General features: G+C 49.7%; 58 protein-coding genes and 1 pseudogene (1 of these 59 cut by a window edge). 35 read left to right on the top strand and 24 right to left on the bottom strand.

The genetic code is table 11. The features are described from left to right. The first annotated feature begins 16 nt into the window (after positions 1-16). Together IEY53_RS35850 and clpB are read left to right on the top strand one after the other, a co-directional pair. The gene (locus IEY53_RS35850; RefSeq protein WP_189022404.1) at positions 17-1033 is read left to right on the top strand and encodes a DnaJ C-terminal domain-containing protein; all 1017 of its coding nucleotides are present in this window, start codon (positions 17-19) and stop codon (positions 1031-1033) included. Between the two features lie 226 nt (positions 1034-1259). Further along, positions 1260-3902 carry an ATP-dependent chaperone ClpB gene (gene clpB, locus IEY53_RS04490; protein ID WP_189022613.1) on the top strand — a complete coding sequence of 881 codons (2643 nt, stop codon included), beginning with the start codon at positions 1260-1262 and terminating at the stop codon, positions 3900-3902. Between the two features lie 50 nt (positions 3903-3952). On the opposite strand, the gene IEY53_RS04485 is transcribed toward clpB, so the two are convergent. Together IEY53_RS04485 and IEY53_RS04480 are read right to left on the bottom strand one after the other, a co-directional pair. Further along, entirely contained in the window at positions 3953-5206 is a 1254-nt protein-coding gene (locus IEY53_RS04485) for an MFS transporter (RefSeq protein WP_189022403.1), read from the bottom strand. Between the two features lie 72 nt (positions 5207-5278). Beyond that, a complete protein-coding gene (locus tag IEY53_RS04480) occupies positions 5279-6877 on the bottom strand; it encodes a glycosyltransferase family 2 protein (protein WP_189022402.1) in 1599 nt (532 codons plus the stop codon). Positions 6878-7109: 232 nt separating this feature from the next. Here IEY53_RS04480 and IEY53_RS04475 point away from each other — a divergent pair, with 232 nt between their 5' ends. Next, positions 7110-7367, top strand: a complete 258-nt coding sequence (locus tag IEY53_RS04475; RefSeq protein ID WP_189022401.1) for a hypothetical protein — start codon at positions 7110-7112, stop codon at positions 7365-7367. A 219-nt stretch (positions 7368-7586) separates the two neighbouring features. On the opposite strand, the gene IEY53_RS04470 is transcribed toward IEY53_RS04475, so the two are convergent. Together IEY53_RS04470 and IEY53_RS36010 are read right to left on the bottom strand one after the other, a co-directional pair. Then, positions 7587-7790 (bottom strand): IS3 family transposase, encoded by a 204-nt coding sequence (locus tag IEY53_RS04470; protein ID WP_268240750.1) that lies wholly within the window; start codon positions 7788-7790, stop codon positions 7587-7589. Further along, complete coding sequence (locus tag IEY53_RS36010; protein ID WP_189022399.1) at positions 7738-8040, bottom strand: DDE-type integrase/transposase/recombinase; 303 nt, start codon at positions 8038-8040, stop codon at positions 7738-7740. Before IEY53_RS36010 ends, IEY53_RS04470 begins: the two co-directional genes overlap by 53 nt. Between IEY53_RS36010 and IEY53_RS04460 the strand changes: the two genes are divergently transcribed. Beyond that, complete coding sequence (locus IEY53_RS04460; protein WP_189022638.1) at positions 7975-8253, top strand: hypothetical protein; 279 nt, start codon at positions 7975-7977, stop codon at positions 8251-8253. The two genes, IEY53_RS36010 and IEY53_RS04460, sit on opposite strands and share 66 nt — an antisense overlap. Before the next feature lie 416 nt (positions 8254-8669). On the opposite strand, the gene IEY53_RS04455 is transcribed toward IEY53_RS04460, so the two are convergent. Continuing rightward, positions 8670-8843, bottom strand: coding sequence for a helix-turn-helix domain-containing protein (locus IEY53_RS04455; protein ID WP_189022398.1), 174 nt, complete (start codon positions 8841-8843; stop codon positions 8670-8672). A gap of 179 nt (positions 8844-9022) precedes the next feature. Then, positions 9023-9172 (bottom strand): hypothetical protein, encoded by a 150-nt coding sequence (locus IEY53_RS04450; protein ID WP_189022397.1) that lies wholly within the window; start codon positions 9170-9172, stop codon positions 9023-9025. A gap of 392 nt (positions 9173-9564) precedes the next feature. On the opposite strand from IEY53_RS04450, the gene IEY53_RS04445 reads away from it, so the two are divergent. Continuing rightward, positions 9565-10014, top strand: a complete 450-nt coding sequence (locus IEY53_RS04445) for a hypothetical protein (protein WP_189022396.1) — start codon at positions 9565-9567, stop codon at positions 10012-10014. Between the two features lie 137 nt (positions 10015-10151). On the opposite strand, the gene IEY53_RS04440 is transcribed toward IEY53_RS04445, so the two are convergent. The 6 genes from IEY53_RS04440 to IEY53_RS04415 are packed head-to-tail and all read right to left on the bottom strand — an operon-like array spanning position 10152 to position 15318. Further along, positions 10152-11027 (bottom strand): metallophosphoesterase family protein, encoded by an 876-nt coding sequence (locus IEY53_RS04440; protein ID WP_373293796.1) that lies wholly within the window; start codon positions 11025-11027, stop codon positions 10152-10154. Positions 11028-11046: 19 nt separating this feature from the next. After that, complete coding sequence (locus IEY53_RS04435) at positions 11047-11388, bottom strand: DMT family transporter (protein ID WP_189022395.1); 342 nt, start codon at positions 11386-11388, stop codon at positions 11047-11049. Next, positions 11385-12188 (bottom strand): HAD family hydrolase, encoded by an 804-nt coding sequence (locus IEY53_RS04430; RefSeq protein ID WP_189022394.1) that lies wholly within the window; start codon positions 12186-12188, stop codon positions 11385-11387. Before IEY53_RS04430 ends, IEY53_RS04435 begins: the two co-directional genes overlap by 4 nt. Next, positions 12188-13534: an ABC transporter substrate-binding protein gene (locus IEY53_RS04425; RefSeq protein ID WP_189022393.1), complete on the bottom strand. Its 1347-nt coding sequence runs from the start codon at positions 13532-13534 to the stop codon at positions 12188-12190. The genes IEY53_RS04430 and IEY53_RS04425 overlap by 1 nt, the downstream gene beginning before the upstream one ends. Positions 13535-13568: 34 nt before the next feature. Further along, positions 13569-14411: a carbohydrate ABC transporter permease gene (locus tag IEY53_RS04420; protein ID WP_189022392.1), complete on the bottom strand. Its 843-nt coding sequence runs from the start codon at positions 14409-14411 to the stop codon at positions 13569-13571. Between the two features lie 25 nt (positions 14412-14436). Beyond that, on the bottom strand, positions 14437-15318 hold the full coding sequence (locus IEY53_RS04415; protein WP_229695981.1) for a carbohydrate ABC transporter permease: 882 nt from the start codon (positions 15316-15318) through the stop codon (positions 14437-14439). Positions 15319-15539: 221 nt separating this feature from the next. Between IEY53_RS04415 and IEY53_RS04410 the strand changes: the two genes are divergently transcribed. The 3 genes from IEY53_RS04410 to IEY53_RS04400 all read left to right on the top strand — a co-directional run bounded on the left by IEY53_RS04410 (position 15540) and on the right by IEY53_RS04400 (position 18531). Next, positions 15540-16094: a GbsR/MarR family transcriptional regulator gene (locus tag IEY53_RS04410; RefSeq protein WP_189022390.1), complete on the top strand. Its 555-nt coding sequence runs from the start codon at positions 15540-15542 to the stop codon at positions 16092-16094. Positions 16095-16224: 130 nt separating this feature from the next. Next, positions 16225-17394 carry a polysaccharide deacetylase family protein gene (locus IEY53_RS04405; RefSeq protein ID WP_189022389.1) on the top strand — a complete coding sequence of 390 codons (1170 nt, stop codon included), beginning with the start codon at positions 16225-16227 and terminating at the stop codon, positions 17392-17394. A 132-nt stretch (positions 17395-17526) separates the two neighbouring features. Further along, entirely contained in the window at positions 17527-18531 is a 1005-nt protein-coding gene (locus IEY53_RS04400; RefSeq protein ID WP_189022388.1) for an AI-2E family transporter, read from the top strand. A 237-nt stretch (positions 18532-18768) separates the two neighbouring features. On the opposite strand, the gene IEY53_RS04395 is transcribed toward IEY53_RS04400, so the two are convergent. The 4 genes from IEY53_RS04395 to IEY53_RS04380 all read right to left on the bottom strand — a co-directional run bounded on the left by IEY53_RS04395 (position 18769) and on the right by IEY53_RS04380 (position 22427). Then, positions 18769-19533, bottom strand: coding sequence for an SDR family oxidoreductase (locus IEY53_RS04395; RefSeq protein WP_189022609.1), 765 nt, complete (start codon positions 19531-19533; stop codon positions 18769-18771). 90 nt (positions 19534-19623) lie between these two features. After that, on the bottom strand, positions 19624-20448 hold the full coding sequence (locus IEY53_RS04390) for a MerR family transcriptional regulator (protein WP_189022387.1): 825 nt from the start codon (positions 20446-20448) through the stop codon (positions 19624-19626). A 265-nt stretch (positions 20449-20713) separates the two neighbouring features. Next, complete coding sequence (locus IEY53_RS04385) at positions 20714-21457, bottom strand: GNAT family N-acetyltransferase (protein ID WP_229695980.1); 744 nt, start codon at positions 21455-21457, stop codon at positions 20714-20716. Between the two features lie 571 nt (positions 21458-22028). After that, a complete protein-coding gene (locus tag IEY53_RS04380) occupies positions 22029-22427 on the bottom strand; it encodes a hypothetical protein (protein ID WP_189022386.1) in 399 nt (132 codons plus the stop codon). 327 nt (positions 22428-22754) lie between these two features. Here IEY53_RS04380 and IEY53_RS04375 point away from each other — a divergent pair, with 327 nt between their 5' ends. From IEY53_RS04375 to IEY53_RS04310, 14 genes are all read left to right on the top strand, one after another. Continuing rightward, positions 22755-23450: a response regulator transcription factor gene (locus tag IEY53_RS04375; RefSeq protein ID WP_189022385.1), complete on the top strand. Its 696-nt coding sequence runs from the start codon at positions 22755-22757 to the stop codon at positions 23448-23450. Then, entirely contained in the window at positions 23447-24925 is a 1479-nt protein-coding gene (locus tag IEY53_RS04370; RefSeq protein WP_189022384.1) for a sensor histidine kinase, read from the top strand. Before IEY53_RS04375 ends, IEY53_RS04370 begins: the two co-directional genes overlap by 4 nt. 106 nt (positions 24926-25031) lie before the next feature. After that, complete coding sequence (locus IEY53_RS04365; RefSeq protein WP_189022383.1) at positions 25032-26144, top strand: TolB family protein; 1113 nt, start codon at positions 25032-25034, stop codon at positions 26142-26144. Between the two features lie 199 nt (positions 26145-26343). Continuing rightward, entirely contained in the window at positions 26344-26889 is a 546-nt protein-coding gene (locus tag IEY53_RS04360; protein WP_189022605.1) for a MarR family winged helix-turn-helix transcriptional regulator, read from the top strand. A 60-nt stretch (positions 26890-26949) separates the two neighbouring features. Continuing rightward, positions 26950-28422: an aryl-sulfate sulfotransferase gene (locus IEY53_RS04355; protein WP_189022382.1), complete on the top strand. Its 1473-nt coding sequence runs from the start codon at positions 26950-26952 to the stop codon at positions 28420-28422. A gap of 11 nt (positions 28423-28433) precedes the next feature. Further along, positions 28434-29462: an ABC transporter substrate-binding protein gene (locus IEY53_RS04350; protein ID WP_189022381.1), complete on the top strand. Its 1029-nt coding sequence runs from the start codon at positions 28434-28436 to the stop codon at positions 29460-29462. A gap of 13 nt (positions 29463-29475) precedes the next feature. After that, positions 29476-30255, top strand: coding sequence for an ABC transporter ATP-binding protein (locus tag IEY53_RS04345; protein WP_189022380.1), 780 nt, complete (start codon positions 29476-29478; stop codon positions 30253-30255). Between the two features lie 40 nt (positions 30256-30295). Further along, complete coding sequence (locus IEY53_RS04340) at positions 30296-31072, top strand: ABC transporter permease (RefSeq protein WP_189022379.1); 777 nt, start codon at positions 30296-30298, stop codon at positions 31070-31072. A gap of 259 nt (positions 31073-31331) precedes the next feature. Then, complete coding sequence (locus IEY53_RS04335) at positions 31332-32444, top strand: ABC transporter substrate-binding protein (protein WP_189022378.1); 1113 nt, start codon at positions 31332-31334, stop codon at positions 32442-32444. A 77-nt stretch (positions 32445-32521) separates the two neighbouring features. Next, positions 32522-33445: an ABC transporter permease gene (locus IEY53_RS04330; RefSeq protein WP_189022377.1), complete on the top strand. Its 924-nt coding sequence runs from the start codon at positions 32522-32524 to the stop codon at positions 33443-33445. After that, a complete protein-coding gene (locus tag IEY53_RS04325) occupies positions 33442-34245 on the top strand; it encodes an ABC transporter permease (RefSeq protein ID WP_189022376.1) in 804 nt (267 codons plus the stop codon). Before IEY53_RS04330 ends, IEY53_RS04325 begins: the two co-directional genes overlap by 4 nt. Next, positions 34242-35285: an ABC transporter ATP-binding protein gene (locus IEY53_RS04320; protein ID WP_189022375.1), complete on the top strand. Its 1044-nt coding sequence runs from the start codon at positions 34242-34244 to the stop codon at positions 35283-35285. The genes IEY53_RS04325 and IEY53_RS04320 overlap by 4 nt, the downstream gene beginning before the upstream one ends. Positions 35286-35427: 142 nt before the next feature. Then, positions 35428-35742, top strand: coding sequence for a hypothetical protein (locus tag IEY53_RS04315; protein ID WP_189022374.1), 315 nt, complete (start codon positions 35428-35430; stop codon positions 35740-35742). A gap of 42 nt (positions 35743-35784) precedes the next feature. Continuing rightward, entirely contained in the window at positions 35785-36033 is a 249-nt protein-coding gene (locus IEY53_RS04310) for a DUF6953 family protein (protein ID WP_189022373.1), read from the top strand. A 49-nt stretch (positions 36034-36082) separates the two neighbouring features. Here the strand turns inward: IEY53_RS04310 and IEY53_RS04305 are convergent, their stop codons facing one another. From IEY53_RS04305 to IEY53_RS04295, 3 genes are read right to left on the bottom strand one after another with little or no spacing between them, the layout of a single operon-like run. After that, the gene (locus tag IEY53_RS04305; protein WP_189022372.1) at positions 36083-37162 is read right to left on the bottom strand and encodes a mannose-1-phosphate guanylyltransferase; all 1080 of its coding nucleotides are present in this window, start codon (positions 37160-37162) and stop codon (positions 36083-36085) included. Next, positions 37155-38264: a glycosyltransferase gene (locus tag IEY53_RS04300; protein ID WP_229695978.1), complete on the bottom strand. Its 1110-nt coding sequence runs from the start codon at positions 38262-38264 to the stop codon at positions 37155-37157. Before IEY53_RS04300 ends, IEY53_RS04305 begins: the two co-directional genes overlap by 8 nt. Continuing rightward, the gene (locus IEY53_RS04295; protein WP_189022371.1) at positions 38265-39446 is read right to left on the bottom strand and encodes a glycosyltransferase family 4 protein; all 1182 of its coding nucleotides are present in this window, start codon (positions 39444-39446) and stop codon (positions 38265-38267) included. 219 nt (positions 39447-39665) lie between these two features. Here IEY53_RS04295 and IEY53_RS04290 point away from each other — a divergent pair, with 219 nt between their 5' ends. From IEY53_RS04290 to IEY53_RS04280, 3 genes are all read left to right on the top strand, one after another. Beyond that, positions 39666-39962 (top strand): helix-turn-helix domain-containing protein, encoded by a 297-nt coding sequence (locus IEY53_RS04290; RefSeq protein WP_229695977.1) that lies wholly within the window; start codon positions 39666-39668, stop codon positions 39960-39962. Next, positions 39928-40872: a DUF1861 family protein gene (locus tag IEY53_RS04285; RefSeq protein WP_189022370.1), complete on the top strand. Its 945-nt coding sequence runs from the start codon at positions 39928-39930 to the stop codon at positions 40870-40872. Before IEY53_RS04290 ends, IEY53_RS04285 begins: the two co-directional genes overlap by 35 nt. Before the next feature lie 82 nt (positions 40873-40954). After that, positions 40955-41539, top strand: a complete 585-nt coding sequence (locus tag IEY53_RS04280; protein WP_189022369.1) for a 50S ribosomal protein L25 — start codon at positions 40955-40957, stop codon at positions 41537-41539. Between the two features lie 378 nt (positions 41540-41917). On the opposite strand, the gene IEY53_RS36005 is transcribed toward IEY53_RS04280, so the two are convergent. From IEY53_RS36005 to IEY53_RS04265, 3 genes are read right to left on the bottom strand one after another with little or no spacing between them, the layout of a single operon-like run. Then, positions 41918-42556 (bottom strand): ABC-2 transporter permease, encoded by a 639-nt coding sequence (locus IEY53_RS36005; RefSeq protein WP_373293801.1) that lies wholly within the window; start codon positions 42554-42556, stop codon positions 41918-41920. A gap of 34 nt (positions 42557-42590) precedes the next feature. Continuing rightward, positions 42591-43463, bottom strand: a complete 873-nt coding sequence (locus IEY53_RS04270; protein ID WP_229695976.1) for an ABC transporter ATP-binding protein — start codon at positions 43461-43463, stop codon at positions 42591-42593. 4 nt (positions 43464-43467) lie between these two features. Further along, entirely contained in the window at positions 43468-43842 is a 375-nt protein-coding gene (locus IEY53_RS04265) for a GntR family transcriptional regulator (protein ID WP_189022366.1), read from the bottom strand. Between the two features lie 386 nt (positions 43843-44228). On the opposite strand from IEY53_RS04265, the gene IEY53_RS04260 reads away from it, so the two are divergent. The 10 genes from IEY53_RS04260 to IEY53_RS34935 all read left to right on the top strand — a co-directional run bounded on the left by IEY53_RS04260 (position 44229) and on the right by IEY53_RS34935 (position 54338). Further along, the gene (locus IEY53_RS04260; protein ID WP_189022599.1) at positions 44229-44567 is read left to right on the top strand and encodes a helix-turn-helix domain-containing protein; all 339 of its coding nucleotides are present in this window, start codon (positions 44229-44231) and stop codon (positions 44565-44567) included. Continuing rightward, positions 44555-44830, top strand: coding sequence for a hypothetical protein (locus tag IEY53_RS04255; protein ID WP_189022365.1), 276 nt, complete (start codon positions 44555-44557; stop codon positions 44828-44830). The genes IEY53_RS04260 and IEY53_RS04255 overlap by 13 nt, the downstream gene beginning before the upstream one ends. A 784-nt stretch (positions 44831-45614) precedes the next feature. After that, complete coding sequence (locus IEY53_RS04250; protein WP_189022364.1) at positions 45615-45809, top strand: hypothetical protein; 195 nt, start codon at positions 45615-45617, stop codon at positions 45807-45809. Positions 45810-46198: 389 nt separating this feature from the next. After that, positions 46199-47578 carry a radical SAM protein gene (locus IEY53_RS04245; protein WP_189022363.1) on the top strand — a complete coding sequence of 460 codons (1380 nt, stop codon included), beginning with the start codon at positions 46199-46201 and terminating at the stop codon, positions 47576-47578. Positions 47579-47600: 22 nt separating this feature from the next. Beyond that, on the top strand, positions 47601-48809 hold the full coding sequence (locus tag IEY53_RS04240; RefSeq protein ID WP_189022362.1) for a 4Fe-4S cluster-binding domain-containing protein: 1209 nt from the start codon (positions 47601-47603) through the stop codon (positions 48807-48809). 50 nt (positions 48810-48859) lie between these two features. Next, positions 48860-50539: an ABC transporter ATP-binding protein gene (locus IEY53_RS04235; protein WP_189022361.1), complete on the top strand. Its 1680-nt coding sequence runs from the start codon at positions 48860-48862 to the stop codon at positions 50537-50539. 1 nt (position 50540) lies between these two features. Beyond that, the gene (locus IEY53_RS04230) at positions 50541-51278 is read left to right on the top strand and encodes an ABC transporter ATP-binding protein (protein ID WP_189022360.1); all 738 of its coding nucleotides are present in this window, start codon (positions 50541-50543) and stop codon (positions 51276-51278) included. 2044 nt (positions 51279-53322) lie between these two features. Continuing rightward, the gene (locus IEY53_RS34945) at positions 53323-53811 is read left to right on the top strand and encodes a helix-turn-helix domain-containing protein (protein ID WP_229695974.1); all 489 of its coding nucleotides are present in this window, start codon (positions 53323-53325) and stop codon (positions 53809-53811) included. Positions 53812-53845: 34 nt separating this feature from the next. Then, a complete protein-coding gene (locus IEY53_RS34940; RefSeq protein WP_229695973.1) occupies positions 53846-54166 on the top strand; it encodes a hypothetical protein in 321 nt (106 codons plus the stop codon). After that, positions 54147-54338 carry a hypothetical protein gene (locus tag IEY53_RS34935; RefSeq protein ID WP_229695972.1) on the top strand — a complete coding sequence of 64 codons (192 nt, stop codon included), beginning with the start codon at positions 54147-54149 and terminating at the stop codon, positions 54336-54338. Before IEY53_RS34940 ends, IEY53_RS34935 begins: the two co-directional genes overlap by 20 nt. A 290-nt stretch (positions 54339-54628) precedes the next feature. Here IEY53_RS34935 and IEY53_RS04220 read toward each other — a convergent pair. Together IEY53_RS04220 and IEY53_RS04215 are read right to left on the bottom strand one after the other, a co-directional pair. Beyond that, a pseudogene (locus IEY53_RS04220) lies at positions 54629-55356 on the bottom strand (quinone oxidoreductase family protein); the annotation flags it as partial. 371 nt (positions 55357-55727) lie between these two features. Beyond that, positions 55728-57455: the 3' portion of a UvrD-helicase domain-containing protein gene (locus IEY53_RS04215; RefSeq protein WP_229695971.1), read on the bottom strand. The gene runs 576 nt beyond the window's last position; the window shows 1728 of its 2304 coding nt (coding positions 577-2304); the start codon falls outside the window, past its right edge; the stop codon is at positions 55728-55730.

The following is a 57455-nucleotide window of genomic DNA, read 5'->3' as shown; positions in this document are numbered from 1 at the left end:
GGAAGGAGGCAGAGCTATGGCAGCAAAAAGCTACTACGAGGTGCTGGGTGTTCCTAAGAATGCCTCCAGACAGGAGATTAAAAAGGCCTATCAGAAGCTGGCCAAACAGTGGCATCCTGATGTCAATAAGGCGCCGGAGGCGGAACACCGCTTCAAGGAAGCTGCGGAAGCTTATGAAGTACTCAGCAATGAGGATAAAAAAAGGAGCTATGACGAGGAATTGCGGTACGGGGCAGGAAGCAGGTCTGCGGGAGGTTCAGCTTCCGGCACGGGTGCTTCCTGGGAGGGGCCCTTTGGCTCGGGCCGGAGCGGAGCGTATACAACCGGCGGCTTCGGAAGCGGCGGCGGATTCGCTGAGGATGACCTGTTCGGGATGTTTTTTGGCAGCCGGGGAGCGGCGGAGCGTGCGGGGTTTGATTTTTTTTCGGGCAGTGGGGGCGCGGGCCCGGGCCCGGGTAATCCGTGGGACAATGTCCGAAGCAGGGTACAGGCGGAACTGAACATTACGCTGGAGCAGGCTTATAAAGGCGGCGATATCCCGGTCCGAGCGGGCGGGCGGGACGTGAAGGTGAACATTCCGGCCCGGTCTGCCGAGGGCACAGTGGTGGAGCTGCCTGGAGGAGCGGCGGGCGGAGCCGGACCGGACGAAGATCTGCTGATTATTCTGCATCTTCTGCCGCATGAGATCTATGAGGTGCAGGGGAAGCATTTGCACGGCAAGGTGCAGATTGCCCCTTGGCAAGCGGTACTGGGCGGAGAGGCCAAGGTTCCCCTGCCTGATGGCAGCACGGTGAAATTGAAGATCCCGGCCGGAATGGAGAGCGGCAAGACGTTGCGGATGCCCGGCAAAGGCCTGCTGGGCGACGGCGGGATCAATGGCGATATTCTGTTCGACATTGAAATTGTTATTCCGGACCTTGCCGGTGAGGCGGAAAAGCAGCTGTACCGCCAGTTGGCTGAGCTCAGCAGCTTCCAGGCCGGAGCGAAACGGCAAAGCGCCGGGGCCCCGCGCGGGAAAGCGCCGGTGGGCTAATGCGGTGGGAATCGGCTGACGGCCCGGAATGAGAGGCAAAAATGCCTCTGATGCGGTGGGAATCGGCTGACGGTGCGGAATGAAAGGCAAAAATGCCTCTGATGTGGCGGGAATCGGCTGCCGGCGCGAAATGAGAGGCAAAAATGCCTCTGATGCGGCGGAAACCGGCTGATGGCCCGGAATGAGAGGCACGCTACGAATAACGTTGAAAGGTGTGGGGGGACTTATGGATTTTAATAAATTAACGCAAAAGCTGCAGGAGGCGGTGGCCGCAGCGCAGTCCCTGGCAGCGGGCAGCGGGCACCAGGAGATTGATCATCTCCATCTGCTGAAGGCGCTGCTCCAGCAGCATGAGGGACTGCTGCCGAGACTCCTGCAGAAGATGAATATTCCTGCAGCCGAGCTGCTGCACAGCACGGATGAGCTGCTGCAGCGCAAGCCGGGCGTAAGCGGCACCGGCGCGGGAACGGTGCGGCGGTATGCCTCGCCGTCGCTGATCCGGGTGCTGGAGAAAGCGGAGCAGGAAGCCGCACAGATGCAGGACGACTTCGTGGCCGTTGAGCATGCGGTGCTGGCGATGGTGTCGGATACGGGCAGCGAGAACCGTGAGCTGCGCGGGATGTTTACCAGCCGCGGCGTGACCCGGGAGAAGCTGCTGGCTGTACTGGCAGAGATCCGCGGGCATCAGCGGGTGACAAGTCGGGAGCCGGAAGCCACCTATGAGGTGCTGGAGAAATACGGGCGCGATCTGGTCGCCGAGGTGCGGGCCGGCAAGATCGATCCGGTTATTGGGCGCGACGGCGAGATTCGGCGGGTTATCCGAATCCTCTCCCGCAAGACCAAAAATAACCCGGTGCTCATCGGGGAACCGGGAGTAGGGAAGACAGCCATCGTCGAAGGACTGGCCCACCGGATCGTCCGCAAAGACGTGCCGGAGGGACTGAAGGACAAGACGATTTTCTCGCTCGATATGAGCGCACTGGTGGCTGGAGCCAAATACCGCGGTGAATTTGAGGAGCGGCTGCAGGCAGTGCTGAAGGAGATCCGGGAAAGCAACGGGCGGATTATCCTGTTCATTGATGAGGTGCATACCATTGTCGGTGCAGGCAAAACCGAAGGTGCCATGGACGCCGGCAATATGCTGAAGCCCATGCTGGCCCGCGGCGAGCTGCACTGTATCGGGGCCACGACACTCGATGAATACCGTAAATATATCGAGAAGGACCCGGCACTGGAGCGCCGGTTCCAGCAGGTGCTGGTCAGCGAGCCGGATGTTGAAGATACGATTTCGATTCTGCGTGGGCTCAAGGAGCGGTTCGAGGTGCATCACGGGGTCAAAATCCATGACAGCGCCCTTGTCGCGGCAGGTGTATTGTCCAACCGGTATATTACGGACCGTTTCCTGCCGGATAAAGCGATCGATCTGGTGGATGAGGCCTGTGCCATGATCCGCACGGAGATTGACTCTATGCCGGGCGAGATGGATGAAGTTACCCGCCGCCTGATGCAGATGGAGATTGAAGAAGCGGCGCTGAAGAAGGAGACCGATGAGGCCAGCGCCCGGCGGCTGGAGAGCTTGCAGCGTGAGCTTGCCGATCTCAGGGAGAAACATCTGGGCATGACTGCACGCTGGGAGAAGGAGAAATCGGTCATTCAGGGGATCCGTGAGCTCAAAAAACGCCTGGAACAAGCCCGTAAAGACTTGGTCGATGCGCAGGAGGTTTACGACCTGAACAAATCGGCCGAGCTTAGCTACGGCATCATTCCCGACCTGGAGCGGCAGCTGAAGACAGCGGAAGAAGCGGCCTTGTCGGATCAGGATACGCGGCTGCTGCGCGAGGCGGTCACGGAGGAGGAAATCGCCGATATCGTGTCGCGTTGGACTGGCGTTCCGGTGAGCCGTCTGGTTGAAGGCGAGCGGGAGAAACTGCTGCGGCTGGAGGACACACTGCATGAGCGGGTTGTCGGGCAGAACGAAGCCGTTGGCCTGGTGGCGGATGCCGTACTCCGCGCCAGAGCGGGAATCAAAGACCCGAACCGGCCCATTGGCTCGTTCCTGTTCCTCGGCCCGACCGGTGTCGGCAAAACGGAGCTGGCCAAAGCGCTGGCGGGTTCGCTGTTCGACCGCGAAGACGGCATGATCCGCATTGACATGTCGGAGTACATGGAGAAGCACAGCGTGTCCCGCCTGGTGGGTGCGCCTCCGGGATATGTCGGCTATGAAGAAGGCGGCCAACTGACCGAAGCGGTGCGGCGCCAGCCGTATACGGTGGTGCTTTTGGACGAAGTGGAAAAAGCCCACCCGGATGTGTTCAACATCCTGCTGCAGCTGCTGGATGACGGGCGGCTGACCGATTCGCAGGGCCGCAGTGTGGATTTCAAGAATACGATCATTATTATGACCTCGAATATCGGGTCGCCGTATCTGATCGAGGGCACGGATCCTAACGGCGAGCTTACGGAAGCCGCCAAGGACAAGGTAATGAAGGAACTGCGCAGCCATTTTCGTCCCGAGTTTCTGAACCGGGTGGATGACATTGTCATGTTCAAGCCGCTCACACTGGCGGAAATTGAACAGATCGTTGATAAACTGGCGGATGGACTACGTCTGCGGCTGGCCGAGCGGGGGATCGGGCTGATCCTGAGTGAGGCGGCGGCGCGTTACATCGCCAAGGAAGGCTTCGATCCGGTCTATGGAGCGAGACCGCTGAAGCGTTTCATCCAGCACAGTCTTGAGACCCGGGTGGCGCGTGCGCTTATTGCCGGTGAAGCGGAAGAAGGTTCGGTTATGGAGGTCGGCGAGTCCGGCGGCGCCTTAACCGTCTCCATTAGGAGGCAACAAGCCGCTGATGTAATGAGTCCTGTATAATCAAAAAAGGCGTTCCCTGCCATTGTGGCCCGGGGAACGCCCTTTTTGGGTTAAATCAACTCGTTGTTCCGTTTCAGATGACGGTACAGCAGGAAGGCGAACAGGGAGCACAGCAGGGCACACAGGCCAATGAAGGCATATCCGGCCTGAAGTCCCCTGAGCAGTCCCGTGCCTTCAGCGGCACCGGCAGCGAACAGGTTTTTGATGCCATTCGTTAAAGCCCCAATGAAATAATTGCCCAACACGCAGGCCACCCCCATCAAGGTGACAACGAACGTTATGGCGGCATCGCTGCTCTTGCGGTACCTGTCGGCAATCAGGGCCATAACCGTAGGGTAAATCGGAGCGATGCCTGCCCCCGCCAAGGCAAACAGGAACGCTCCCGGCTCACCGGCAACAATCGCCGCAAAAGTGCAAAGGCCCGAAAATCCGGCCAAAATGATCAGCGACAGGGTGAAGCCGATTTTGTCCGTCACGGGACCGAGCAGCAGCCGGGCCAGCGTGAAGCAGAGGAAAAAGGCGGACAGCATGCCCGCTGCTGCGGAGCTTTCCCAGCCGTAGGCTTTTTCCAGAAAGTTAACCAGCCAGCCGCCCACCGCAAGCTCAGAAATGACGCCGAAGGAAAGGACGGTGACCAGCAGCCAGATGACCGGGTCGCGGGCAATCGCCTTAAGCGGTATCCGGTCCTCGGCCAAGGTGGCATCTCCAAGGAATTTGCCCATCACAGCCGGGATCATCGGCACCACGGACAAAGACAGGATGATAAGGTACACTCCCCGCCAATCCAACATATGGCCAAAGACGGTAACGGTCATCAGCCCCGAAGAGACCAGTGGAGCGACTGTCGAGCTGAGCCCATAGAAAAAATGGGACAGATTCATCATCGTGCCCGTATTTTTGACAAAAATCCGCGCTCCGAGCACCGCCAGGCCAATCTCCAGCATCCCGTTGCCGATGTACATCAGGAAAAAGGAACCGGACAACACCGGATAGCTATGGGACAGAAAGATAAAGACGCCGGAAGCCGCCATAGAACCAAAAGCAATCAGACTGACCACTTTGACGCCTATACGGCGAATCAGGTAGGCGGTAAAGGTGCAGGCCAGCAAATAACCAAGCGAGTTCAGCGATAAAAGGGTGCCAAGCTGCATCTCATCCAGCCGTAAATCACTTTGAATGCGCGGGATGGCGGGTCCCTTAATATTTTCGGAAAAGCCGAAGATCAGAAAGCCGACAAAAACGGTCAGCAGCTGCAGGATATAATTTCTTTTGGATGAGCTTTTCGCGTGTGCAGGACTTTTCAATTAGGAACCTCCGGAAAATGAATAGATCGGGGCATAACCGAACATGCCGAATGTGTTCTATTATACCACCGCTTACTCGCTCCAGGGAACCAAATGGGGATGCTGATCCAGGATCGAGATATACTGCTCTTTCCATCCGTATTTTCCTTCGGGATCAAGATGCATATAGCGCAAATATTTCTCCAGCCGGAATTCAGCCCTGGACCAGCCGAGATGCTTGAGCCGCAGGTTGCTTAACTGATGAGGAAGCTCGAATATATTCTCCGGAAACCGCCCGCAATGCTGCGGGACTTCATTCCACACGTAATGAAAATCCTTTTTGTAGCGGAGCAGAAACGGGCGGTAGCTGAGATGTGAGCGCCAGTAGGCATCTTCGCGGTAATGATCCTCGTTCCAGAAATCGTAGAGCCGGAAGCAGTACAGATCCACCCCCGGTTCCCGCAGCAAATGACCGATCTCTTCGGCAAAACCCGCTTCAAAAATCTCGTCGCCGTCCAGATTTAGAATCCATTCGGGCTTCGTTTTGATAACCTCTTCCCACTGCTGGGTGCGCAGCTCAATTTCATTGCTGAATTTCGAGGCGGTATTCTGCACGAGGTGGACGGGGATGCCCTCCAGCACTTCCAGACAGACAGCGGCTGTATCATCTGTGCTGCCATCGTCAATAATGACGGCTTCATCGATATATTTGCGGTGTTCCTCCAGAACCTGACGCAGGAAACGGCCACTTTCATTTTTGACAATCATGGTCAAAGTCAGTTTGGGGCGCTGGCTAATCTGTACGGGAGCAGAAGGAGGTTCAGGAGGTTCAGCTTCAGGCTGCGGCGGTGGACCGGGCTCAGAAGCGGGTTCGGCTGTGGCGGAGGTTTTTTGGATAAAATCGCCGACCCGCTCCAGATCGCTGTCCCTGTACAGATGCAGTGCGGGATAATGCGTATCGACATACAGCGGAATGCCAAGCGCAGCCGCGCGGATGCAGAAATGCCGGTCCTCTCCCCAGTAGGAGATATTCCGGACCTGATTATAGCTGACCCCGGAGGCGATAGCGGCGCGGCTGATCAGGGTGCAGGCACCAAGGCCGCCGACCTCATAGATGCCCGGGGCTTGCAGCTTGGCGATGAACTCGTGAAATCTGCGGTTGATTTCATCGGGCGAGAGCTTTTCCCCCGGCAGCCGCTCCCATTGATTGTATTCATCATGCATCCACACTTGCGGCTGAAGCATGGAGTCCGGCTGCCACTGGGTCCAGAAGACTTCAGAAATGATATCGCGGTCCGTTTCGATCAGGTGCTTCAGGGTAGCCGGGTGAAGAATGAGGTCGGAGTCGATCAGGAACAGGTAGTCATAGTCCAGAAGTGCGGCGCGCTGAATCATCATATTTTTGAAATTGGCAACCTTCCAGACCAGCGTGGAGTTCCAAAAGTGAGTAGTGTCGTTGCGGATGTAAGTATCATGGTATCCCGAGGGCTGGAGTAGAATATGTGTGTGCTCGCCCTTAAACTGCTGCAGGAGCAGGCTGGATTCTTCATTGTCATTGTCGTCAATCAGGTAGAAGTCAAGCTCAATCCCCTTTATGTCCAGCCGGAGCAGCGAGTCCAGAAATTGGCGTAGAACAAGCGGCTTCTGATGAATCGGACTACCCAGCAGTATACGTGTCTTGTGCTCCTTCATGCCGCACCTCCTTTGACGGGATTAACGGTTCTCCAGAGAGGTTAGGGTCTCTGCAGCACACGCTCGTCATTGATAGGGTATGCGGGGGTGAACGGTTTTTGTTCATGGGTGTATGGGGATTTTCTGAAAAATGTGAGGTGGGAACAGCCGATCACAGGCTCATTCAGCGCATCAAACGCTGTAGCGGCATTCTGCTGCATATTGTGCAGCAGAAATTGATTATATAGCCTGCTTGAGCGGTTTGGCTGCATTATGTGCAGCCAAATCTCTGTCTACAGCGCTAAAAGGGGGTTTTCCTGAAATTCCGCTGCATAAAATGCAGCAGAATTCAGATCGGGGGGCTTTGAGAGTGATTCTGCTGCACTTTATGCAGCAGAATCAATCCTCGCGCCGTGCCGCGCCGCCCATACCGCCCACGCCGCGCCAACTGCGCCCGCTCCTGCGGACGACCACCGCCCACGCACCAAACGACTCCCGCCCGGCAGGGTAGGGTGAGCTATCATTTGGTGTGAGTCGGTTTAGTTTACTTGCAGCTTGCTCATACCATTTAGCGGCAGGTTATGCGTGGTTCGAGTAATAGAGCATTCAGCGCATCTTGCGCTGAAACGGCATTCTGCTGCATTATGTGCAGCAGAAATTGATTATATCGGTTCGGCCCCCTAATTATGGAGTCATTCTGTTAAAAACGACTGTTTTCGCAGTATCTCGTTTACAGCTTCATTTCTATTGGTTTTAGCTGACCAGCTTTCCATGCGGCGTGGTATTGGTTAGGGCTCATGCGCTGTAAGCTGCCATGGAAGCGGCGCTCGTTGTAAAATTCAATATAGACTGCGACAGCTTCATAGACTTCTTCAAACGTTTCAAAGTACATTTTCGTAAAAATCTCTCTCCAAAATGCTGTGAAAAGACTCAATATAGGCGTTCATATTCGGCGTTTTTGGAGGAATACGCTCGTGCTCCAGGGGTCGCTCTGTTTCCGCGCATAGCTCTCCAAAGACCTCGCTTAGGAATTGCGGGCCGTTATCTGAACGGATGACCGGAGGGGACTCTCCGGGCTGCAGACGTCTGGCCAGAGCCTCCCTTAAGGTGACACAGACTTGCTTTGCAGTACAGCTCGCTCCTACGTGGTAGCCGACGATGCAGCGGTCAAACACATCGATCATGTCAAAGATAAAAAAGAAGCGGTCGTAGCCATGAATATATCCATATTAAATGTCAATCTGCCAGAGTTGGTTGGGGCCAGTGACCACTCGATTCCGCGCCAGACGCCGAGGGAATTTCACGTTCCTCCCCGGCTTCTTCTGGAGCAATCCGAGCTTCTTGCACAACCGGTATGCCTTCTTGTGGTTGAGGATCAAGGCATGCTGGACGGATAGGGCGTACGCTAGGTTCCGGTAGCCGTAGCCGTTCTCCTCGCCCTCTACCAGCTCACTCAGCCACTCCTCGATCTGCAGGTCACTGATCCGCAGGCCGCCGGTGGTGAGGGAATAGGCAGGGATGGGACGACCGGAAGTCACTACAGACATCGGGACATTGGGTAGACGAATGAGACGTTTTTTATGCGCATAGTATGTCGAGGGTTGAACCCCAACGATGCGTAGTACGAGTGTTGCCGAATACCCCCGCTTTATCGTTTCGTCGGCGAGTTCGAGTTTGTCCTGTAAGCGGGGTTGGCTTTTTTTAAGAGTTCACGCAGCAGTTCAATCTCCAGATCCTTTTCGCCCAGGAGCTTAATGGCAGTCTCCATCTTCGTCTCCAGGTCTTGGACGCGCTCAGCATCTTCAATCCGTTCCTAGACGGACAAGGTGGCCCCTTCTCCAAAACGTTCCTTGTAGAACTTTACCCAATTCGTAATGGTGCTGGGGGAGACGGAATACTTTCGGGCCAGGAAGGAGAGCTTGGTTCCATTCATCGCTTCTTGGGCCACTTTGATCCTCTGTTCGTCGTATAACTTGTTACTTTTCATCAGCTCCACTCCCTCTACCTTAGTGTACCTCTTGCATGTCAAGGACTCCACTTCAATTAGGGGGCTTAAGAGATATAGCCTGCTGGATCGGTTTGGCTACATTATGTGCAGCCAAATCTCTATTAGCAGCGCTAAAACGGGTTTTTTCTGAAATTCCGCTGCATAAAATGCAGCAGAATTCAAATCGGGGGGCTTTGAGAGTGATTCTGCTGCACTTTATGCAGCAGAATCACTCCCCGCGCCGTCCACGCACCGTGCCGTGCGGCCCATCTCGCTACTCCCCGCGCCGCGCCACCCACCGCGCTCACTCCCCCGCGGGTGCCGCCCATCACGCTCACTCCCCGCACCGCGCCGCCCATCGGGCTCACTGCTCGCGTGTGCGGCCCATCGAGCTCACTCCCCGCGCGTGCGGCCCACCGTGCTCACTCCTCGCGCCGCGCCGCCCATTGCTCACTCCCCGCGCGTGCCGCGCATCGGGCTCACTCCCCGCGCCGTGCCGCCCATTGCTCACTCCCCGCACCGCGCCGCCCATCGTGCTCACTGCACGCGCGTGCCACACCGTGCTGCCCACCACGCTCACTGCTCCATCGGGCCACAAGTATCAAAAAGTAATTGTTGAATGAGCTCAATCATTCAAAGATGGAGCAAAGCTATTGGATTGGTTATTATTAAGTATGCTTTGTGAAGTGAGCTTGCCAGTTTGTAATGGGAGGAATAAGACATGTCAGAGAATTTGAGCCGAGTGAAGCTGTCCCAATGGGATGCGCTGCTGCTTGAAGCACTGCGGGTGTTGAGCGGGTCGGATGAAGAGCTGCTGCGCCGGGTGAGTGACGGCGATCTGCCGGTGGACGAGAGTGAATATGAGTTTGATTATACGCGGCTGGCGGCACTGCAGGAGGAGGAGCCGGAGTCCTTCGGGCGGGCGGTGCGCGAAGGGTATCAGATTAAATACAATACGATTCGCGGCATTGGCAGCTGGCTTTCCGTTGCGCTGGGCAAGAAGACGGAGCTGGAGCTGGAGGAGGGCAAAGAAGCTGTTGAGGTGGAACTGACTACGGATGAGAAGAAGCGGCTGGAGTCGGTATTGTCTTTTGGCTGGAAGCTCTACAGCAAGCCCCAGACCGTTGCCGGGAATGCAGCAGTCTATCGGATTGAGCCTATTCAGCGATAGGTGCTGTAATCGGATTAGAGATTTTTAGGGTACCTGCGAACGCCTCATACAACAACGAGCACTCCCCCGCCTTTTGCCGGAGAGTGCTCGTTGTTGTATACGCAGCTTAGTGTACACGGACATAAACCGCCCCTCTGTCAGCGAACCTTCGCTGCAGGATAGGCCACCTCATATTGTGCGGCTTCGATCCAGCTGCCTGTCATGAAGTCGCGGCCTCTGACCCGAACCTTGTCGCTGTATACTTCGACGTAGTAACCTTGGCTGCCGGTCTTGTGTTTGTCCTCGTTGGTCCACAAGTAGGCGACGGAAGCGGCGTTGAACATCGTAGCTGTCTCGCCGCGGCCGGGGTACATTGTATTGTCCACCTCAAGCTCCCAATGGGTATGGCCCGTGAAGAGCAAGGTCTGCGGGTATTTGGCCAGAATAGAGCGCAGCTCCCTATCCTGGGTTACCCCGTACCATTCCTGTGATTCGAGCGAACCGGCCACCGTGTTCTTGAGCGGCTGGTGCAGGAACAGGAAGATGGGCTTGTCCGGCGCGGACTGCTCCGCCAGCTTCCGGTCCAGCCAGAGGAGCTGCTCTGCAGACAGATCGCAGAATGTTGGCAGTCCTTCCTCCGTACCGAGGAAAATAAAATGGTACCCGCCGATCCAGTGATCGTGGTAAGGCCCGTCCATCCCGGTGTTTGCAGCATACAGAGCGAGACGTGATTCCCAGTGGCCGAGACCTACATCGTGATTGCCGAGCGTGAAGCGGAAGGCGGGCAGCGTTTCCTGATACAGGCCGACGATGCGCCGCATTTCTTCATATTCCTCCGGGAAGCCATGATCCGTGACATCGCCAATATGCATAATGCCGCTGCTGCCTTCAGCATGGGCTGTGAGATCCCGGAGCGCCTGCTCCAGATTCAGATTATATTCATGCGATGGATCAGCGGTGATATGGGTATCCGTAATAATTTGAAAAGAGAGCACCGGTTGTCCATCCGTTTCTTTGTGCTTGTCCATGCTCATTTCCCAGCCGCCTCCTTTTTTAATGCGTTTTGCCGCTGATGTTTAGCCCCACAATGCCGGCAACGATGACGGTTACCCACAGCAGAGAGGAGGTTGACATCTTTTCTCCAAAAAACATCGCTCCCACCAGGGAGATCATAATAATGCCGGCACCCGACCACACAGCATACGCCACCCCAACCTTAATGGAGGTGAGCGCATAGTTCAGCGAGGTGAAGCTGATTCCATAGAAGAGGAACATGAGCACGGAGGGCCAGGTCCGTGTGAACCCGTCCGACAGCTTCATGGAGATGGTGCCGGAGAGTTCAAACAGAATCGCCATCGCCAGAAAAATCCACGCCCCCGCGCCTTCAAATCTCACCGGTCCATCCCTCCAACATGCAGCTCCGCATAGGACTCTATGATGATGTCCGCATCAGGCAGATCGCGCTGCCCGGACGAACCGCTCCGGGTGTCCGCAATCGCAATAGCCACCGCAGCCCCAGCCGCCTTGGCCATACGCATATCGCCGTTTGTGTCGCCGATCACTGCTGTGCTGGAAGGGGCGACACCCAGCCTTTGGCAGGCGAGCAAGGCCATGTCGGCAAAAGGTTTGCCGCGCTCCACCTGGTCCGTGCCCACCACTGCGGCAAAATACTGCCGGATGCCGAGCCAGTCCAGGTGTTTCTCCGCTGCGGCGGTCTCATCGGCGGTGACTACCGCGAGCGGCAGCCCCTGGGCGGCAAGCTCGTCCAGGAAACGCTGCAATCCCGGCAAGGGTAACGCCGGCCGGCTCCGATCGAGCAGGGCATCGGCCTCCAGCCGGCAGCGGTGAACCAGCTCCATCGACTCAGCCCAGGACAAGCCGAGCGAGTAGCCCTGCCAGGACAGGATGGCGTAGAGGTCGTCCATCGTGCCCATAGCAAGCGGCCCGTTCCGGTCTACCTCCGTGATATGTCCCTCTGTATCATGCTGTGTCCCCCAGAGTCCGGGGATCTGCTTTGCCGGAACCGGCAGTCCGCGTTCTTCTAACCGCCGGGTGAAGTGCTTCAGGAAGCATTCACTCCAGCTTCCCCAGAGAGAGACGAACTGGAGCAGCGTGCCGTCTTTGTCGAAGAGAATGGCCGAGACGGAGCGGCTCCCTTGAGGAGTGATCAGCTCGGTCATGAGCGGCTGTCCCATTATTTCAATTTATCCAAAGCAGCTTGTGCGGTCTTCTGGGCTTCCTGAAGCGCTTCTGCTGCCGGGATATTCTCGATTTGCACTTTGTCAGCCGCGATCGTGAGCGCATCGTTGATCTTGCCGCCGGTAGGGTCCTGGAACGGTGCAGAGCCATGGGCTGCCTGCATCAGCGGGATTTTGATCTGCGGATTGCTCTCGCTGAACTTCACGAAGGCCGGATCTTCCAGAGCGGACTGGCGTACGGCAATGTAGCCGGTGTTAATAGACCAAGTGGCTGTGTTCTCCGAATTGGTGAAGTAAGTGAACCATTTCATGGCTGCCTGCTTCTCTGCATCGCCGGCCTTGGCCGGAATACCGGCCATGATGGCCTGCGCTACCGGCTTGCCTTCGCCGACGCCTTCCCAGCCCGGCTGTTCCATCGCGGAGACAATGCTGAAGTCGAGATCGCCCTGGTCGCCGCTGGAGCCTGTGTAGCCTGCGGCCTGGCCTTTCATGACATCATCAATCGTTTTGTACCAGTACTCCCAGCCTTGTCCGCCGGAGTGAATCCGCATAATCTGATCCTCGTGAATCCATTTGCGGAACAGGTCCCAGGTCTCTACCCACTCGGGCGTGTCGAGGGTTACCTTCGTTCCATCTTCGCTGAGAATACTGCCGCCCTTGCTCAGCACGGCATCCACCATGTTGCCGGAGCCCCACATCGGTTCCCAGCCGTAAAAGGTTGTTTTGCCGCCCTCTTTAACGGTCATTTTCCCGGCAGCGGCAGCAAGGTCTTCCCACGTCTTCAGCTGGCTGGCATCGATCCCGTTTTTCTCAAACGTGTCCTTGCGATAGTACATAACCTGGGTCGTTCCGTACATCGGAAGGAAATATTGCTTGCCGTCCACCTGTCCCTGGGTCAGGAAGGTCTGGACGAAATCCTCTTTATTGAAATCCGGCTCCAGAGCCATCAGCTCGTCGACCGGAGCGAAATATCCTTTGCGTGCCCAGTCTGCATTGGAAGAGAGCACTGCGGCCGGGACTTGTCCGGTGGCAATGGCGGCCTGGAGCTTCTGCTCGGTTTCGCTGTAATCAGCCTGGACAATTCCCTTCACAATTACATCCTGCTGTGATGCATTGAATTTCTGGATCAGCGCCTCCATGTTCTCGCCCAGCTTGCCGCCCAGCCCGTACCAGAATTCGATGGTTACCGGAGCACTTGGGGCAGCCGGAGAGGCAGAGGAAGGAGCATTTGCTGCTCCATTCGCCGCTGTGGTGTTGCCGGAACCCGAGTTCCCGCCGCAAGCGGTCAATATCGTAAATCCGGCAACCATGGACAGAGCCGATAGTCTTTTCAATACGTTCATCATCATTCTCCTCTTTGGATACATATTTGAGCGTTTAACCTTTATTGGAGCCGGCAGTCATGTTGACACTTCGCATAATGGTTTTCTGTGCCAGCAGGAATACAAGCAGCAGCGGGGCGATGGTGAAGGCGCTGGCGGCCATGATCAGCGGCCATTTTAATCCGTATGCACCTCCTTCCACAAAAAAGCTGCGCAGACCGGCGGATACCAGCTGGAGGCCGGGGTCTTTCGTAATCAGCATCGGCCAGAAATAGTTGTTGTACTGGTCAATGAAGGTAATCAGCGCCAATACGGCGAAAGACGAGCGCGTGATTGGCATAATCAGCGTCCAGAGTATCCGCATATGCGAGGCGCCATCCGCTTCACCGGCTTCCACCAGCTCATGGGGCACCTGCAGAAAGGCCTGCCGGATCAGAAAAATGGAGAATACACTGACACAGTTGGACAGGATCAGCCCTGCGTAGGAGTCCAGCAGGTGCAGCTCGGAGAGGACCAGATATCCGGGCAGATAGACCGCTGTAGACGGGACCATATAGCCGAACAGGATTACCCCTGCGAACAGCCCTTTTAACCGGAACTTCATATGGGTCAGCGCGTAAGCCATCATTCCGGAATTCACCACCTGCAGCAGCACAATGGCTGTGGCTACGAAGATGCTGTTGCCCATGTATCTGGCGAAGGGAGCTTCGTTCCAGGCAGCGGCAAAATTGCTCCAGAGCGGCAACTCCGGCCAAAGTGTAGGCGGCGAGCGCCAAATCTCATCATTGGTCTTCAGAGCACTGGTGACCATCCAGTAGAACGGGAAGGCCATCAGCACAGCAATGACCGCGAAGAAGAGATGGCGTGAGAGATTGCCAAGCCGTTGGATCGAACGCATACCAAGGTCTCCTTTATACAAAATTTTAATGATAATGAGTGGTCCGTTTACTAATGTTCAGGGAGAGCACTGACAGCAGCATGCAGATAAAGACAAGAACCATGGCTACGCTGGATGCTTCACCGATCTGGAAGGATTCAAAAGCAGATTGGTAATACATATAGAGCAGCGTGCGTGTAGAGCCGGAAGGTCCGCCTTGCGTAAGCACATTGATCTGGTCGTAGGCCTGAAGTGCACCGATAATCTGTACGATAAACAGAAACAGGGTGGTAGGCGAGATCAGCGGCAGCGTAACCCGCATGAACTTCTGAAACGGGCCGGCACCATCAAGCTCAGCGGCTTCCAAGAGATCGGAAGGCACATTGCGCAGCGCCACCAGATAGAAGATCATGGCCCAGCCTACCGATTTCCAGATGGTCACGAGCAGCACACCGATAAGTGCCCACTGCGGATCATGCAGCCAGCCTATTGGGGGAAGACCCAGGAAGCCAAGCACTGTATTGGCAAGCCCGATCTCGGGCTCGTAGATCCAGGACCACACAATGGAGACGGCAACGGTCGGCGTAACCCAGGGGGAGAACAACAGCACCTGGTAGAGCATGGAGCCTTTTAGCTTGCGGTTCATCAGGAGGGCCAGTCCCAGACCGATCAGAATGACGGGCAGCACGCTTCCCGCACAGAACAGCACGGTCACCCGCAGCGCCTGGTAAAAGGCCGGATTGCGCAAGAGATCGATATAGTTGTCCAGACCGACAAAGGTCTTCTCCGGGCTCATAAAGTCCCATTCCGTGAAGCTGAGATAAAATACATACAAAAGCGGCGCCAGCCAGAATAATACGAACGGAATCATTGCCGGCAAGGTGAAGAGCACCGGTTTTAAACCGCCAAGCCACTTTGAACGTGTCATTTTCTTTCCGATACCCCATTCCATCTGCTTAATTTTGCTGTATAATTTTTGAAGAACACTCTTCTGTTCAAAAAAAATTGTACACTCAAGCGGCAACGGCGTGGTTAAAGGGACGTAAACATCTATCAAAGATTGTGTAAAATTTTTGAGAATCGCGGGAAAAAGCTAAAGAGTTGTGTAATCTAGTAGGAACGAATCCAAACAGATTGAAGGTGCAGCTAATGAAACAGGCAGCGTTTGGCGAAGGCAACGCGGATTTGTCTCCACGGGAGCAGCTTCTGCGCCCCATAATTGATGCGATTGCCCAGACTATGGACTTATACGGGTCCAATTATTCATTTGGGCAGCTGTATGGGATTATGTTTTTTGAAGACAAGCCGATGACCCTTGAGGAAATGAAGAACACGATGAATATGAGCAAAAGCAACATGAGCTACGGTGTCCGTTCGCTGATGGCTTCGCGGATGGTGACCAAGCTTGCGGAGAAACGTGAGCGCAAGGATCTGTACGCTGCGGAGACGGATTTCTTCCAGGCCTTCAAGAACTTCTTCACTATGAAGCTGCAGCGGGAAATTGATGTGATGCAGGAGGCGCTGGCGGCCGTGATGCCGGAGCTTGCAGCGTTGACACAGGCACCCGGCACTCCGGAAGAAGAGCGGAGCAGCTGCTTGCGGGATCTGGACAAGCTGGAACACGCCGTGCAATATTATGAGTGGCTGCAGCGGTTTGTTGATGGGCTGGAAGAAGGGGAATACTTCGGAAATCTGCAAAAATAAGAAGATATTGTAACTTTATACAGGTAGAATTGTCACCGGGTAATGTAGTTACATAGTCTGTGAGAAGATTTCACCTGAAACACACTTTGCTTTCAAAGGGCATTCAGGCGAATTTAAGGAGACTATGAATTTGAAAAGAGTTCACTTGGCGATGATGCTCATCGCCCTTGTCCTTTGTCTTTTTGCATACCGAGGCTATATAACTGCATCTAATACCGTCACTTTGAATATTAACGGACATAAGATTCTGGGCGCCATACCTGCCCGGTATACCCATCATGAGGTGATGATTCCGAAGGAGCTTGCGGAACAGGCGCTGAACGTGAAGATTGGCTGGGACAGGCCGGAACCGCTGCCAGAGGGCGTATATTACAGGGATGAGGTAGCCGTTCTGATGTATCATCATCTCTCGGAGCAGCCGATGCCGCTGTTTCCCTGGGTATTGTCTGTCGACCGGTTCAGGGATCAGATGGAGCTGCTCAAGCAGGAGGGCTTCCATGTCATTACAATGGAGCAGTACCGGCAGTTCATGCTGGATAACGGCTCCGTTCCTGATAATGCGGTGCTGCTGACTTTTGATGATGGTTATGAGAGCTTCTATTCTCTCGCTTTTCCGATCCTGCAGGAATACGGCTACACGGCCGTCAACTTTATCATCGTGTCTACTATTGACAAGCCTGACACGCTAAGTGTTCCCAAGCTGACCTGGCCGCAAATGAGGGAGATGAAAGCAGCCGGGATGGGCTTTTATAACCATACCTACGATATGCACCGTTACGGGGTTGTTGATGCGGAAGGCGGGGGCCGCCCGGCCGCCAGTGCACTGCTGTACATTGATGACGAGAACCGGAATGAGCTGAATGAGGAGTATTACCAGAGGGTCAGGCAGGATCTGGGCACAGCCGAGCGCAGGCTTCGGGAAGAACTGGGCAATACCGATTCAGCAATCGCTTTCCCTTACGGGTCCTATAATGACCGCCTGCTGGAAATTACCAATGCTTTGGGCATCCATCTGAAATTCAATGTAACGGAAGGGCTGGGTTCCAGTCTGGATCTGAACACCTGCCGGTTCAACGGAGGGAGCGAGCTGCTCAGTGCTGCCCAGACCATAGATCAGCTGAAACGGAGCGAACCGCCGATGGTGCTGACAGTGAATGCACGAAGAGTTCCCCTAACGGGTGTAGAACCCAGGCTTGAGGAGGGCACTCTGCTGATCCCGCTGGGCAGGTTGTCCAAGGCGCTGCATCTGAATATGGATTATGACCTGTGGAGCCACACGGTAAAATTAACAGGCAGATAGAGGAATGAGGCTTACTTACGGGTTGAAACATGCAATTTTTTAGGGGAATATGACGTTTGTGCAGTTGCTATAAGTGTTTTCCTTACTGTAGACTGTACTTAGGTCCTAAATGTGCATGAATGGAGAGAAACAATGGAAGTATTCAAGCGGTATTATGCTAACCTGACCGTCCGCCGGTTTTTTATTCTGGCGCTGGTTGCCCTGCTGTTGTTCAGTATTAGAGATATGCTTAATGTGATCCTGTTAACTTTTTTGATCGCTTATGTAATGAACAGCTTCCAAGTAGTGCTCAGTAAGCGGATTAATAAATATGTGGCAGTCAACAGCAAGGTGATTATTGTTATTCTTTACCTGATATTGATCGCAACATTAGTAATCGCCCTTGTTAATTACTTGCCCAAGGTATTTACACAGATTAAGCAGCTGACCTATTTCCTGACCAACCTGACCCCTGCCAATATCCCGCAGAATGAGATTACCCAATACATATTTAACACGCTCAAGGATTTGAACTATGAATCTTATATGACTCAAGGTATTGAGTATGTCATGAAAATCAGCAACTGGGGCACAACCTTCGTCATGGCTATGATCCTCAGTCTGGTGTTTATCCTGGAGAAGAACCGGATTGTCGCCTTTACCTCGAGGCTCAAACAGAGCAAGATATCCTGGTTCTACGTGGAGCTTGAGTATTTTGGCAGCAAATTCATTTCCTCTTTTGGGAAAGTTATTGAAGCACAGATTTTGATTGCCTTATTTAACACCTTTTTTACGATTATCGGGCTCTGGATCCTGGGTTTTCCGTACTTGTTCGCGCTCTCGATCATGATCTTCCTGCTGAGTCTGATTCCCGTGGTCGGCTTTGTGATTTCGCTGATTCCGTTATGTATTATAGGATACAATATTGGCGGATTGGTGATGGTCATTTATGTGCTGGTCATGATCGCTGTACTGCACTTTGTTGAAGGTTATTTCCTGAATCCGAAGCTGATGTCTTCCAAAATGAACCTGCCGATGTTCTATACCTTCATCGTGCTGCTGTTCTCCGAGCATTACCTGGGTGTATGGGGATTGATTCTGGGGATTCCGATCTTCGTCTTTTTCCTCGATATTCTGGAAGTCAAACGCGAGAAGTAGCAGAATAGCTTCGGTCACAATTATACGAAGGGGTGTCCCAAGCAGCCATACAATGGCTGCTTGGGACACCCCTCGTTTTTATGAGACTGACCCCAATAAGAGAAGCAACGGCAGCCATGGACGAAATAAAGTCTTGGACTACCGCTGTTTTATTGAACTATCGTTCCCCGTACCGATATCCCGGAATTTGAAAATACACAGCATTCATTTCAAGAACTGTCGCAATAGCACGACCCTTTACAGATGCGACCCGCCGGTCGCATCTAACATCTGTCCCGTTACCCATCGACCGTCTGGCGACGCCGTGAAGGCAACGATGTCCGCGATATCTGATGGTTCACCGACACGGCCAAGCGCGGACATCTCTTCAGCAAACTGACGGCCTTCGGCCGAATGCAGCCACGGCGCGTTGACATCCGTATCAACGATGCCCGGCATGACGGAGTTAACGGTAATCCCACGTGGACCCAGAAGCTTAGCTAGGTGTAAGGTGAATGTATTGACGGCTCCTTTAGTTAAGTTGTAGGCCATGATATTTGGATAAGCAATGCGTGTCACTCCAGATGAGATATTGATGATTCGACCACCGTCCCGCAAGCGTTCGAGCGATTGCTGTATGAGGAAGAACGGCGCCTTGACATTAACTGCGAACAGCCGATCGAACTCCGCTTCGTTTGTCTCTTCAAATGACGAGGATGTGCCGATGCCGGCATTATTGATTAAGATATCGAATTGGTTGATGCCTGTCCTGCGAATGAGCTCCTCATCCAAAATCTTAAGAAGCCGATCGACTCCATCCAAAGTATTGAGATCTGCACCGACGCTGAAGGCTGTGCCACCCGTTGCTTCGATAATGGCGACAGTCTCATCCGCCGCATCTCGCCGTGTACCGTAATGTACAACGACAATCGCACCTTCGGCTGCGAGGCGCAGTGCGATCCCTCTGCCGATCCCTCGGCTGGCTCCTGTTACAATAGCGATTTGGCCTTCTAGACGTTTCATATACATGTAGATCCACTCCTTATCAATTGGTTGATGCCATGATAAACCCTCCCCCCAAGGGGAGAGTCAAGAGTGTATCCCTATCTTTTTTCAAGCCCGATCGATCGGTACAATCGCCTCCGCCATTCGGAGCTGGCCATAGATTTCTTTGTCCGACGTCAAATAAACCTCACGTACCGGGATCATCTCGCCCAGCCTGTATCCCTCTTCATCGATCCATGTCCGCACCACCTCACTTGCTTTGCAAGTGTCATTATATGGGTCGCACCTGTGGATATACGAGACCGCTTCCTTTATACCGGGCAATTGATGAATCTTCACCCTGCGACTGTCAGGAATCTCCATAGAAACAGGAATAGCGACCTCAATGTCTGAAGGCTCTTCGAGGCAATCAGCCCTCTTGTGCCATAAGATTGTCATGTTGAGGTCCGACTTTTCGCCCTGTGAGCGGACATACTGCTTAAGTTCATCGAGTAGCAGACACAGTTGGCTTTGAGGCAAAATCTCGCGGATTGAAGCAACGAGAACTGGCTCCACGCTTCGCAGCGAGATTTTCCCTTCCGCTGGAGCCTTTGCATGCCGTTCGATCTGCACGATACGCTCATCAAGTTCCGTAAGTTGCCGCTGAGCCTCCTGTATCTGTTGCTCCAGCTCCTTCCGCTTCCTAAGCAACGTACGCTCCGCTAGCGCCAGAGTGATCGGTCCGCTCAACAACGGCCGCATCATTTCGAGTGTCAAACCTTGTTCTTTGAACCCCGCGATACGACGGATAGTAAGCAGTTGCTCCGCCGTATAAAAACGATATCCCGATTCATCATCTACTTGCGCAGGCTTTAACAAGCCGAGTTCATCATAGTGCCGCAGTGTTTTAACCGTCACACCACTCATCTTGGCAAACGTCCCAATCTTGAACATCCAGATTCCCCCTTAGCGGTATTCCGTAATGTTACGGTACCCTAATAATCGGTTCTCATAAATTACCCGAGTTTTGAAACTTCTTAAAGAATTCTTCATCGGCTCCGCATACCTCATATTTTTTTGTTTATCGTCTAACTCGTGATGTGATTATTGAGCCAGAGTGTCCGTTAGTTGAGAAAAACGGCAGCCGATCATTAACCGGCAGCCGTCGTAATTTTATTCAGCTAACGTTACTGGTTAGTTGAAGCTTCTTGAGGTACAATTACTGTTCAAGTCCTTCAAAATTGCATCGCCAATCAGACACCCATGCGGGAAAATACCCTAATCGTTGAGCTACTCTCTGTGAAGCAATGTTACTGGCGATTACGTCATAACTCGGTATCTCTCCACGTTCCAATATTTCAAAAGTTAACCTGTTTACAAGATAACTAGCCAATCCCAAATTACGATATTTGGGTAATACTTCTATGCCAATTTGCCACAGTTTTGCACAGGTTTTGCTTGCTCCTGACACACCAACAATTTCCCCGCCTTGCTTTGCAAGCACAGCTAGATCAGTCTGCCAGGGAAGATTCGTATCATAAATAATAGCTTCATTGAATCTTGTGTTATCAAGTAAACTGACCACTTCTTTTCGCGTAATCAGCTCAAATGAAAAAAAATTCGGTGGTGCCATTGGCTTTATTCTTTTTACATCAGGAAGAAAATGCAAATAAAGACCCCTGATAAATGGCAAGGAGAATACGGTATCCCTGTCTTTGCCCTGCATCTGTGTTTTGGCAATTAACAACCGTTCGGATGTAGCCGATACTACAATTGATTTCCCCATAGACACAATTTCGAAATAACGCGCCTTTCTCGGAAATGGCCTGCATCCAGGATTTTCTTTAGCTTCAACAAAAATAATGCTGTCCCTCTCGCCGTTAAAGTCATCGATAGAGCAATTCAGGTCAATTGCAAGTTGTGATTGCACAATGAACAGCATTTCTTTTTGTGTCATAATCATCGTTACCCTTCCTTTCGCTTCGGGGACGTAACGAAGCGCCATTCTTTTTCTGATATTTCCAAGTTAAATATGGTGCGTCGGTTTTCCAGCGCTATTTTTCTGCGCGTAATCATGCAGGTCTGCTCCCTTCATCCCTTATCATTTTGCTCCGCAGTCCCATAATAACATACAGTTTTCACCAAAAAATCAATAGAATTATGTTGAATTTTTTATATACTATCATGTATACATGGCTTTTTTAGGGGTATCTTTTTTGCATATTGGAAATTGGTTAATCGGCACATAATTGTGCAGGTTTTATTTTTTTGTTAACGTAATCTGCCCGTTCGCTTAATGACGCATCGCTAGTCTAAGACTTTATTTTCTTTCAACAGATAGACGTGAACACTCGGGTGGACGCTCCGCGAACGGACCGTTGTTCGGTTCCCTTCGCTTGCTCATAATCTGCTGAAGCAAGCTGCCCATGACCAAAAAAGCAGAGCAGCGATTCCCCGGTAACGGGAGAATTGCTGCTCTGCTTACTTTTTGCCGTTTTTTATAAAGATACCCTCATGCCTATGTATCCCGGTTATCATAATGAGGTGTTTAGACTCTCCGTAACAATATCCTTCAGCTCTTCCAGGTGAGCTGTGTATTGCTTGGCGGTGATGCTTCCGCTGGCCAGGCGTGCATCCAGCTGTTCCGTGAGCTGGGCTACCTGCAATTGAACTACGCTGTTAATGTTCCCCTTACGCTCCGCTGCGATATCCCTGAGTGATTTGCCGTCATACAACGCTTCGTACAAAGTTTCATCGGAAGCCATGTTCAGGGCCTCAAGCAGGTCGTCGCCGGTGTTTTCCTTTTCGGCAGTGCCGGCAGTGGACCATTTCGCAACCGGACTTGCGTTCACAGTCAGCTTGCTCCAGCCCGTTCCTCCAAAGGACAAAGCTACAATCATCGTTCCAACAATCATTACTCTTTTTATATTCATATATACATCCTCTTTTCTAAGTTTAGGCATTTCTTATATAGCAGCGAAGGTTATGGCGGTCAGGATCTGAATGCGTTCTAGCTTACTTACATTGTAAACAGCAAAGCTGAGGAGAACCTTAATCATTGTTTAAGATAACCTAAAGATTTTTTTCTGCAAGTTGTGGACAACATTGGTGAGGCTGCCCGGGTTTCAGGTGTTAATAAGCAATGCCAGGGGAACGCCATTATTCTCCACCCTCGTTCCTCTTGGGTCTGGCATCCAACAAAGGTATACTAGCAGCAGGACTTAAGCTCTATCTAAATCGGAAGCGAAAAGGTGACTTGGATGAATAAAAAAGTGTTGGTTGTCGATGATGAGCCGGGCATTGTAAGCGCCATTGCTTATGCGCTGCGGCGTGAAGGATATGAAGTGGAGACGGCGGGTGACGGGGAGGAAGCGCTCCGCAAGGCACAGTCCTTTCAGCCGGGAGTGATGGTGCTGGATGTGATGATGCCCCGGATGAGCGGATATGATGTGTGCCGGAAGCTGGAGGACCGGGACGACATCGGCATTATCCTGCTGACGGTAAAGAATGATATTGTCGATAAAATTGTCGGGCTGGAGCTGGGTGCAGACGATTATATGACCAAGCCGTTCGAGATCCGCGAGCTGCTGGCCCGCGTCAAGGCGCTGCTGCGCAGATTGGAGAAGCGTACAGGCGAGATAAAGTCCGAAAGCCTTAGGTACGGAGCGCTTCAGGTTCATGCTGACCGGCGGACGGTCCAGATTGCCGGGGAGCTGCTGGAGCTGACCCCGAAGGAATTCGACCTGCTGCTCTTGCTGCTCTCCCACCCCCAGCGGGTCTATATGCGGGAGGAATTGCTGGAGCAGGTCTGGGAGATGGACTATGCCGGCGGGACACGTACGGTGGACATTCATATTCAGCGGCTGCGCAAAAAACTCGGCGAGCCCTATCAGAATATGCTGCAAACCGTATACGGTGTTGGATATAAGGCGGTACCGGCCGGTGATTATCCATGAGAGTCAGCATTAAGCTGAAATTCAGCCTGTTTCTGGCGCTGCTGCTGATTCTGGCCTTAAGTGTGCTCAGCTTCTTCGTGCTGCGCGGCGTGGACCGCAACCAGCAGGCCCAGACTGAGCGTTATCTGGCTCAGCATGTCAAGACCGTGAATCTGCGGGTGAAGCAGACCTATTATACGGGGACGCGGCTTGAGCCACAGGAGTTCATGAAGCAGCGGGGCCGGCAGCTGGCAGTGGAGCTGGCCGGTTTTACCGGCCTGGAAGTGACGCTGTATGACGCGCAAGGCCGGCTAACCGGTTCCTCGGCTCAAGGCAAGCTGTCCAGACCGGGGGATGACGGGCGAAGCGAGGTGCAGGACTCGCTGGCCTATGCGCTTCAGAATAAAATAGCCTACCAGAGTAGGGGGGATACCCTTTTGTACCTCGCTCCGCTGCAAGGACCAGAGAAGCAGATGGGGGTGGTGCAGCTGCAATATTCGCTGAAGGATTCACTGAGCTTCCAGCAGACACTCAAGAACCTGTTCCTGACTACGGGACTGGCCGTGCTGCTGCTCAGTTTTATTATCGGGTATTTGTATTTCAACCGGGCGGCGGTGGCGATTAGCCGGCTGAAGCTGGCTGCGGAGGAGATCCGGAAGGCTCATTATATCGCCGCTCCTCCGGTGAAGCGCGCGGATGAGCTGGGCGAATTGGCGGAGGGTATCTATTACATGAGCCGGGAGATTGAGAGCAGCATTGCTGCCAAAGACGAGGAGCAGCGCAAGCTGAAGCTGGCGGTGCAGAAGCTTCAGGCGCTGGAGCAGCAGCAGAAGCAGTACATCGGCAATATCAGCCATGAATTCAAGACACCGCTCACCTCGATCAAGGCGTATGTGGATCTGTTGAACATGTATGACGATGACCCCAAGCTGCTGCAGGATGCCAAGGTCAACATCGCCAAAGAAACGCAGCGGCTCTATGAGATGGTCGAGAAGGTGCTGCAGCTGACCGCTCTGGAGAAATATGATTTTGAATCGCAGGCGGAACTGCTGGAAGTAGGCGGAGAGCTCCGTGAAGTATGCGGGCGCATGAGTGGCAAGGCCGAACGCTTCGGACTGACGCTTACCCTCGATACACAGGTGTCTCACATCTGGATGGACCGGGAGAGCTTCATGCATATTTTGATCAATCTGCTCGATAATGCGATTAAATATAATGTTACACAGGGGAATGTGCATATCCGCAGTGAAGCCAGGGACGGCCGGGTGTGGATTACGATCCGCGATTCCGGGATCGGTATTCCGGCGGAGGCCAGAGATAAGATCTTTGAACCGTTCTATACGGTTAACCGTGACCGTTCAAGGCAATCGGGCGGTACGGGGCTTGGATTGTCCCTGGTTCGCACTCTGGTGGAGAAGCAGAACGGGATCATAGAGCTGCTGGATATAGAGGGCGGGGGCTCAGCATTCCGGCTGTCTTTTCCGGCGGAATCATAAGTGAAGTTTACAACTTGGAAACAACCGGTGAGGGTTTGGAAATACTCCGGTGGTAACATTGCCCATATTGAAGAAGGCGTACAACACATGTAGGGGGCGTACAGAAATGAAGAAGAAGCTCGGCACTAGGAAGTGGGTTCTGCTCAGCGTAGCAGCGCTGTTGTTGTTATCGGCATGCAGTTCGGACGAGACAGTGTCCAAGGAAGTGATAGAGAAATCGGGCACCCGGATTACGGTTATGGACAACCAGGCGGAGTCGGTCTACACCCGGCTTAAGCTAGAACGCATCGACAAGCTCGAAGGCGTGCGGGGGATGGACTGGGCCAGTGAAGACTCGATTGTGGTCAGCCAGGAGAACAAGGCGATTCCTGCGGAAATCTGGGATGGGCAAAAGCATTACCCCCAGAATCTCTATCTGTACGATTTGTCTTCGGGTCAGCAGACGCCGCTGAAAGAGGGCAAGGACAACCTCGGGGGTGCACTGCTGTCGCCGGACAAAACGTACGTTTTCTACAAAGCGGGCTATGAATCTTCCGGAATCGGCTACATTATGAATCTGGCGACCGGAGATACGGTCAAGACTGGTGAGGGTGAAATCGCGATGGGCGAAGGCACTTGGAGCGACAACACCCATGTTCTGTATTCCGAGTTCCCGCCAGTTGCGGGCAAGGTGGTCAGAGTCGATGCGTACGGGAAGAGTGAGCCGGCAATGCAGACAGAAGCGAAATACGTGGCGAATGTCATCCAGTCCGGCACCAAGATCTATTTTACCGCCGAAGAAGACAGCCGTTTGATCGCCTATGATACGCAGACCAAGACCTCCGAGGTGCTGGGCACGGGTGTCATGTGGGTGATTCCCTCTCCAGATGGCAGCAGGCTGGCAGTGCAGAAGCGGGTTGCTCCAGGCAAGGTAACCTTGTTCGTTACGGATGGTGCAGGCAATGAACTGTCCACCGTCTACTCAGGATTCCAGATCTTCGGAACCAACTGGTCCCCGGATGGCAGTAAGCTGGCCTACTCCACCAGTTCTGAGAACGGCAATGAGAACCGGTTGTTCATTACTGAGGTGGAGACGAACGAACAGACGCCAATCTCCGATGAGATGCAGGCCTCCGACCAGCTGCGCTGGAGCCCCTCCGGCAAGAAGCTGCTTGGCACCACCACGGTCTGGAAGGGCGAGGCATACCAGTTTATTACGTATGTGATTACGTTGTCGTAATAAAACCATTAATTCATACTTGACAACTATGATTAAAGGGATATGTGATAACACCAATACTTCAACAATAATTAAATGAACAGTGAAATAATACAGCACAGAGCCGATTGGACCGCCAAAGGCTCCCGCACCTATCCTTGCCAGGATGGTGCCGGGGGTCTTTTTCGCGTCTACCGGCCGGCAGGAAGCAGAGGGAACGATGGAAGACAGAGACTGGGAACGGCTGGAGGAAGCGGATTACCTGTTCCGCAAGATGGTGCGAAGATTTGTCAAAGAGCGGGACCGCATTACCGTCGAGGGCATCAGCCTGCCGGGGATGCTGATCTTGCACAAGATTATCCGTGAGGGAGAGCAGCGGCTCGGGGATCTGGCGGAACAGCTGGATTTCACCTCCGGGGCAATTACAGCGCTCAGCGACAAGCTGGAAAAAGGCGGCTACACGATGCGCAGGCGCAAGGAGGACGACCGCCGGACGGTGGTGCTGGATGTAACGGACAAGGGCCGGGCGATGTATGAGCATAACAGCAATGTCGGGGTAATGTGTATCACGCTTCTGTTCGACGGGTTTACGGAGGAGGAGCTGCTGCTGCAGAGCCGCTTCTATGAGCGGATCATCGCGAACCTGGAGGGGTTCTCGGGGACGCTTCTGGAACTGGCGGAACAGAACGCCAAAACTCCGGCAACACCGGACCCTGAGCAGAAGCGGACCCGGCCTGCGAAGATGAGTAATTACCTTAGTTACTAATACGAATGTCTATGGCGTCACAAGGTCGTTTTATCCAAACAAAAGGGAGACAAGATCACTATGGGACACTCAACAGTATATCCAACTGGAGCAACATTGTATAAACCGGGCCAGGCCTGGAGCGGCTACACGGTGTATCAGGCAGGGGATGAAGGGGTTGTACTGATCGACATGAACGGCAAAGAAGTTCATATATGGCAAGGGCTGATCGGATTCCCGGCCAAAATCCTGCCGGGTGGTTATGTGCTGGGCAGCACAGGCCGCAGAGATCCGAAGTTCGGCATTCAGGACAATGTGGACCTGGTACAGGTGGATTTTGAAGGAAATATTGTCTGGAAGTACAACAGTTACGAACATATCGAAGATCCCGGCTATGAGCCCCTCTGGTATGCCCGCCAGCATCATGACTACCAGCGGGAAGGTAATCCGGTCGGTTACTATGCGCCCGGGCTTGAGCCCCAAACGAACAGCGGCAAGACGCTGATCCTGGCCCATAAGAATCTATACAACAGCGAAATTTCCGACAAGCAGCTACTAGACGACACCATTGTTGAGGTTGATTGGGAAGGCAATATCGTGTGGGAGTGGGCGGCGAATGAGCATTTTGCCGAACTAGGCTTTGATGAAGCGGCCAAGAACGTCCTCTTCCGTGACCCCAATACCCGTTCTTTCGGCGATCTGGGCGGCGGCGTAGGCGATTGGCTGCATATCAACTCCGCTTCGTATGTCGGACCGAACAAATTCTACGATGCGGGTGACGAGCGCTTCCATCCGGACAACATTATCTGGGATGCCAGAGAAGCGAACATTATCGCGATTACAGATAAAAAAACCGGGGCTATCGTCTGGCGGCTCGGACCGGATTATTCACTGCCGGAAGTGAAGCATATCGACTGGATCGTCGGCCAGCATCACGCTCATATCATTCCGAAGGGCCTGCCGGGCGAGGGCAATTTGCTGGTGTTCGACAACGGCGGCTGGGGCGGCTACGGCCTTCCGAATCCGGCTTCTCCTTTTGGACAAAAGAATGCGCTCCGCGATCACTCCAGGATTCTGGAGATTAACCCGGTTTCCTTGGAAATTGAATGGCAATATACCGCAGCGGAGGCGGGCTTCTCCGTGCCAACCGATTCTTATAAGTTCTACAGTCCCTACATCAGCTCGGCCCAGCGTCTGCCGAATGGCAATACCTTGATCACAGAGGGTTCCAACGGGCGGCTGTTCGAAATCACGGCAGACCATGAGCTTGTATGGGAATACATCTCGCCTTATACCGACCGCAGAAATACGAATATGGTCTATCGTTCCTACCGCGTGCCATACAACTGGGTGCCGCAACTGGCACAGCCTGAGGAGACTGCGATCGAGCCGATCGACATTTCACAGTTCAGAGTGCCGGGTGCGGCGCCGAAAGGCTCCGATTCCATCGTAAGCGTAGCTAGAACCCTGCCGTTCGTGGAGGGCGCTGCTTGCGTAGCCACCACTGATGAAGGCGACAGCAAGAAGTCACAGACGACAAATTCAAGACCATGAGGTGGTTCCGCATGAAAAAAACATTCATCCATACCGGGCTTCTGCTCTTATCCCTATCACTTACGATCCTTGTGGCAGGGTGCAGCTCCAAGGGAGATGCTGTCCCGTCCGGGGACACGGCCGATGCAGCGCAAGCGGCACTTAAAATCAGGGTGGCCGATATCAACACCAATCCGACGTTCCGCATTGCGGTGGATCAAGGGATTTTTGCCAAACATGGCATTGAGGCTGAATTATTAAATTTCGGTACACCAGCTGAAGGAGTAAATGCGCTCTTCATTAAGCAGGTCGATGTTGCTTTTGGAGCCGATTTCCCGCTGTTGAACGCAGTTGCCAAGGGGGAGTATTCGATCATTGCCTCGGCGGGTCTGGCTACGGATGCTGCGGCCTCGTCCTGGAAGTTGTATGTGCGGGATGAGATTCAGCAGCCCGGCGACCTGGCGGGCAAGAACCTGAGCTTTATGCGGGGCACGTTCCTTCCTTACCTATGGGATGAGTATTTGAAGGAGAACAAAATCGCTTTGAGCACTGTGACGTTGACCGGCCAGGGCGCTTTTGACGAAGCTTATATTGCCTTGAAGCAAGGTGACGTGGACGCGGCTTGGTTCAGCGGCTCGGCGCTCACAGATAAGCTGCTGGCCCTTGACGGCGTGCATGAGCTTACCGATATGTCCAAGACCAATGTGCGGCTGGGGATGGGGATTGTGACAAGCGATGAATTTCTGAAGCAGAACCCGGATGGCGTGGCCGCCTTTCTCGCAGCTGTGGACGAAGCGGGAACTTACGCCCAGGAGCACCCGGAAGAGGTGGCTGATCTGATGTTCAAGGAAGTGAAGCAGCCGAAGGAGGCCACGCTGAAGGATCTGCCGAACAACCCGTGGCATCTGGGATTCTCACAGGCGGCTTACGACAGTCTGGCGAATCAGAAGAAATATATGGTGGACACAGGCATCATTGCCCAGGAGTTCGATTTGGACAGTAAGCTGAATCTGGCGGCGCTCAAGCAGGCGCTGCCGGAAGAAGCTACGTATCAGAAATAGGAGGAGGATCCATATGAGTCTGCCTGCCACTTCGCACACTATTCATATTGAACAGCTCCGCAAAAGCTATAACGTGGGAGCCGCGGTTACAGATGTGCATTACATTATCAAGGATGTGAACCTGGTCATCCGCGGCGGAGAATTCTTCGTGCTGCTGGGGCCAAGCGGCTGCGGCAAGTCCACGCTGCTGAATATGATCGCCGGATTTGTCTCCAAATCCGGGGGGCGGCTGCGGGTAGGCAATACCGAGGTAAATAAGCCGGGCAGCGACCGGGCGGTTGTGTTCCAGCAGGCAGACTCATCGCTTTTCCCCTGGTTGACCGTGCGTGAGAATGTGGAGTTTGGATTGCGGATGAAGAAAATGCCGCGCTCCGAAAGGCGATCCGTCTCAGACCGTTATATCGGGCTGGTTGGATTGAACGGACACGAGGAGAAATTTCCGAAGGAATTGTCGGGCGGCATGAAGCAGCGTGTGCAGCTGGCCAGGGTGCTCGCCAATGATCCGGCAATTCTGCTCATGGATGAGCCGTTCGGTGCCCTGGATGCCATGACCCGCCGCACGATGCAAAAGGAACTTGTGCAGATCTGGCGGGAGACGCATAAGACGGTTATTTTTGTAACGCATGATATTCAGGAAGCGCTGTTGCTCGGGGAGCGAATCGGCATTATGTCAGTAGGTCCGTCCTCTAATATCACCGATATTTACGACAATACGCTGGCCTACCCGCGGGATGTGGCTGCGTCGGAATTCTACGCGCTCTATAACCGGATTCAGAGCCATTTTGAAGAATAACAGGATGAATTACGAAGGATAAGATTGGGGGCAACACATCATGAAATGGGTCGAGAAAAAATGGGTGTCCGTCACTTTGCTGTGGCTGGCTGCGCTCTGCATTTGGCAGCTTGGCGCCGTTATCTACGGACCCGATGTCATCCCGGGACCCTGGACCACGCTGCTCGGCGGCCGTGAGCTGCTGGAGGACGGGACATTGATGCAGTACATCGGCATCAGCTTTTACCGGGTGCTCGTGGGCTGGGTACTTGGCAGTCTAATCGCGATCCCCGTAGGGCTGATCATCGGGAAGGTGAATGTAATCCGCATCTTTGCGGAGCCGTTTCTGAATTTTATCCGCTTCATTCCGCCCATCGCTTTTATCACGCTGTTCCTGGTCTGGTTTGGCATTGGAGAGCAGTCCAAAATCGCGCTGATTATGTATGCCACCTTCTTTATCGTGGTGCTGAACACCCTGACGGGTGTGATGTCAGTCGAGGATGACAAAATCCGTTCTGCCCACAGCATGGGCGCCAGCGAGTGGCAGATTCTGCTGCATGTGATCGTGCCTGCGACGATCCCCTATATTTTCACCGGGGTCCGGCTGGCTATGGGCACCTCTTATATGGCGATTATCGGTGCGGAGATGATTGCCTCGAACGAAGGGGTAGGCTATCTGATCTGGAACTCGCGGCTGTTCTTCCGCACGGACTGGATTTTTGTTGGCCTGTTCTGCCTGGGATTCATGGGTTTTTTTACAGACCGGGTCTTCAACTGGTTCGGTAAAAAAGTACTGTACCGCTACGGCGTAGTCAGTGTTGCGGCGAAGAGAAGGTAAGGGAGTGAGGATGCAGGTAAGGATCAGAATGGAAGCTGCCTGGATTCAGGCAGCTTTTTCATGCTGGCATCCGATCTCCCAGCCCCGCCAGCGGGCGAAATCTCCTGCAACTACAGCTTTACATTCCCCGCTCTGTTTTACAAATATTCCTATTTCCCTTAATTCCCCGTAAACAGTGCCTTCCTATACTTCAGTAGGGTAGAGACAGCTTGGATCACAGGGAAAGCCCACAATAAGAAATAGGAGTGAAGGGGAAACGATGATAAAAGAATTCAGGAAATACCAGTTGACTGTTCTTGCGCTATCCTTGCTCGTCCTGTTGCTTGCTGCTTGCGGGAATTCGGAAGCCAAGGCTGATCAAACGAACGGAAATGCGGGAAACCCCGAGCTTACTCTAACCGAGATTGAGGCCAAAGCTAAGGAAGAGGGCAGCGTGGTCAGTGTCGGGATGCCGGACTCCTGGGCCAACTGGAAGGATACCTGGGCGGATGTGAACAGCAAATACGGTCTGGCACATTCAGATACAGATATGTCGAGTGCAGAAGAGATTGCCAAGTTTGAGGCGGAACAGGATAAACCGACCGCCGATATCGGGGACGTCGGGATCGCCTTTGGTCCAGTGGCGGTGGATAAGGGAGTTACGCAGCCGTATAAGACCTCTTACTGGGACGAGATTCCGGGCTGGGCCAAAGATGCTGACGGCCACTGGATCGTTGGTTATCAAGGCACGATTTCCTTGCTGACGAACACCAAGCTTGTCGGGAGTCCTCCCAAGAGCTGGGAGGATTTGAAGAATGGCGACTACAAGATCATCGTCGGTGATGTAACCAAAGCGGCGCAGGCCCAGATGGCGGTTCTTGCGGCGGCGATGGCCTTCGGCGGCGATGAGTCGAATATCGAACCGGGGCTCGCTTTTTTCGAGGAGCTGGCCAAGAAGGGGCGGCTCTCCAATGCAGAAGCTTCGCTGGCCAATATTGAGAAGGGTGAAGTAGAGGTCACGTTGCTGTGGGATTTCAATGCGCTGAACTACAGGGATCAAATCAACAAGGACGGCTTCGCGGTGACGATTCCGCAGGAGGGCAGTGTCGTGAGCGGGTATGCGACCCTCATCAACAAATGGGCGCCGCACCCCAACGCAGCCAAGCTTACGCGTGAATATATTCTGAGCGATGCCGGACAGATTAATCTGGCTAAAGGTTACGCCCGTCCAATCCGCGACAATGTACTGCTGCCCGACGATGTGGCCGCCAAGCTGCTGCCGGCAGATGAATATATCAACGCGAAACCTGTCGCAGACTACAAGGCTTGGGAAGAGACAGCCAAAAGCATTCCGCAGTTGTGGCAGGAACGGGTGCTTGTGCATTTGAACTAGGCATTAAAAACAGCGGGCGCCTTCGTCTTTATGCCGAAAGCGTCCGCTGTTCGATTCGGCCCTGAGGAGCGTATACGATGAAACCAAGAAACCGCGGCGTTATTCTGGCCCTGCTCCCCTTTCTGCTGATGGTGCTGGCCTTTCAGCTTGTGCCTGCAGTATCCATGCTGGCAGGCAGCTTCCGCCAAGAGGACGGGACCGGCTTTACACTGGGCAATTATCTGCACGCCCTGCAAAGCGCCTATTATATGCAGGCGATCAAAAACAGCCTGCTGATCTCCATCACCTCCAGCCTGATTGGCATTGCTGCCGGGTTGTTGTGCGCGTATTGCATTACCCGCTTTACTTCCAGGGTGCGGGACCGGCTGCTTATGCTGACGAATATGACCTCCAATTTTGCCGGTGTTCCGCTGGCCTTTGCCTACATTATTCTGCTTGGCAACAATGGAGTATTCACATTGCTGTTTAAGCAGTGGGGCTGGGATATCTTCGGCGATTTCAATCTGTACAGCTGGTCCGGGCTGGTACTCGTCTACATCTACTTCCAGGCTCCGCTGGCTTTACTGCTGCTGTATCCCTCGTTCTACGGGATCAGGGAGCAGTGGAGGGAGGCGGCGGCTTTGCTGGGAGCGGGCCGCTGGCAGTTCTGGAAGACCATCGGCCTGCCGATTCTGGCTCCGGCCATCTTTGGCACGCTAGGCATTTTGTTCGCCAATGCCATGGGGGCTTATGCCACAGCCTATGCTCTGGTCGGCGGCAATTATAATCTGCTGGCTGTGCGGATCGGCGCCCTGGTTGCGGGCGATGTAGTTACCCAGCCGCAAATGGGCAGTACTTTGGCGGTCCTGCTGGCCCTGACCACGCTGCTTGCCGTTTATCTGAATCAACGGATGGCGAGGCATGCAGAGAGTTTCGGATTCGGACCGGCGGCCAAGACAGGCTCGAACGGCAAGGTTTCACTCCGGCTAAGGCCAGCCGTCCGGAAGGAGCTGGGCCAATGAATATACGAAAAGCGGGCTTTGCCCCGCGTATTGTGATGCTGCTGTTCATGGCATATCTGCTGCTCCCTCTGCTGGCAACGGGGCTCTACGCCCTGGCCCGGGATTGGCAGGACAGCCTGCTGCCCACGGCCTGGACTTTTAGCTGGTTCAGCGAGCTGCTGGGGGATCTCCGTTTCCTGTCGGCGCTGTGGACCTCTTTGTATTTATGCCTGATCAGCGTGGCGCTGAGCCTGGTTGTCATGCTGCCTGCGGTATTTGCCATTACAGTCTATTTCCCGCATTGGGAGCATTTCATGAAAGGGCTTGTGGTTCTGCCTTATGCTGTGCCCGGTGTCGTAGCGGCAGTCGGGCTTATCCGCACGTATTCTTCAGGGCCGCTCGATATTGCCGGAACCGCTTATTTGCTGGTCGGAGCCTACTTCGTCGTCATACTTCCTTATATGTATCAGGGAATCCGGAATAGTCTGCTGACCGTTTCAGCCGTAGAACTGCTGCAAGCGGCTGAACTGCTGGGTGCCCGGCGGCGGACAGCTTTTCTGACCGTGATTTTGCCCAATATTTGGCCTGGAATTATCGTCTCCTCCCTCTTGTCCTTTTCTGTTCTATTTGGCGAGTTTGTGCTGACCAATATGCTGGTCGGAGGACATATCAAGACTATTCAGGTCTATCTGTACCAGCGGGTGGGGGAAAGCGGGCATCTGGCCAGTGCCATCGCCATCTCTTATTTCGTGTTTATTCTCATGTTGTCCATGGTGCTTATGAAGCTTGGCCGAAGAATGGGAGGAGAGGTGAGCAAATGAACGATTATTTGCAGCTGCAGGGTGTGCGGAAAATGTTCGGGGAGACCCGTGTGCTGGACCACGTAGATCTGAGCATTCGTGAGGGCGAGCTCGTAACGCTGCTGGGGCCCTCCGGCTGTGGGAAAAGCACTCTGCTGCGCTGTATTGCCGGTCTAGCCGAACTGGATGGCGGCCGGATCCTGCTGGAGAATAAGGATCTTGCGAAGCAGCCGCCCCGCAGCAGACAGGTCGGCATGGTCTTTCAGTCCTATGCGCTGTTCCCCAATCTGACCGTCAGCGAGAACGTGGAGTACGGAATGAAGATGCGCGGAATCGCCAGACCGGCGCGGCGCAGCCGCTGTGAGGAGCTGCTGGCTCTGGTCGATTTAGAAGAGAAACATGATGTCTATCCGCAGTCTCTGTCCGGTGGACAGCAGCAGCGGGTTGCCTTGGCCCGGTCGTTGGCCGTGCAGCCCAAAGTGCTGCTGCTGGATGAACCGCTGAGCGCCTTGGACGCCAAAATCCGCAAGAATCTCCGGGCAGAGATCCGTGAGATTCAAAAACGGCTTCGCATGACAACATTATTCGTCACACATGACCAGGAGGAAGCGCTCATTCTGTCGGACCGGATCTGCATCATGAATCAAGGCCGTATTGTGCAGGACGGTTCACCGGAGGCGCTTTACACAGCGCCGCGCACCGAATTTGTTGCCCGTTTCATGGGCAGCTACAACGTTTTGACCCGGGCGGAGGCGCTGCTGCTGTTCCGGAACGTCGACAGTACAGCTGACCGGTTCGCCATCCGTCCTGAAGCGATTACGCTGTTGCGGGAAGGGGAAGGACGCACGGAAGCGGTCGAAGGCTGCATCTTGGCAGGCGGTTCTGTACATTCCGTATCGGTGCTGGGCAACATTATTCGTCTGACAGTGGACACAGCCGGTATCCGCTTGACGGTCGATCAGTTGAACGACGGACGCTGGCTGCGGATACAGGAAAAAGATAACGTCACACTGGCCCTGGACCCGTCCCAGCTGCTGCATTTGGAGCGGGAAGGTGCTTAACCACCGATATCTATGCAGAATATGTCGAATGATGCTGGGAATAAATTATATTTTTGTTGGAATAGATAAAATGGTAGTTGTTGCTTAAGTATCCATGTATAATCATTAGTATATTTTACCTACACTTACTGGGGGAATGTTTGTGAGTAGTTCAAGAGTATTGAAATGGCTTACGGGGGCGTTTGAAATTGTATTGGCGATCCCTTTCTTGGGAGGCGCACTGGTCATTGGGAGTGGCTATAGTGCTCTGGGATTGATGTTTATTCTGCATTTAATTACACTGATTTTGTCTTCTAAGAACAGAGAGCCTTTTTACGGCTCAGTAGTTGGTATTTTGACTTCCCTGATAGCTTGGATCCCTATTGTGGGCTGGGTAATGCACTTGATTTCGGGTATTCTGCTGATGGTGAGCGCAGCGCAAAAGCCACGCAACGATCACCCAACATACCCGGTATAAGGCATAATTTCAGGAGCGAAGCGTAAAAAGGAGCAGGATGTTATGGGAGAAACGCCGGAGGCCACCGCCCAGGAAGTTGCGGAATGGATGGTCAAGGAAATCCGCTTTACAGGAACCTTGTACCAGACGGCTGCCATAGAATATGTGAAGGCCAATTTTGGCGAGCAATTTGTGTTTGTGAATGAGAACGGCAACGCCTCCTTGTCCAAAGACGTAAAGAAAGCCTTCCGCAAGCTGCATGGCGGAAGAATCGCTTGGGACCGGGACGGATTTCTGTGGGCCTGGACATAAGAAACGGCCATCCGTGCAACTGGGATGGCCGTTTTTTAAAAATCTATGCTCAGATATATTCAGTCATTCCTTTGTCCTTCAGTAAATCTACAATCTCTTTAACGGACTGCGCTTTGTCCTTGGGACAGATGAGCAGCGCATCTCCAGTATCCGCAATGATGAAACCCTCGACGCCAATAGTCGTAATCAGCCTGCCGTTGCCATAGATGATCGAATGGCGCGTATCAATACCGATGTGATTGGCCTTGATAATGTTGCCCTCATCATCGGGAGGGAAAATGGCGCCCAGCGCATCCCAGCTGCCGATATCATTCCAGCCGAATTGCCCGGACAGCACCACGACTTCATCGGAACGCTCCAGAATGCCGTAGTCAATCGAAATATTTTGCAGCGTCGGATACACGGATTCCAGAACATCAGCCTCCTGCTCTGTACCCAGCGCCTCGCCAATCGGCAGCATCATCTTGTACAGTCTCGGCAGATAACGCTGGAAATGCTCTATAATCACGGATGTCTTCCAGATGAATATTCCGCTGTTCCACAAATAATTACCTGAAGCCAAATAGCCCTGTGCTTTCTGGAAATTGGGCTTCTCCACGAATTCGGCTACCTCATACACGGCCACAGGCTGTGCAGAGACAGCTTTTTGGTCATAAGCAATATATCCGTAGCCGGTAGAAGCGAAGGTTGGCTTAATGCCGATCGTAACGATATTGTCCGTCTCCATGGCGACCGTACAGGCCTCGTCCAGCGTCAGCCGGAACTGTGTCTCATCCGTTATATAATGATCGGAAGGTAACACCACCATTAAGGAATCTCCGTGCGATTTCTCGATGGACATGGCGGCAAAAAGGATGCTGGCGGCTGTATTCCGCGCTACAGGTTCAATCAGAATATTATGCTTCAGCACACTGCTGTGCATAATGCTCTCCAGCAGAACCGCTTGTGTGCGGTTCGTGACAATAACGGTATTTTCCTGAGGGATAATTCCTTTGAAACGTTCGATGGTATCATTCAGCATGATATCATTGCCGCTGATATTCAGCAGCTGCTTCGGAATTTCCTGCCGCGAGAGCGGCCAGAATCGGGTGCCGCCGCCGCCGGCCAGGATCGTGGCGAATTTATTCATGATGCATCACCAGATGGGCAATGGAGAAGGAAATGATGCTCTCTGAGCCCTGATTCAGGTTGAGCCCTGCGGCATGAATACCATCATAACAGGCCCCGGTTTGCGGATCTATTAAGGACATGTTCAAGGAATTATGCCCGAGATACCATCTGTAGCATAATTCAGCCTGCTCCAGATAGGTCTTATCCTCAAGGACTTCAGCAGCTTCCCGGCAGGCCAGCAGCATCTCGCAGGCTTCAATCGGCTGCTCGTCGTAAGGAGCGGCCTTGCCGTCCCGCAGCAACCAGCCGTGGCTGCCGATTGGCTTATAGTAGCCTTTGCTGGAGAAGGTAGTGAAGGCCAGGAAATCCAGGCCTTCTTTGGCCGTTTCCTTCAAGCTGTCATTAGCCGAAATACGGAACGCCCGCAGCAGGGCCCATGGCAGCATGGAGTTACCGTAGGTGATGCTGTCCTCGAACCAGTTCCAGCCGTTTCCCTTATAGCGGGTATACTGATCGTGCAGGCGGACGGCTATCTTTTCGATCAGATCAACGATCACCGCCCGGGGCAGAAAGGCCGCTTCCTCCGCAGTGCTGGGCGTGTGAGAGTAAGGAAAGGCATAGGTCAGAGCTCCGGGTGTCTCAATAAGGTAACTTAGACCGATAATAGCGTAGGCTCCCGCCCGGGGGGAGCTGAGAGCTTCCACATGCGGAAGAGCCTGATTGACTAAATACCGGCAGGTATTCATTATATTATCGGGCAGGGAGGCCGAATGCGACAAGGCGAACCCGAGCGCCCATAATGTGCGTCCCTGGCAATCCTCGGAGCCTTTGTCTTCCATGAACGACCGGTTGTAATCCATAAAGTTTCTGAAATTCCCCTCCGCCGTCTGGGCGTGGTGAACAAAAGAGATATACGTATGAATCAGATCAAGTGCGACAGGGTCCTTGGAGTGATTGTACATCAGGACCGCTGCAATCAAGGCCCGGGCGTTATCATCTGTGGTGTAGCCTTTGGAACGGTCGGGAACCCCGAATTTGGTATGCTGAAAAATCCCTGTATCATCCGTTATTCTCCGCATATAACCCGGCTCATACTTTGGCATTGCAGGTGCTTCTATCATTTAAATCACACTCCGTTTCGTAAGTGCCGGCTGTTTGATGTTCTTCTGGAACAGGGCAGCGTAGAGCTTGGCAATTTCGTTCCAGCGCATGGTTATTCCGAGCTTAAGCGTGCGGTCTTCCATCTCTTTCACCAGGGAAGGGTTGCCCAGCAATTGCAGAATACAGGCTTCAAGGGAAGCGGAATCACGGAATTCTGCAAGCAGGCCGCGGCCCTCCGCAAGCATTTCCTGAGCGTAACGGTAAGGAGTGGACACGATTACCCGGCCATATCCGACCCCATAGGCAAGGGTGCCGCTAACGGCTTGATCTTTGCCCAGATAGGGAGTCATGTAGATATCTGACATTACCAGCGACTGAATGACTTCTTCCTGGGTCAGCAGCTTGTCGACAAAAAGGACATTGGACTGCAAGTCGAAGGCGTCCACCCGGTCCATCAGCATCTGCCGGTAGACTTCTCCGGTTTCCAGCTTCACTACCGGATGGGTTTTGCCCCAAATGATATAGAGCGAATCGGGGTGCTGTTTCACCACGCCGCGCATAGCTTCAATACTGTACTCAATCCCCTTGCCGGGGCTTAGGAAACCAAAGGTGGAGAGGATTTTGCGGCCCGCAAAGCCGTATTGCTGTTTGAGGGCTTCACGGGAGGCCGTCTTAACATCAGGAACACCATGATGAATGAAAGTGATTTTGGCCGCTTCAAGGCCATAGATGGCAGTCAAATCAGCAACGGTGGACTGGGCCATCGTCACAACCTGGGCGCTTAGCTCGGCGAGACGCTGGATAATATGCTGCTGCTTGGGGGAAGGTTTGGTTAGCACAGTGTGGAAAATGACAACATACGGTACACTCAGCCGCTGGGCGAAGGGCAGCAGGTATTCTCCGCTTTCTCCGCCGTAAATACCGAACTCATGCTGGATGACGAGGAGATCCACATCGGAAGTATTCAGGAAATCGGCCGTATCTATATAATCCGCCAGCTTATGCTGGTCAATCTCCCGCAGGACCTGCTGCTCATAGTGATAGGTTTCATTATTGTTGACGGCAATGATGCGGGGAGTATTAAAGCCGGGAATGTGCACAAATGCATCCAATAAATCCTGTGTAAAAGTAGCGATGCCGCATTCCCGCGGCAGACTGGTCCCCAGAAATACGACATTTTGATTACGGGCTATATTCTTCATTCAAAGAGCCTCCCTAATAGACTTGCGATTGGCTGGATACAAAAAAAGAAAATAAAGTAGGCTTTATTTTCTGAATAGGGAAAGGGTATTTTATTGAATAAACCTAAAAATGTTGCAAATGGTGGTTTCTTGCCCTAACTGTATCATGACCAGTTTATCTTGTCAATTTAATTGACTCTCCGGGGGGACTGCGGATATATTAGAATAGGAGGTGTGTGAATGCCAGTCATACGCAGCAAACTGAGTGAGGTCATGGAGAAGCATGACCCGAACCTATCCATACGCAGGCTCGCGAAAGAGGTCAATTACCACTTTGATTCCGTGCGCCGGATGTATAAAAATGAAATGGTGCAATATCCCAGGGATTTGCTCCTGAAGCTTTGTGTATACTTTAATGTCCAGCCCGGCGAGCTTATTGCCATGGACGCGGAAGATAATGATTGGGCTATCGATCGGTCAAATGATTATGAGGAGGACAGCGATGACAAGGAATCCGGCAAAAACGGCAACCTGTAAGCAGCTTCTGGATACATACCATGCCGGGCTCCGCGCTACGAGAGTGAATAAGCTGACGTTTGCCGGTGTAGGATACCGGGATGTCTACAATATAACGGCCCCGTTTCAGTACAACGGGGAGGAGGTACTAATGGGAAGAGTTGAGGAACGGGACAGCGAGTTCTCTCAAGTCTTCTTTTTTACATGTAAAAATGAGGTTTGGAGTCCGCGTGTGCATACACATACGTATAATCTGCAGGACCCGTTCTGGACCCGGATCAGGGGAGAACTGATCGTAGGCGGAGTTGAGGTGATTACGGCAGCCCATGACCCGCAGAAAATCGTGTCCTGGGTTACCCAGTTTTACCGTGGCTACCACATCGATTCGCTGACTCATTTCTCGTCTGGCCCCGGCACGATGAAGGATATCCGGCTAATTGAACTGGCAGACGGCAGAGTAGGCGTATTTACCCGGCCGCAGGGAGAGCGGGGTGGACGGGGACAGATAGGCTTCACGATTATCCCTTCCCTTGAAGAATTAAATGAACAGACCTTTATCCATGCGGAAGTGCTCCATGACCAATTTGTTCCCGAAGAGTGGGGCGGGGCGAACGAAGCGCATTTGCTGCGGGGGGGCCATGTGGGCGTCCTGGGGCATATTGCCTGCTTTGACCCCTCCGGAGACAAACATTATTATGCGATGGTGTTCTCGCTGAACCCGGAGACCTTTGAGACCACGCCGATTCGAATTATTGCGACCAGAAGCGATTTTCCGGCTGGACCCGGCAAACGCAAGGAACTGAAGGATGTGATTTTTAGCGGAGGACTGCAGCGTTTAGGCTCCGGGCGGGCCGTGTTGTCCGTAGGAGTCAGTGATGCAGAGGCGTATCAGATCGAGATCCCGGACCCTTTTGACGAATACGAATGTTGATAGTATCTAATTTGACTAGATTATATGGTCATGTTAAACTGGAAATGACAAGAATTTATGGTCGAAGAGAGCGGGAAAACAAATGAGTAAGTTTATTCAATTCAACAAACGTACGGTGGAGACAAAGTCCAACATCAACGCAGCAAGAAAACAGGGGCGTGTTCCAGCCGTATTATATGGTATTGGTAAAGAGACTCTGACGCTGGAAGTCAACGAGAAAGAACTATTGAATATTCTAAAAAAGAATCCCCGGGCCATTCTGCAAGGCAAGGTTGGAGACGATCTGGAAGTGCCGGTCATCGTTCAGCACATTCAGAAGGACACTTTGTCCGGTAAAATGCTGCATATCGATTTTCAGCATGTCAATATGAAAAAAAGTATGGACAGCAAGGTAACGATCCATTTTGCCGGAGAAGCCGTGGGTATCAAATCAGGCGGTACGCTTCAGGTCGAAATCTATGAAGTGGAAGTTCGCTGCATGCCGGAAGATCTTCCTACATCCATGGAAGTGGATATCAGCGGACTGGACATTGGCGATCAATTGCTCGTCTCCGATCTGATTTTCCAAGGCGGAATTGAAGTGCTGACAGATCCGGATACTGTGATGATCCAGATCAAAACGGTGCATGATGAAGCCGAAGAAGCGGCAGATGTTACACCTGCCTAATAAAGTTGCAAAATAAAGCAGTTATCACATCTGTATGTATAAGCCCCAAGTTGATAGCGACCCGATGCTAAAAGCCTCTATTCTCCTTATGGAGTCTGGAGGCTTTTTCATGCCCAAAATGGGAGCTATCTCTAGGGATCAAATGAAGAGCAAAGGATTCTATAGATGATTTCGATAACTACCTGTTCATGATAAACCTTTATATGCAAAGACTAAAGCGCATATAAGAGGGAAAATAGCAACTATAGTGTTTCCATCGATAAATTGAGCTATTGATATAATAATAAATACAGTCATCATTACAAATGAAAAGGACTTCGAATTTTTAGGTTTCATATAATATACCTCACAGTATTTTGATTGAATTCCTATGAACGTTTAATAATCTGTTTTAGTGAAAATGTAAAGGGATGTAATAAATGTGATCAAAACAAAGGCGATCGTAAAAGTAGAAAAAGCAACTAGTGGATAGTCGAATATAAACGAGATGAAATTGTTATCTTTGTTTAATAACCCTATTTTCCCTGCAAAGTTTGAACCGATAACAAATAACATAATGCCGATTATATTGGCTATCTTATACCCGAATTTGTAGTAGAGAGGATAAAAGAGGGAACTCATAAAATAGGCGCTGCAAAAAGATACAAAAGTTACTTCCCAATTTAATATGGGTTGGTTCATTTGAATACTGAAAACATATTTCAATAAAAAAAGTACTGCGATTAACCAAATGTAAGTTATTAACCACCATATACAGGTCATGAGATATTTAGAACTTATAAGCATTTTTCTGGATACTGGTAGGCTTAATAATAATCTGTATTGGAGTTTTTCAGTCTCTCCAGTATTTGAATTTGAGTAACTTGTTTGAAAGTAACTGATAAATCCGACTGTGAAACTGAAGATAATAGTCGAAAGGATACCACCCTTAGATATAACATCATCGAGTGTAAAGAAAAAAGGAAGCATAATAATTGGAATGAAAAAGGCTATTTTCTTTTGGGTGTATACTTCCATGAAAAGTAAGTTAAACATAGAGTAAAGGTCTCCTTTATCTTTTCTTGGATTTAACAAGATTATACATAATGTCTTCTAAGGAAGGTCGTTCAATTTTAAATTCTAAGTTGGTATTGAGCGATGCTAGTTGTTCTTTTTTCATGAATGCTTCGAACCCAAGAGAGGTCAGCTTAGTAGAGAGGGGACAATGGACTTCTACAAGCTCTTGTAAGCTTTTGGGACCTTTTACAATGACATATTCATCAAGTACAGTTTCTGTTTCTTTGCAGAATTGGACATTTCCATCAAAAATAAATGTGATATAGTCCGCTATATGTTCTAAATCGGAAATATTATGAGTTGAGAAGAAAATAGCTTTATTAGCATCCTGAATAACTTCAAGCAAAACTTCAAGCAGCTCTTTCCTGAAAATAGGATCAAGTCCGGATGTAGGTTCGTCCATAATAATAAGCTCAGCATTATGTGAAAGTGCTACCGCTAATGCGAATTTCATAGCTGTCCCTTTGGATAGGGATTTCACTGGCGTTGATAGGGGCACATCAAATTTTTCAATGTAGTCGTAGAAAGCCTTGTCGTCCCATTGGTCATAGTACATTGAAATTACTTTTTTATTTTTCTCTACGGTTAAGTCTTCGAAAAAAACATTTTGGTCATATACAAAGCCTATATTTTGCTTAAGTGCCTTCATGTTGGTATGGAAATCGTTGTTAAATAATTTAATATTGCCGCTATCGATATGTGACAAGCCCATCATACATCTAATCGTGGTACTTTTCCCTGCACCATTAGGACCTATAAATCCCATGATATAACCTCGTTTGAGGGAGAAACTTACTTGCTGCAATTCGAAATTTTTTAGTTTTTTACAAACATTGGTTACCTCCAAAATATTCTCTGTTTCCTTCAAAATATTACCCCTCCTCATAAATAAGCTGCATTATCTTCTGTAGTTCTGTAAGTTGAATGTTATATTTTTTGCAATCTGGGACAATACGTCTTAATTCATTCTTGATCACCTCTATTTGGTTAAGTTTGACGTTCTCCTTGTCTTGATAGGCGATGAAGGTACCTTTTCCTGTGACAGTGTGAACATAACCTGCCCTTTCCAATTCTTCATAGGCACGTTTAGTAGTAATCACACTTACCTTTAGTTCACTTGCAAGCTTTCTTATTGAGGGGAGTTGATCTTCTTCCCTTAGTTCACCATTTAATATTTGCGCAACAATCTGAGTAACAATCTGCTCATAAATGGGTTGCTTTAGAGAGAATAAAATTGAAATGTCCATGTTGACCTCTTTATAAATTTTGTGTATGTATGATATATACACTTACAACTTACACTTAGAATTTTATATTGTCAACTATTGTTTTTTTTTGAGTTTAATCCCAGGTTATTTAGGATATCTTTGAGTATTTGGGGATATCTGTTTTTTATCTGATTGGATTTGTCTCAGGATTCTAAAAACGAACTGCAACATAAAGAATGAATTCAGATATATGGGCAGCTATGGAGGCGATAGACTTGCGATCTACTCTGAATTAATAAACACCTAGTGCCCCATCCGAGATCATAGTTGGGAAAACGGGTAATAACACGTAAATCCAACTCTCTCGAGGTGAGCGATATGACTGTTTTTGTTCGTGACTTAACCCAGGAAGAAGGCAACCGCCTATCAGGCATACCATTCATCGATTTAATCAGGAGGGCCTGCCCTCATTGAAACCCAAGTATGGTGGAGGACGTCTGCCCACTTTCACTCCAGAAGAACGGAGTGAAATGGTTAAGCTCGCTCAAATTCCACCCCAAACAGCGGGCTATCCGTTTACGAATTGGTCGCTTTCTAAATTGAAACAAGCGGTAGAGGAACGCAAAATCGTGTCTTCTATTTCCATCGAAACGCTCCGGATAATCTTGAGCGAAGCCCGAATTACCCACCAAAACACGAAAACGTGGAAGGAATCAAACGATCCGGCATTTGAGTTTAAAAAAAACGAATCATGGATGATCTGAATCGCAGCGGGCTACGACAAGCCTTGCGTATGGTGAAGGATCTGTTGGATCGCTATGGACTGGACGTGGCCGTGAGCAGCCTGCAGGAAGCGATTGTCCGCCGCCGTGCCGATGGACTTTCCGTGAATACAGCGGTCATTGCCGCCCGGGTGGCAGGCTATGGATTAGACACGGCAGCTTCACCGGGGCCGGACATGCGCCTTTACGATGAAGCTTTATTACCACACCCGACGACAGGAGGTGAGCCCTATAGACCGCAGTGAAATCCGCAGTGAGATTTCCCGTTTTTATGTGCGTCTCACAGTCGCACTATCTAGGTGGTTCAAATCCACCCGGTAACTTTACCCTTTAAAGTGCCGTAGCCGAAGCAAAAATCCGGCACTTACGTGTGGGATTGGCAGGGTGTCTTCCGTGAGGAAGAATCCGAAGGGCCTGCAGGCAAAGTCCAGCCCGGAATGCAGTGAACCTGAGGTGGCGGCGATGCGGGGTGACCCGCCCCAAAAACGGGGAACCTATACGAGATCGTATATCTTACGGGAAAACATACAAAGGGAAATGACCTGTAAGACTCATCGACGTGATTAGGGTCAGGATGGATGGAACAGAAAGTGCAGATAACTGAGGGAAGTCTCGTAGTCTCCTTGGTGCAAACGCAGACAAGGTAGGGGAGATTTAACCGAGAGGGAAAGCCAAATCGAAGGACTGCGAGATGGCGGATCGTTCCGTAGTAGCGAGTAAATCCGGGCCGATGAAAGCTGGTAACAGACTGGAGGAGAAAACCCGGATGAGTATGTGCCCATAATTTTTTTTAGTGGTAAATAGCCAGAAAAAAATGGTATCGCATACCCTGCTCTCACTCCAAAAGAGGAGAGATAGAGGCGAAGGGAACGTGCTTCGTCAAAGACTGTGAGTTTTCGTGAGTGGAGATCGTAAGCGCCATAAACCTGCGAGCGTTTGACCAAGAGGGTGCGTCCCGCCGAGAGCGAAAGAGCGCTTGGGGATAGAGGCAAACGGGCGGCCTGAGTATATCCAAGGCAGCAGGAGCGATTGAATTTTTCCTTAATCGATAAAGTATACCAAATGAACAATCTGTACGAAGCCTGGCTATCGGTAAGGAAGAATCAGGGAAGTGGCGAAATCGATGGCGTGAGCATCGGGATGTACGAGAAGAATGTGGGCACGAACCTGAGGGAACTTCAAAGGTTATTGCAGCAGGGTCAGTATCCAATCTCATATTTATGACATATATATGAATTTATTATCAAACTATTGATTTTTTTGTAAAAAAAATGAAAAAATAATAGTGAAAGGAGGTGGGATAAAATGGAACAAATGAATAATGTTACACCGCAAAGTGGCTGGACTTGCTCTATTAGTTGTTCTGGACCATGTTTCGCAGCTTGTGCAGTTGGAGCAGCAACAGGGCCGGCTGCGTTGGCTATTGTTACTGGCTCATTCTATTATACTTACTATGCTAGTTAAGGGATAATAGGAGATCCTAAAATCGGCAGTAGATACTCATAATTATAGGAGGCATATAGAACTAGGAAACGAGTCTTCTTGGATCGGCTTGGTTTTATGTGTCTTCTTATTATTAATGGATTATAAAGTACTTTGAGGGGGGATTTAAAATGAGTGATAGAGGGTTCTTCTTTACTACAAGCAACGGAAACTCATACTATTATGATGATGGTACAAGCAATGTGAAATATCAGGAAAAAAGTGAGAAGAATAATTTTGTCTTCGGGAATTCAACGGTGCAAGAAGTCTCAATTAATAGGAAAGAGCTAGAGGATTATTTGCAGGACAATAGCGGCAGTCAATTAATTCTTTTAACAACAGAAGCTTGTAATATTAGATGTACATACTGCGTATATTCAGGAAATTATGAGAATCAAAGGAGCCATAGAAGAGAATTCATGAGTGTGGAGACGGCTAAGAAAGCAGTTGATAAGTATTTAACTAATTTTAAACAAAGGAAATTTAAAAATCCTTTTGATAACCCACTCATTGCATTTTATGGAGGAGAGCCTTTTCTTAATTATGAATTAATCAATGAAGTTGTAAACTTCGCAAAGAATAAATATGATAAAAAGATTCAATTTTCAACTACAACCAATGCCATTTTACTTAATGATGAAAAGATTCATTTTTTGGCAAAAAATTCCTTTATTCTGTCCATCAGTTTAAACGGAGATAGAGATGAACATGACAGAATGAGAGTTTTTAAAGATGGGTCAGGCACTTATGAGATTGTAATGAGAAACTTAAATAGAATTAGAGAGTTGTATCCAGATTATTATAAAGAATACTGTCAATTATTAATAACTATAGATACGGGTTCAAATTTGATGAAAATAAGAGACTTCTTAAAAGAAAATCAAAAAATACTACCGAAAATTGCAAGGATATCACAAGTGGGTGCATCTTTTACAAATTGGTACGATCAATATTCAGTAGAAGAAAAGGAGGAGTTCATCAACTCCTTCGACAGATTAAAGTCAGTTTATATTGATCAAGTTAGATCTCCTGATGGCATAGAATCAGAAGCATTTTTGAAAATATTATTCAGTGTCCCAATGTTTTCAATATTGAATCGTTCTAGGAATATTTCATTTCAAAATAGACGCCCTAATTTCCTGCCATATACTGGAGCGTGTGTACCAGGAGAAAAAATTGCTGTAGATACAAATGGTAATCTTCATGTATGTGAAAGAGTGAATCTAAGTAGGTCTATTGGTGATGTTGATCATTGGTTAAGACTACCTTCAATAATGAAATTGATAGAGGACTATCAAAAAAATATAACTAAGGATTGTCCCGATTGTCCTGTTCATAGTCTTTGCGATATATGCTACGCTGGAGTATTGGATGGGGAGGGGGGGTTTGATAAATCTTATATGGAACCGAATTGTCAAAAGATCAGAAAACATATTCAAAAACAGTTCGCTGAGATATGGAGCATTATGGAAGAAGGTATATTGGCTGAAGATTTAGTTCCTAATTTTTAACTCTTGATACGGGGGGACTTATATGGAATTTCTTATATTAAAGAGTAATTGTGCAATCGTTGTAGGAGATAATGGTTCTTTCATTTACGATTTAATCAATAGGAACTATTATTCTCTTGATGTTCAGCATACTGAAATTCTCAATCAAGTAAAAAAAGGGATATGCATTGAGAAAATAAAGAATAGGTTTGACGTGAATGTGGTGAATAAATTTTTTATTAAGTTAATAGAAAGCGGTCTCGCAGAATTGTCAGATTACTATTATGTTGAGGAGATATCCCGAATAGGACATGCTAGACCAATTAATAATTTGCAACTTACTACCTGTTATATCGAGTTACCCTCCTCATGCGAAATGAATTGTAAAACCTGTCATAGCTTAAAGTTATTTAGTTGCCTTACTTGTAGTTGTTCAACTGTAACTAGCACTGAGTTGGATATGGAATTTTATAAAGAGCTTTTATCTGATGTATTGAAAATGTCAGTGCAAACATTAATTTTTCATGGTGGAGACCCGTTAACTTATGGCAATTCGATGTTAGAACTTCTTAAATACACACGAGAAAATGCGAATGATAACGTAAGTATAATTCTAAAAACGAACGGTCGGCTAATGGATATCAAGACGATGAATCATTTTATAAAATTCAAGATTAATCCGTTGTTTGTTTTAAGATACACCAAAGAGAATGAGCACCCAAACAGTATGTTAGAAAAATCATCAGAGATTTTTCGGATGTTCCTTGATAATAACCTTGAATATTCCTGTAATGTTGTATTGGACTCTCCAACACAGCTAGAGTCAATTATCCAAGAATTAAATGGATATAATTTTAGCAACATATCAACAAGTATTGTTCTTGATGAGCAAAACAATTTGCAAAGTTATGCGAGTGTTCAGTTTTCAGATAAACTCTCCTATAACTTTATGCTTAACAAAGACTTACATCCTTGTTTGATGGGTGTTATTTCTATAACTGCAGATAAAAAGGTGATTCCATGTCCTTCAATGATTAAACACCCTTTATTAGACTTGGAAAAATCACATATTTTAGAATTATTTGAATACCCAGAAACATTAAATGAATTTTGGCGTTTTTCACTTGAAAAAGTTGAGAAGTGCAAGCTCTGTAAAATGAAATTCTCATGTGTAGATTGCAGGGCTGTGGAAGAGTTACTAAGTAATGATTTATATAAAAAAGAAATTTGCTACTTAGGACATTCGAACTGAAAAATTTTGAAGGGAAATATAATTAATGCTTTAATTGGAGTTTGATAACAATGTTAAAAAGTTATTTGGATTTTATTTGTAAATACTTATTTAGATTTAAGTTAATGTTAGTCGGTATTCTAATATTATCAATTTTATCAAGCGCTATTAATCTGCTTATACCTTATATAAGCAGCTTACTTTTTGACTTGGGAATAATGTCAGCAGAGATTTCCCCTATTATTAATATATCTTTATTGCTTTTGTTTCTAAGTGTGGTTAAATTTTTTATCAAGTATTATGTCCAAATCCTTCATGCTCAATTGTCAGTAAAATTTACAACATCCATCAAAAAAGATATGTATTCACATCTGCTTCGTTTGCCAATGAGGTATTTTGACAATAATCACAAAGGCTATCTGCTCTCGAGGATTGATGAGGTGGATGCTTTGTCGGTATTATTTTCTTCAGCTATCTTTGACTTTTTTGCAGCTTTAATAACTGCGGTGGGTGCGTTTTATTATATTTTCGATAAGAGCTGGATACTATTGTTGATTTCGTTTGTCTTTTTGCCAATATTTTATATTTTAACACGTGCATCGCTCAAAAAAATTCATAAAACATCTAGAGAGATATATGAAGTGAATGCAACTACAAAAGGGAAGCTGCAAGAATCAATTGAGGGTATACAGGAATTAAAGCATCTAAACAACGAGGAAAGAACATTTAAAGACTTGACAAATCAGGTGAATAAAATAGCACGAAAAATTATAGAGCAAAGTAAATTTGCTGCTATGGGGACGGAAGGAGTTTCACTACTACTAAACATATCTCAAATCACCATTACTCTAACCATAGGGATACTGATAGTGCGCAGCCAGCTATCTATTGGAGATTACGTAGCTCTTACTCAATATGTTTTGCTTCTCTATGCTCCTGTGCAACTAATTGCGGCGTTTAGCATGACGATTCAACCTGGATTGGTAGCACTCGACAGAGTTAGCTCTATTTTGAAAATGGACATTGAGGAGAAAGAAATAGGAATTAAAATTGAAGAGATTGTATCTGTTCAGTTCAAAGAAGTGTCGTTCAAGTACGAAGGGGCGGCAGATTATGTTCTGGAGAAGATTGATTTCACATTGGATAAAAATGAAATTCTGGCGATTCAAGGAGTGAATGGTTCTGGGAAATCAACAATAATTAAAATATTATTGGGATTATACAGGGAGTATGATGGAATTTTAGAAATAAACGGAATCAACCTTAAGGAGGTAAATATACAATCCCTTAGAAATCGTGTGGGAATTGTCTCACAAAATGTCATTTTGTTCTCAGGTACACTGTTGGAAAATATAAAAATGGCCAATCCCAATATAAGCAATCAGCATCTGGATAATCTTTTGGACATTTTTCAGGATAAAATGTTTACGGATATTGATCCTTACTCGATGGTTCTAAATGAGAAGGCGAATAATCTCTCAGGGGGGCAGAAACAAAAAATTGCTCTATTAAGGGCATTTGCTAAAGATCCGGATATTTTGATTTTTGATGAAGCCACTTCGAATTTGGATATAGCATCCAAAGCTTTCTTGGAAGAAGCTATTAAAAAGATTTTTAAAAATAAGATGTGTATTATTATTTCTCATGAAGAGAATATTAGCAGGATTGCGGATAGAATATTGGAAATTGTGGATGGTGTACTAATTGAAAGGGGTTACGATGCTGCATTATCCGCCGGGAGGGACCAATAATATGCTTCGCTTACTTGACGTCTCTAAAAGTTACAACAATTCTGAAAAGGCAGTACATAATTTAAGTTTACATGTAAACGAAGGCGAAATATTTGGATTCTTAGGACCTAATGGAGCTGGAAAATCAACTACTATAAAATTGATTACAGGGATACAGCCATTAGATTCTGGAACTATTAAGATCAATAATCTTGACATTGAAAAAGCTCCTTTAGAAGCAAAAAAAAACATTGGGTATGTAGCGGATGTTCCTGAATATTTTATGCATTTCAAAGGAATTGAATTTTTGAGTTTTTTAAGGGATATATATAAAATTCCTGTTGAAAATGCTGAGAAAAGGATTGAGAATATTGCCTCAAAATTAAATATGCTTTACGCTTTGGAGGGACACATCAAAAACTATTCACATGGAATGAAAAAAAAACTGTTCATAATAGGTTCTTTGCTTCACAGTCCAAAAGTTTGGATTCTGGATGAGCCGTTAAACGGACTCGATCCAAAGTCTTCGCATACAATAAAGGAATTAATGAAGGATCATGCAAGTCAAGGCAATGCAGTTTTTTTCTCAACTCACATGCTTGCTATTGCAGAAGAGGTTTGTCATAGGATTGGAATTATAGATCGAGGTCAGAAATTATTTGAAGGTACAGTTGAAGAAATTAAAAAAAATGTTCAAAATCAAACTTCGTTGGAAAATTTGTTTTTGGAGTTAATTGATGATGACCATAACGCTAATTAAAAACATGCTTCGTAGCCAGTTGAGGACAACCTTGGATAGGAATGGAAAGCTCTCATTTCGAATTATTGGGATAATCTATTTTATTTGTCTATATGTCATTATCAGTAGCGAGGTCATAGATTACTTATACAAACAACACGGGGTAAATAGCCTTGCAATAATAATCAATCTTTTCTTTGCGCTTTCCAGTTTAATTATTTTCCTAGTTGGAGTTTTACAAGCCATTTCTATGTTTTGTTTCTCAAATGATATATTGGGATATTTTCATCTGCCTATTAAGAAAGAAAGTATCATTCTTTCAAAATTAATAGTATGGCTTATATCGGAATATATACTTCTGGGAATATTGGCTATTCCAATTTTATGGAATATTGTACAAGTGGAGCATCCATCTATAATTTTTCATATTTGTTTTGTAATAACTATTTTGAGCGTTCCTCTTATTCCCAATACTGTCCATTTATTAATAACATTTTTATTCATGAATTTGTTAAGACGCTATAGGAATAAAATAATTATTGTTAGTAATATAATGATTTATTTATTTGGATTGGTAATTCTTCTATGTATATTTTTCTTGAAAAATAGAGTTGGATTACTGGCAGGATTTACGGAATGGAGAATGTGGAATGCGTATGGTTATCTGCCAAGCGTAGTTATTAATTTTGTATTCAGTTCCACAATTACTTATTATTCTATAGGGATAGTAGCATCACTTCTAATAATTCTAATGTTTATACTTTACCTGATCGTTTATCTATTATCTATTTTTTATTGGCCTCAATATTATGAAGTTCTTAATAAGAAAAGCACGGCTAATTCCCAGAGTGAAGTACAGATTTCACTCCTATCACACAAAGAGTTTAGGAGTTTAATCATACTGGAATTTAAAACACTCTTTCGTAGACCCGTATTATTTATAAAGGGAGTAACTAGTTCCTTTTTATTTCCAATATTATGTATATTTCTTTTTGTAATGAACAACCAACTTGAGGGGATCAAGACCTTTATAAAACAGAACTCAAGTCTATCATTTGTATTTTTAGTTTCATATACAGTTTTGACTATTAGTTGGAATATTATTGCAATCACATCATTTTCTCGAGACAAAAAAGATCTTCTTTATAAAATTACTATGCCGCTCTCAATACATAAATTAATTTATTCCAAAATTTTTGTGGCATGGATTTTCTATTTACCAGTAATTATTATTAACGCATTGACTTTCTATGCTGTTTTTAGTATTCCTTTGTATATTTTATTAATATGGTTTTTTTTAGCCATAATAATTTCTCTAAATGGGGTAATGCTCTGTACCTTCTATGATGTTGTATTTCCAATAATGACTTGGAACGACGAACATCAACTTCTCAAAGAGCGGCCAGCTATAACCATCTTTCATATGACAAATTCGGTTCTTACTTTAGTTATAATTTTAAGTGGTGTAGTCTGTAATACTTACACTGCAGAGGACATATTTCTAATAGCAACGTTGTATTTCATTGTTTTTCTTTTGTTCATAGTTATGTTAGCCTATTTTTTTAACAAAAGAAAAACCCTTATATTCCAAAATATAATAAATAATGATAAAATAAGGACAAAAAAGGTGGGATAAAATGAATTATAGACTGATTTTTATAATTGCAATTTTGCTCTGTGCTGTAAGCATTACAAATTCTTTGATGGCGGGATTTCAGATATGGCAGCTCATACCAGTCTTTTTGGTTTTATGGTGCTTATATGTAATTATTAAACAAAATGGAAAAAATAAAAGATAATACAACAGGTCTAAATACGGATTGCTTGGTTATAGATCTGGGGATTACCAGATGTTTTATTTCGGAGGCAGTCCAACGTATCTTCCAAGATCTCACACTTCACTCCTTAACATTCATTTATTGATGAGCTGTAAGCCAACGAAGGCTCACGGCCAATTCGCTTAACTAGTGCAGCAAAACTCAATGACTCCGACAGTTCAATAACCCCAAAAGCGTGTAATAAGGAGTAGGAATAACACGCTAAGCATTCAAGGGGGATGAAGCACATGACAACGGGACCCAAAACACTACCCATTGAGGTTACGCCAGAGCAACAACACATATTGGAACGATATATCGGGCGGCGTAAAACACCGCAATACTTGGCCAAGCGAGCCCGACTCGTGCTGGAGGCAAAGGCTGGTCTCAGTAATAGTGAAATCAGCCGTCGTCTTCCGCTGGACCGAACGCAAGTGGTGATGTGGCGAAAACGGTGGGTGGAGCGGTATCCGGGGCTGTGTCGAATCGAGCAAGAACCTCCGAACGAGTTGGAGGCTTCGATTCTTCAAGCGTTGCGGGACGAGCCGCACCCGGGCCATCCGTCTACGTTTTCGGCAGAACAGGTCGTGCAAATCGTAGCTATTGCCTCCGTAGATCCAAAAGACTGCGGGCGTCCCATCAGCCATTGGACGCCACGAGAAGTACGGGACGAAGTCCTCAAACGAGGAATTGTTCCGTCGATTTCCGTGACGCAAGTGGGTCGTTTTTTAAAATGAGGCGGACCTTCGTCCACATCGCTGCAAAGGCTGGTTGAACGCCAAGCCGAAGGACCCGGCTCTGTTCGCGGAGAAGACCCGGGAGATCTACCGTTTGTACCAATGGACCCCACTGCTACACACCTTGGGTGTCCATGTCGTTTCGCTGGATGAAATGACGGGGATTCAGGCGCTGGAGCGACTCCATCCCACACTGCCGATGAAGCCGGGTCTGATCGAACGGCGCGGATTTGAATATATTCGTCATGGCACCCTTAGCCTTATTGCGGGATTTGACGTGGCTATCGGCCAACTTCCAGTCGTATCGATGGGTCCGACCCGGGGCGAAACGGATTTTGCAAGTTTTGATCGCTGACGGATTGAACACGCACCAGTCCGAGAGCTTGGTTCGGCTCGTCGCCGAGGTTTGTGAGATCGATACACCGCTGGGGCAAAAAGGAAAGAGCGGGATATTGAAGTCCCAGCCCCGCCGGGCAGCTTTTCTGGCAGACCCTTCTCACCGTATTCGTTTTGTATACACGCCGTAACACTGTTCTTGGCTGAACCAGATCGAACTCTGGTTTAGCATCTTGGTCCGTCGCCTTCTCAAACGTGGAAACTTCAAGAGCACCCTTGATTTACAGAAACAGATTTTCCAGTTTATTGAGTATTTCAAGCAAACGATGGCGAAGCCAATCAAATGGACCTACAGAGGCAAACCGCTTTGCGCTTAACTGTTGGAATTATTACGTGTTGCTGCACTAGAAGAAGCATCCAACGCAGAGAAATGTTCTGCAGTTGAATGCTTTTTTTCTTGCGCCGGCGGGCGTCACGTCCCTCAATCCATCCGAGTCCCGATATTGCCGACTGGTTCCCCCTGCTGCATCCGCCGGAAGGCTTCGGCGGTGTCATGGATAGGGAATACACGGTCCAGGACAGGCCGTATAAGGTGCAGCTCTATAATCTTCAACATGTCTCCAAATTCTTCGCTGCTGCCCATGGAGGTGCCGATCAGACTGGTCTGAGGAAAAAACAGCGATCTCGCCGGAAACTCCAGACGGTCCCCGGAGCTTGCTCCGAACATAACGATCCGGCCTTCCGGTTTGATCACCTCTAAGGCTTGCCCGAAGGTCGCGGGCCCGATGCTGTCGAGAAGATCCACAGGTTCGCCGTGGAGGACCTCACTCCAGTTGCTGTGGCTGTCCACGGCTTGCTCGGCACCACGGGTAAGCGCCGTCTTCCGTTTCACTTCGCTGCGTGAGGTCACACTGACCCGCGCGCCTGCCGCCACTGCCATAAGCAAAGGTGGCTACACCGCCGCCGATGCCGGGGATACATGATCGCCCGGATGCAAGCGGCCCCGGGTGAATAACGACCGGTAGGCCGTTAAGGGGGACAAGGGCAGCACCCCAGCCTCCTCCCAAGTCAGATACTCTGACTTGGGGAAAGCGTTCTGCGCGGAATAAGGATCGATTCCGCCAAAGTGCCATCCGTGGGCCCACCGACAATCTGCGGAACGTCCGGCACAGACTGCACCGTGTCCCAGTCAATGCAGGGACTGATCACACCACAGGCAGCAGCCACTGCTCTGCACCGTAGGTCATCCAGTTCCCCATCCCGCAAGCTACATTGGGGCAATGGTACGCCATGTTCCAGGTCTCCAGAATTCCGTCCAGAGTGGCTAGAATTATATGGGAAGATGTATGGTGGGATATGAGTTTATAAATAAAATAATAGATTTAGACCTGTATGAACGTGTATCTCTGGCTCAGGGAGTTTAAGATTTTCGATGATTCAATCACATTGGAGAGGCTTGTTCTTATGCTACCGTGATTAATTGTCCTTTTAGGGGAATTATTCGTTAATCCAACAGTATATAAAACAGCGCATCTTCATCGATTTTGAAGATGCGCTGTTTTTCGTAGAACTTGTCTTAGTTATACCGGCACTGTCCGGGTGCCCTTCTCCATAGGAGAGCTGCATAACGGGCAGGGCTTGTCCATGAGGTGATCCTCGGCCCCGCCGGATTTCATACGGGTCCAGCCTGGACAGCCGGTCCCGGTGCAGTTCCAGACCGGCACGTTGTGCGTTCGGGCTGCCGCCGTGCGGTTTCCGGGCAGCGACCGTGCGGTCACGCCCAGTGCGCTGCGGGCAGCCGGTGGGCCGGCTGGCATAGCGGCCGAGCGGAAGGCCGCGAGCATGAAGCGCGAGACTTCCGCTTTTTTGCCGCGATGGCGGGCCGGGGAACTGATAAACAGCTCTTCCCGGGCCCGGGTGACCGCGACATAGGCCAGTCTGCGCTCTTCTTCCAGTGCCGCAAGATCAATTGCCCCGCTGCGGACGGTGGCCATCTTGCGGTCTTTCAAACGGTCTCCCTCCAGCGCGGAGCTATGCGGCAGAATGCCTTCGGAAGCTCCGATCAGGAACACCACCGGGAACTCCAATCCCTTGGACTTATGGATGGTCATCAGCGCAATCCGGTTGCCCTGTTCCTTGGCTCCCGGCTGGCGGTTATGCTCGTTCCGTTCGGTAACATTGTCTATGAAATCAAGGAATACCGGAATGCTGTCGAAGCGCTCCGCCGAGGATTCCAGCTCATCCAGCATTTCTTTGAGCGTCTCCCGGTGGAGCGTGGCTTGATGCCGATCATTGGCCTCTATGAAATGATCATAGAACTGTCTGCGGATCTGGCGGATGGCCTGCACCGGCGTCAGCTCGCGGAGTCCGCGGATCAGATCAAGCCGTTCACGGAGCTTTGTACCCTTGAAATCCTCCATCCCCGGCAGCGACAGCAGGTGAATGAGCGGCCCTTGCTTGGGCTGGACGGCCTCCATCCGGCGGATGTGGTCCATGCCCTTTTCCCGGTTCATATACAGAGTGGGCAGGATGCTCTCCATGGCGGCGAAATTACGCCGGTCCACAGACAGCCGTAAATGGTCGACCACCGGAGCAATCAGCCAATGTTCATAGAGCAATTGGCCTTCGCCGAAGTCAATGTAGGGAATATCGCGCAGGAGCAGCAGCTCCAGCACCGCACGGTTGCTGCTTGTGGCTCTGTACAGCATGGCGAAATCCTTATATTCGCGCCGTCCGCTCCCGACTTCGGCCTCGATATAATCCACCATTTGCTCCGCTTCCTCGTCGGCGGTTTGCGGCCGCATGTACCGGGGCTGGCTGCCGCTGCTTTTGGCGGCTTGCAGCGTTTTGGAACGGCGCCGCGTATTGTGGCGGATAATGCCGTTGCCCAGGCCTACAATGGCCGGGCCGGAACGGTAGTTGATATCCAGCGTGATCACTTTGGCCCCCGGATACTGCTGTTCGAACTCCAGAATGAATTCGCTGCGCGCCCCGTTGAAGGAATAGATGGTCTGATCGTCGTCCCCGACAACCATCAGATTGCGCTGCGGGTGGGCAATCATCTTGACGAGCTCATATTGCAGGGCATTTGTATCCTGGAATTCGTCCACCATGACGTAGAGATAACGCTGCTGCAATTCTTCCAGGAGATTCGGGCGTTCGCGGAGCATCCGGTAGGCCATTAACAGCACATCGTCAAAGTCGATTTTGAAATGATCCAGCTTCCATTGTTCATAGATTTGCAGAATAGCCTTCATCTCATGCTCAGCGGTTGTGCCTTCCGGCAGGCTCTCCGGCGTACCCATGTT

It is taken from the genome of Paenibacillus albidus, assembly GCF_014644435.1.
Lineage (GTDB): Bacteria > Bacillota > Bacilli > Paenibacillales > Paenibacillaceae > Paenibacillus_AQ > Paenibacillus_AQ albidus.
This window is presented reverse-complemented; position numbering and strand designations above follow the sequence as displayed.

What these genes read in the sequence shown, in the direction of transcription:
- IEY53_RS04340 (WP_189022379.1), top strand. Translation starts at nt 30,296, where the DNA reads ATGAAATGGGTCGAGAAAAAATGGGTGTCCGTCACTTTGCTGTGGCTG.
- IEY53_RS04355 (WP_189022382.1), top strand. Translation starts at nt 26,950, where the DNA reads ATGGGACACTCAACAGTATATCCAACTGGAGCAACATTGTATAAACCG.
- IEY53_RS04385 (WP_229695980.1), bottom strand. Translation starts at nt 21,457, where the DNA reads ATGATTATGACACAAAAAGAAATGCTGTTCATTGTGCAATCACAACTT.
- IEY53_RS04345 (WP_189022380.1), top strand. Translation starts at nt 29,476, where the DNA reads ATGAGTCTGCCTGCCACTTCGCACACTATTCATATTGAACAGCTCCGC.
- IEY53_RS04445 (WP_189022396.1), top strand. Translation starts at nt 9,565, where the DNA reads ATGTCAGAGAATTTGAGCCGAGTGAAGCTGTCCCAATGGGATGCGCTG.
- IEY53_RS04310 (WP_189022373.1), top strand. Translation starts at nt 35,785, where the DNA reads ATGGGAGAAACGCCGGAGGCCACCGCCCAGGAAGTTGCGGAATGGATG.
- IEY53_RS04285 (WP_189022370.1), top strand. Translation starts at nt 39,928, where the DNA reads ATGACAAGGAATCCGGCAAAAACGGCAACCTGTAAGCAGCTTCTGGAT.
- IEY53_RS04265 (WP_189022366.1), bottom strand. Translation starts at nt 43,842, where the DNA reads ATGGACATTTCAATTTTATTCTCTCTAAAGCAACCCATTTATGAGCAG.
- IEY53_RS04245 (WP_189022363.1), top strand. Translation starts at nt 46,199, where the DNA reads ATGAGTGATAGAGGGTTCTTCTTTACTACAAGCAACGGAAACTCATAC.
- IEY53_RS04290 (WP_229695977.1), top strand. Translation starts at nt 39,666, where the DNA reads ATGCCAGTCATACGCAGCAAACTGAGTGAGGTCATGGAGAAGCATGAC.
- IEY53_RS04400 (WP_189022388.1), top strand. Translation starts at nt 17,527, where the DNA reads ATGGAAGTATTCAAGCGGTATTATGCTAACCTGACCGTCCGCCGGTTT.
- IEY53_RS04325 (WP_189022376.1), top strand. Translation starts at nt 33,442, where the DNA reads ATGAATATACGAAAAGCGGGCTTTGCCCCGCGTATTGTGATGCTGCTG.
- IEY53_RS36010 (WP_189022399.1), bottom strand. Translation starts at nt 8,040, where the DNA reads ATGATCGATGTGTTTGACCGCTGCATCGTCGGCTACCACGTAGGAGCG.
- IEY53_RS04350 (WP_189022381.1), top strand. Translation starts at nt 28,434, where the DNA reads ATGAAAAAAACATTCATCCATACCGGGCTTCTGCTCTTATCCCTATCA.
- IEY53_RS04410 (WP_189022390.1), top strand. Translation starts at nt 15,540, where the DNA reads ATGAAACAGGCAGCGTTTGGCGAAGGCAACGCGGATTTGTCTCCACGG.
- IEY53_RS04240 (WP_189022362.1), top strand. Translation starts at nt 47,601, where the DNA reads ATGGAATTTCTTATATTAAAGAGTAATTGTGCAATCGTTGTAGGAGAT.
- IEY53_RS35850 (WP_189022404.1), top strand. Translation starts at nt 17, where the DNA reads ATGGCAGCAAAAAGCTACTACGAGGTGCTGGGTGTTCCTAAGAATGCC.
- IEY53_RS04300 (WP_229695978.1), bottom strand. Translation starts at nt 38,264, where the DNA reads ATGATAGAAGCACCTGCAATGCCAAAGTATGAGCCGGGTTATATGCGG.
- IEY53_RS04330 (WP_189022377.1), top strand. Translation starts at nt 32,522, where the DNA reads ATGAAACCAAGAAACCGCGGCGTTATTCTGGCCCTGCTCCCCTTTCTG.
- IEY53_RS04305 (WP_189022372.1), bottom strand. Translation starts at nt 37,162, where the DNA reads ATGAATAAATTCGCCACGATCCTGGCCGGCGGCGGCGGCACCCGATTC.
- IEY53_RS04380 (WP_189022386.1), bottom strand. Translation starts at nt 22,427, where the DNA reads ATGAATATAAAAAGAGTAATGATTGTTGGAACGATGATTGTAGCTTTG.
- IEY53_RS04230 (WP_189022360.1), top strand. Translation starts at nt 50,541, where the DNA reads ATGCTTCGCTTACTTGACGTCTCTAAAAGTTACAACAATTCTGAAAAG.
- IEY53_RS04335 (WP_189022378.1), top strand. Translation starts at nt 31,332, where the DNA reads ATGATAAAAGAATTCAGGAAATACCAGTTGACTGTTCTTGCGCTATCC.
- IEY53_RS04395 (WP_189022609.1), bottom strand. Translation starts at nt 19,533, where the DNA reads ATGAAACGTCTAGAAGGCCAAATCGCTATTGTAACAGGAGCCAGCCGA.
- IEY53_RS04415 (WP_229695981.1), bottom strand. Translation starts at nt 15,318, where the DNA reads ATGACACGTTCAAAGTGGCTTGGCGGTTTAAAACCGGTGCTCTTCACC.
- IEY53_RS04320 (WP_189022375.1), top strand. Translation starts at nt 34,242, where the DNA reads ATGAACGATTATTTGCAGCTGCAGGGTGTGCGGAAAATGTTCGGGGAG.
- IEY53_RS04420 (WP_189022392.1), bottom strand. Translation starts at nt 14,411, where the DNA reads ATGCGTTCGATCCAACGGCTTGGCAATCTCTCACGCCATCTCTTCTTC.
- IEY53_RS04280 (WP_189022369.1), top strand. Translation starts at nt 40,955, where the DNA reads ATGAGTAAGTTTATTCAATTCAACAAACGTACGGTGGAGACAAAGTCC.
- IEY53_RS04375 (WP_189022385.1), top strand. Translation starts at nt 22,755, where the DNA reads ATGAATAAAAAAGTGTTGGTTGTCGATGATGAGCCGGGCATTGTAAGC.
- IEY53_RS04455 (WP_189022398.1), bottom strand. Translation starts at nt 8,843, where the DNA reads ATGAAAAGTAACAAGTTATACGACGAACAGAGGATCAAAGTGGCCCAA.
- IEY53_RS04450 (WP_189022397.1), bottom strand. Translation starts at nt 9,172, where the DNA reads ATGGGCGGCACCCGCGGGGGAGTGAGCGCGGTGGGTGGCGCGGCGCGG.
- IEY53_RS04440 (WP_373293796.1), bottom strand. Translation starts at nt 11,027, where the DNA reads ATGAGCATGGACAAGCACAAAGAAACGGATGGACAACCGGTGCTCTCT.
- IEY53_RS04370 (WP_189022384.1), top strand. Translation starts at nt 23,447, where the DNA reads ATGAGAGTCAGCATTAAGCTGAAATTCAGCCTGTTTCTGGCGCTGCTG.
- IEY53_RS04480 (WP_189022402.1), bottom strand. Translation starts at nt 6,877, where the DNA reads ATGAAGGAGCACAAGACACGTATACTGCTGGGTAGTCCGATTCATCAG.
- IEY53_RS04295 (WP_189022371.1), bottom strand. Translation starts at nt 39,446, where the DNA reads ATGAAGAATATAGCCCGTAATCAAAATGTCGTATTTCTGGGGACCAGT.
- IEY53_RS04235 (WP_189022361.1), top strand. Translation starts at nt 48,860, where the DNA reads ATGTTAAAAAGTTATTTGGATTTTATTTGTAAATACTTATTTAGATTT.
- IEY53_RS04390 (WP_189022387.1), bottom strand. Translation starts at nt 20,448, where the DNA reads ATGTTCAAGATTGGGACGTTTGCCAAGATGAGTGGTGTGACGGTTAAA.
- clpB (WP_189022613.1), top strand. Translation starts at nt 1,260, where the DNA reads ATGGATTTTAATAAATTAACGCAAAAGCTGCAGGAGGCGGTGGCCGCA.
- IEY53_RS34945 (WP_229695974.1), top strand. Translation starts at nt 53,323, where the DNA reads ATGACAACGGGACCCAAAACACTACCCATTGAGGTTACGCCAGAGCAA.
- IEY53_RS04360 (WP_189022605.1), top strand. Translation starts at nt 26,344, where the DNA reads ATGGAAGACAGAGACTGGGAACGGCTGGAGGAAGCGGATTACCTGTTC.
- IEY53_RS36005 (WP_373293801.1), bottom strand. Translation starts at nt 42,556, where the DNA reads ATGGAAGTATACACCCAAAAGAAAATAGCCTTTTTCATTCCAATTATT.
- IEY53_RS04430 (WP_189022394.1), bottom strand. Translation starts at nt 12,188, where the DNA reads ATGGGACAGCCGCTCATGACCGAGCTGATCACTCCTCAAGGGAGCCGC.
- IEY53_RS04255 (WP_189022365.1), top strand. Translation starts at nt 44,555, where the DNA reads ATGGATGATCTGAATCGCAGCGGGCTACGACAAGCCTTGCGTATGGTG.
- IEY53_RS04365 (WP_189022383.1), top strand. Translation starts at nt 25,032, where the DNA reads ATGAAGAAGAAGCTCGGCACTAGGAAGTGGGTTCTGCTCAGCGTAGCA.
- IEY53_RS04425 (WP_189022393.1), bottom strand. Translation starts at nt 13,534, where the DNA reads ATGAACGTATTGAAAAGACTATCGGCTCTGTCCATGGTTGCCGGATTT.